We start from the raw sequence: 57,110 nt of genomic DNA on the forward strand, positions 1-57,110 counted from the left end.
AGCGATGCGCGACCCGAACCCGCAGGTCGCCGGGCGTGGCTTGCAGCGTCTGGCTGATGCCGGGATCGCCACCGAAAGCGGCGTGCTCGAAGCCGAGGCGCGCCAGCTCAATCAAGGTTTCCTGAAACGCATGGAGCACGGCTTGCCGTTCGTGCGGGTCAAACTGGCCATGAGCCTGGACGGGCGCACGGCGATGGAAAGTGGCGAGAGCCAGTGGATCACCGGCCCCGCCGCGCGTTCCGCCGTGCAGCGTTTGCGCGCGCAGGCGGCCGTGGTGCTGACCGGCGCCGACACCGTACTGGCCGACGGTGCGCGCCTGACCGTGCGCGCCGACGAACTGAGTCTGGATGCTGAACAAACCGCACGGGTGATGAGCCGTCCGCCGCTGCGGGTGCTGATCGACGGGCGCTTGCGAGTGCCGCTGGATGCGCCGTTCTTCAAGGCCGGCCCGGCGCTGGTCGCCACCTGCATGGCGGTCGAAGAGCAATACGCCAATGGCCCGGAGTGTCTGATCGTGCCGGGCGATGACGGTCAGGTCGATCTGCATCAACTCCTGATCGAACTGGCCAACCGTGGCGTCAACGAAGTGCTGGTCGAGGCCGGCCCGCGTCTGGCGGGCGCGTTCGCTCAGCTCGGTCTGGTCGACGAGTTCGTGATCTTCATTGCCGGCAAGTTCCTCGGCTCCACGGCGCGGCCGCTGCTGGACTGGCCGCTGGCCTATATGAAGGACGCTCCCGAGCTGAAAATCACTGAAATCCGCGCGGTTGGCGATGACTGGCGAGTCACTGCGACGCCAGTCGTATCGGCGAGCGTATAATTCCCGGCCATCGCCTTAGCGCTGGCTTCGTTCTCAAGGAGAACCCCATGTTTACCGGCATCATCGAATCCATCGGCAGTATCCGCGCACTGACCCCCAAGGGCGGTGATGTGCGGGTGCATGTCGAAACCGGCAAGCTCGACCTGAGCGACGTCAAACTCGGCGACAGCATCGCCGTCAACGGCGTGTGCCTGACGGCGGTTGAGCTGCCGGGCGACGGCTTTGCTGCCGACGTCAGCCGCGAAACCCTCGACTGCACCGCCATGAATGACCTGAAAAGCGGCAGCCCGGTCAATCTGGAAAAAGCCCTGACCCCGACCACCCGTCTCGGTGGGCATCTGGTCAGTGGTCACGTCGACGGTGTCGGCGAAATCGTCTCGCGCAGCGACAATGCCCGCGCCGTCGAATTTCGCATCCGCGCGCCGAAAGAGCTGGCCAAGTACATCGCCCACAAAGGCTCGATCACTGTCGACGGCACCAGCCTGACCGTGAACGCGGTGGATGGCGCCGAATTCATGCTTACGATCATTCCGCACACCTTGAGCGAAACCATCATGGCTTCCTACAAGCCGGGCCGCCGGGTGAACCTGGAAGTCGATTTGCTGGCGCGTTATCTGGAGCGTCTGCTCCTCGGCGACAAGGCCGCAGAGCCGAGCGCTGGCGGCACGATCACTGAAAGCTTTCTGGCCGCCAACGGCTACCTCAAATCCTGACTGAAGGGGGTGCCTTGTGGCGCTCAATAGCATCGAAGAACTGGTTGAAGACATACGCCAAGGCAAGATGGTCATCCTCATGGATGACGAAGACCGCGAGAACGAAGGCGACCTGATCATGGCCGCCGAATGCTGCAAGGCCGAGCACATCAACTTCATGGCCAAGCACGCCCGTGGCCTGATCTGCATGCCGATGAGCCGCGAGCGTTGCGAGCTGTTGAAACTGCCACTGATGGCGCCACGCAACGGTTCCGGTTTCGGCACCAAGTTCACCGTATCGATCGAAGCCGCCGAAGGCGTCACCACCGGTATCTCCGCCGCCGACCGTGCGCGCACCGTGCAAGCGGCTGCGGCAAAAGACGCCAAGGCTGAAGACATTGTCAGCCCGGGCCACATCTTCCCGCTGATGGCCCAGGCCGGCGGCACCCTGGCGCGCGCTGGTCATACTGAAGCGGCCTGCGACTTGGCGCGTATGGCCGGTTTCGAACCAAGCGGCGTGATCTGCGAAGTGATGAACGACGACGGCACCATGTCCCGTCGCGCCGAGCTGGAAGCGTTCGCCGCCGAACACAACATCAAGATCGGCACCATCGCCGACCTGATTCACTACCGGATGATCCACGAACGTACCGTTCAGCGGATTGCCGAACAGCCGCTGGACAGCGAACTGGGCCAATTCAACCTGGTGACCTATCGTGATTCGGTGGAAGGCGACGTGCACATGGCCCTGACGCTGGGCACCGTTTGCGCCGAAGAGCCGACCCTGGTTCGCGTGCACAACATGGACCCGCTGCGCGACCTGCTGATGGTCAAGCAACCGGGCCGCTGGAGCCTGCGCGCCGCGATGGCCGCGGTGGCCGAGGCCGGCAGCGGTGTGGTGCTGTTGCTCGGTCACCCGCTCGATGGCGACGTGTTGCTGGCGCACATCCGCGAAACCGCTGATCAGGCGGCGGTGAAAAAACCGACCACCTACAGCATCGTCGGTGCCGGTTCGCAGATCCTGCGTGACCTCGGCGTGCGCAAAATGCGCCTGATGTCTGCGCCAATGAAATTTAATGCGATATCCGGTTTCGATCTGGAAGTTGTAGAATACGTGCCCTCCGAATAAGACGCCGGGTTTTGGCCTCGTTGTTCGCTCAAGGCATATTTGATTTATTGTGGCGAGGGAGCTTGCTCCCGCTGGGCTGCGCAACGGCCCCTCTTGTGGGCGCTGCGCACCCAAGCGGGAGCAAGCTCCCTCGCCACAAAGATGTGCAAGTGAACACCGAGTGCGATTTCCGACGCTGTATTCGCGGTTCAAATATCACTGAGGGATGCGTACGAAACGCGTCCCGGCTCTTTAAGAGATCTGACGAATGACCCTGAAGACCATCGAAGGTACCTTCATCGCCCCTAAAGGCCGCTACGCTCTGGTAGTGGGCCGTTTCAACAGCTTCGTGGTTGAAAGCCTGGTCAGCGGTGCAGTTGATGCCCTGGTTCGCCACGGCGTGAGCGAAAGCGACATCACCATCATCCGCGCGCCTGGCGCCTTCGAAATCCCGCTGGTTGCGCAGAAAGTCGCCCAGAAAGGCGAGTTCGCAGCCATCATCGCCCTCGGCGCGGTCATTCGTGGCGGCACCCCGCACTTCGAATACGTGGCAGGCGAGTGCACCAAGGGCCTGGCCCAGGTCTCCATGGAATTCGGCGTACCGGTCGCGTTCGGCGTCCTGACCGTTGACTCCATCGAGCAAGCCATCGAACGTTCCGGTACCAAGGCCGGCAACAAAGGTGCTGAAGCTGCCCTGTCCGCTCTGGAAATGGTCAGCCTGCTGGCGCAGTTGGAGGCCAAGTGATTAGCGACGATAGCGATCGTTTCAACCCGCGCGATCCGAAACCTGCGGATGCCGGCAAGCCATCGAAAAGCGTCAAGCGCCGCGAAGCCCGTCAGCTCGCGACTCAGGCCCTGTATCAATGGCACATGGCCAAGGCGTCGCTGAACGAGATCGAAGCGCAGTTTCGCGTTGATAACGATTTCACCGATGTCGACGGTGCTTACTTCCGCGAGATCCTGCACGGGGTTCCGCAGTTCAAGACTGAAATCGACACCGCGCTCAAGCCTTGCCTGGACATCGAAATCGAAGAGCTGGACCCGGTTGAACTGGCGGTTCTGCGCCTGTCCACCTGGGAACTGCTCAAGCGTGTCGACGTGCCGTACCGCGTGGTGATCAACGAAGGTATCGAGCTGGCGAAAGTCTTCGGTTCGACCGACGGCCACAAGTTCGTCAACGGCGTACTCGACAAGCTGGCTCCGCGCCTGCGTGAAGCTGAAGTCAAGGCGTTCAAGCGCTGATCAGCGCTTGATATCGCAATGGGCGAGTTTGAGCTGATCCGCAATTTCTTCGCCGCCGCGCCTTGTGCGCAGGGCGGCGAGGGCGTTGCCCTGGGGATCGGCGATGACTGCGCCTTGCTGGCGGTTCCTCCCGGGGAACAGCTGGCGATTTCCACCGATACGCTGGTGGCCGGCGTGCATTTCGCCGATCCCTGCGATCCGTTTCTGCTCGGTCAGCGCTCGCTGGCCGTCGCGGTCAGCGACCTGGCCGCCATGGGCGCCACGCCCGTTGCCTTTACCCTTGCCCTGACTGTGCCGACGGTGACCGCCGATTGGCTGCAAGCCTATGCCCACGGTTTGAACCGCATGGCGCAGCGCTGCGGCGTCGCGCTGGTCGGCGGCGACACCACGCGCGGGCCTTTGAGCCTGACGGTCACGGTGTTCGGTCGAGTGCCGACCGGTCAGGCTCTGACCCGCAGTGGCGCGCAACCGGGCGATCTGCTCTGTGTCGGCGGCGAGCTGGGCAATGCCGCCGGTGCCTTGCCGCTGGTGCTTGGTCAGCGCGAGGCCGCGGCGGATATCGCTCAGCCGTTGCTCGATCATTACTGGTCGCCCCAGCCGCAACTGGCCCTCGGTCAGGCACTGCGTGGCAAGGCCACTGCGGCTCTCGACATCTCCGACGGCCTGCTCGCCGATTGCGGGCATATCGCCCTGGCCTCGCAGGTTCGCCTCGAAGTTGAACGTGAGCGTGTACCGTTGTCCGATGCTTTAGTGGCGTTTCTCGGCCAGCGCGGTGCCGAGCGGGCGGCGTTGAGCGGCGGCGATGACTATGTGCTGGCGTTCACGCTACCGTCCGTCGAGTTGCCGGCGCTGCTGGCCGATGGTTGGCCGATCCATGTGATCGGGCGTGTGGAGCAGGGCCAGGGTGTGGTGCTGCTGGATCGCGAAGGACACGACATCACCCCGCAAATCCGGGGTTATCAACATTTTCAGGAGACACCGTGACAGATCACCCGAAACAGGTTCCGGCCGAATTCGTTCCGCCGTCGGTCTGGCGCAATCCCTGGCATTTCCTCGCGTTCGGCTTCGGTTCCGGCACCTTGCCGAAAGCGCCGGGCACCTGGGGTTCGTTAGTTGCGCTACCCTTTATCCCGTTGTGGCAGATGTTGCCCGACTGGGGTTACTGGCTGATGCTCGGAATCACCATGCTGTTCGGCTTCTGGCTATGCGGCAAGGTCGCCGACGATCTGCGGGTGCACGACCACGAAGGCATCGTCTGGGACGAAATGGTCGGGATGTGGATCACCCTGTGGTTGGTGCCGGAAGGCTGGTACTGGTTGCTCGCGGGGTTTTTGGTGTTCCGCTTCTTCGACATTCTCAAGCCGTGGCCGATCCGCTGGATTGACCGGCATGTCCACGGTGGCGTCGGCATCATGCTCGACGATGTGCTGGCCGGTGTGTTTGCCTGGCTGGCGATGCAGGGGCTGGTGTGGATTTTCGCCTGACCCGGATCGTCAGGGTTAAGTGAGGAGACTAAGGATGGCTCGACGCTGGCTGGCGCTGGTGTTTCTGACCCTGCTGGGCACTGTCGCCAGTGCGCAGGAAGTTGCGTCGACGCCCGCGGTCATCCATCTGGCCAGCGAAGACTGGGAAGACTACACCGCCGCCGACGGCCATGGCCTGGGCTGGGACGTGCTGCGCAAGGTGTTCGAGCCGGCCGGGGTGAAACTCGACATCCGCACCGAGCCTTACACGCGCTCCGTGGGCCTGGCCGAGCGCGGCGAAGTCGATGCCTGCGTCGGTTCGTACAAAAACGAGGCCAGCGACCTGCTATACCCGCGCTGGAACTTCGACACCGACCACATCTATGCCCTGGGCCTGGCGAGCAACCCGTCACCGACCCCGGAAACCCTCGGCAGCTATCGTCTGGCCTGGGTGCGCGGTTACGACTATCAGGATTATTTGCCCAATGTGCGCAACTACAATGAGGTCGTGCGGCGTACCGGGATCCTGTCGATGCTCACTCATAACCGCGCCGACTATTACATCGATGCGCAAACCGAAATCGATTACGTGGTCGGCCGGGCCAAGGATCCGACACAGTTTCGCAAGACCCACATCGCCGAATTGCCGCTGTACCTGTGCTTCGCCAACACGCCGCAAGCGCGCACGCTGATGGCGCTGTTCGACCGGCGCATGGAGCAGTTGGTGAAGAGCGGCGAGCTGAAGCCGATTTTCGAGCAGTGGCAGCAACCGTATCCATTCGAGCCGAACTGACGCGCCCCCTGTAGGAGCTGCGGCACGCTGCGATCTTTTGATCTTGATCTTGAAAAAACGGATCAACAGATCGCAGCCTCGTTTCACTCGACAGCTCCTACAGGGGCCGCTGTTCTCCGAGGAGTCATCAAACTTTTTGATCGTTATGCCCGACAATTCAGCCTAAGCGTCTGCAGGAACCTGCTGTTACAATGCCGGCCTGCGAATCTTCAGACTTTTTAGATCAGGAGCACACCGGTGCCTGTCGTTTTTGTCGCCGCTTCCAAGCTGCCAACGCCTTTTGCGCAATTCACCATGCACGGTTTTCTCGATGAAGCCACCGGCCGCGAGCACGTTGTGCTGAGCCTCGGTGAAATTGACGACGGTGCGCCGGTCCTCGGCCGGTTGCACTCCGAGTGCCTGACCGGTGACGCCCTGTTCAGTCAGCGCTGCGACTGCGGCTCGCAACTGGAAGCGGCGCTCAAGGCCATCGCCCGTGAAGGCCGTGGCGTGCTGCTGTACCTGCGCCAGGAAGGTCGCGGCATCGGTCTGCTGAACAAGATCCGTGCCTACGAGTTGCAGGACGGCGGCGCCGACACCGTTGAAGCCAACGAACGTCTGGGCTTTGCCGCCGATCAGCGTGACTACGCCATGTGCCTGCCGATGCTCGAGCATCTGGGCGTGAAGTCGCTGCGTCTGATGACCAACAACCCGCGCAAGGTCAAAGCCCTGACCGACATGAACATCGTCGTCGCCGAGCGCGTGCCGCTGCACACCGGCCACAACCCGCACAACAAACTGTACCTGGCGACCAAGGCCAGCAAGCTCGACCACATGATGGGTAACGAGCATCAGGGCGAGGTCGACCGCGCGTGACCCGCGGTCAGGTGCGTCGCCGTCTGGCGGTCGACTGGTGGAAGTATCTGGCGTTGGCGCTGCTGCCGCTGTTCGTGCTCAACGCACTGTTCGGCCAATATGAAGCGTTTCTGCCGGTACTGACCATGCCGATGTTCATTGCCGGCGTGGCCTCGATGTTTGTCAGCCTGAAGTTTTTCGGTGGCTACAAACACGCCCTGATCGCCACCCAGAAAGCCCTCGATACGCCTGCCGAACCGGCGGCGTGGATCGCGCTGGCGGCCCGTCGTCGTGTCGCGTTCCTCGCAGCATCGCTTCCGGCGTGGATCGGTGCGCTGGCGGTGTTTGTCGGCCTCGAAGCCGTACCGCTGATGTTGCTGGCGCTGTCCACGGCCGTGCTGTTCTACCTCTACCGTATCCCGCGTCAACTCGGCTGATGCGCCGTCTGTGGCTGGCGGTTCTGCTGCTGGCCTGCGCCAGCCCGGTGCTGGCGAGTCTGCGAGTGGTCAGTCTCGCGCCTTCTCTGTCTGAAATCGTTGTTGAGCTTGATTCGGCCGATCTGCTGGTCGGTGTTCTCGATGCCGGCGAGCGCCCGGCGGCGCTCAAGGATGTCCCGTCAGTGGGCCGCTATGGTCAGTTGGACATGGAACGCCTGCTCAGCCTGAAGCCCGATTTGTTGCTGCTGTGGCCCGGCAGCGTCGGCCCGGCGCAACGCGATCAACTCAAACGCCTGAACATCCCGACATTCGTTGCTGAACCGCGCAGTCTCGAACAACTCTCTGCACAGATCGAAGCCATCGCCGCACGACTCGATCGGCCTGAGCGCGGGGTGAAACTGGCGGCGGATTTGCGCAAAAAACTCGATGACCTGCGCCAGCGCTATCGCCGGGATACGCCGCTGACAGTGTTCTATCAGGTCTGGGACAAGCCGTTGTACACCGTCGGTGGCGGGCAGATCATCAGCGATGCGCTCGAAGTCTGTGGCGCGCGCAATGTGTTTGCCGACCTGAGGTTGCCGGCGCCACAGGTGAGTATCGAGGCTGTGTTGCAGCGTGATCCGCAGGTGATTCTGGCCGGTGATCAGGCCCAGCTGGATGCGTGGAAAGCCTGGCCGCAGGTTGATGCGGTGAGGACAGGGCAGTTGCTGTTGGTCACGGATAAAGGCCTTGAGCGCCCGAGCGGCCAGATGATCGATGCCACCACCAAACTCTGCCAACTCATTCAGCCACACCGCTGACCCCTGTAGGAGCTGCCGAAGGCTGCGATCTTTTGATCTTGCTTTCGGCTGGCTTGGAGTCGCTGAGGATCAAGATCAAAAGATCGCAGCCTTCGGCAGCTCCTACAGTTGAAATCAGTGGATATCCGGGGTCCAGGTGACGCCAAACACCCACGCACGACCTTCCTCGCGATAGCCATACTGGCTGCCGTCATAGCTGTACAACGCACGGCTGTAACCCTTGTCCAGCAGGTTATCGACCTTCATATCCAGTTTGATCTCGCGGTTCAGCGCCCAGCTGCTGCGCAGTCCAAACGTGCCGTAGCCACCCAGCGGCTGGGTATTGTTCAGGTCGTCGTAACTGCTGCTGACCAACTGCCAGCTCGCGCCGACGCCCAGTCGATCAAACTGTCGATCCAGATCCCAACTGACTGTACGCCGCGCACGTCGGGCCAGGGTGTGCCCGGTCTCGCGATCACGCGGGTCGATAATTGCCACGCCAAGGTTGCTCTGCCAGCCGAACAGGTCCTGCTTCAGCGCCGCTTCAAAACCATTGATCCGTGCCGAAGCCACGTTCTCCGGGCGTGAGTTGCTGCCGAAGATGATCGCGTCTTGCAGATCAGTGCGGTAAATCGACGCTTCCAGGCGGCTGCTATCGCTCAACTGACTGCGCCATTGCAGCTCATAGCTTTTCGAGGTTTCCGGCTTCAGATCCGGGTTGCTGAAATCCGGGTAGTACAGGTCGTTGAAGGTTGGCGCGCGAAAGCCTTCGCTGTAGCTCAGCAGCAGGTCGTTGTCCGGGTTCAGCGGCAGAGTAAAGGTGCCGCTCCAGGTGCTCTGGCTGCCGAACTGCTGGTTGTCGTCATGACGCAGACCCAGTTCCGTGGAGAAACTGTCGGCCTGATAACGATGCTGGATGAACGCGGCGCGGTTCCAGCGGCTGTCCTCGTTGAACGCGGTGCTGCTGTTGACCCGGTCTTCGTACCAGTCGCCGCCGAGGATCAGGCTGTTGCGCGCATCCAGAGTCAGGTCGTTCTGCCAGTTCACCGAGTCGCGATAAGTGTTGAACACCGTGCGTTCGTCGCTGAGCTTGTCGAAGGTTTTTTCGCGGTTCTCGGTATGACCGAGTTCGACGCGGGTTTTCCAGGTTTCGTTGACCCGCGCATCCATGTAGCTGCTGATACTGCTGACGTTGAAGTCGCTGTAAGGCTGTTGCTGCACCGAATCGAAAGTGGTCGGGTCGAAACGGCCGAACGGGTTGTCGAACTCGCTTTTGCCGCGGTTATCCAGCAGGTTGGCGCCGACTTCGATGTCATCGGTCAGCGCATGGCTGAGGCTCAGACTGACGGATTTATTGCGATAGGCATCGTGATCGCTGTCGCTCGGGTACGACTCGTGGGTACGGTCGATACCGGCGGTGTCATCGAGGCTGGCGCCGAGGTTGAAGCGGGTTTTGTCATCGCCGCCGGAAAGGCCGAAGCTGCGTTCCCAGGTCTGGTTGCTGCCGAAACCGACATGCAGGCGTGGTTGCAGGCCTTGTTCGTTACCGCGCCGGGTGAAGATCTGAATCACCCCGCCAATCGCGTCGCTGCCGTAAATCACCGAGCGCGAACCGCGCAGCACTTCGACGCGTTCAATCTGGTCGATGTTCAGGTGCTGCAGGTTGCTGTCGCCGGAGGTCGAACTGCCGATGCGCTGGCCATCGACCAGCACCAGACTCTGCGCCGACTGCGTGCCGCGAATGTAGATCCCCGGCAGACTGCCGCGCCCGCCGGTCTGCGCCACCTGCACACCCGGCACCCTTTGCAGCAGATCGGTAACGCTGCCCGGTTGCAGGCGGTCGATGTCTTCGCGGGTGAATACAGTGTTGGCGGCGCTGCTGTCGTTGCGCGCTTCGACCTGACGGTTGGCGCTGATCAGCGTGTCGGGCAGTTTCAGGGCTTCGTCGCGTTCGAAGGTGTCGGCGAGGGCATTGGTGGCTGGCAGCAGGAGGAGGGGCAGGGCGAGGCGCGAGAGGTTCATGGCAATCCATGGTTTATGCAAAACCTTGTAGGAGCTGCCGAAGGCTGCGATCTTTTGATTTTGCTTTGAAAGGTTTTGAAGCCACCGAAGATCAGGATCAAAAGATCGCAGCCTTCGGCAGCTCCTACACGGGGCCGTGTTAGCGGTTAAGCAGTTCCAGACGCTCGCGAATCGAGGCTTCGATTCCCGCTTCATCCAGCCCGCACTCGGCCAGCATCTGCGCCGGTTTGGCGTGCTCGACGTAAATGTCCGGCAAGCCCAGGTGCAGCATCGACTTGAGGATATTCTCGCGCGCCAGGAATTCGCTGACCGCGCCGCCGGCGCCGCCCATGATCGCGTTCTCTTCGATGGTCACCAGCAACTCGTGGCTACCGGCGATCTCGCGTACCAGCGCTTCATCCAGCGGCTTGACGAAACGCATGTCGACCACGGTCGCATCCAGCTTCTCGGCGACTTTCAGCGCTTCGGTCAGTTGCACGCCGAACACCAGCAGGGCGACTTTGATGCCCTGACGACGGACGATGCCCTTGCCGATTTCGATCGGCTCGAGATCCTTGTCGATGGTCGCGTTCGGGCCGGTGCCGCGCGGGTAACGCACCGCCGCCGGGCCGTTGTACAGGTGGCCGGTGGTGAGCATCTTGCGCAGTTCGTTTTCATCGCTCGGGGTCATGATGACCATGCCCGGGATGCAGCGCAGGTACGACAGGTCGAAGCTGCCGGCGTGGGTCGGGCCGTCTTCGCCCACCAGACCGGCGCGGTCGATGGCAAACAGCACGTCGAGGTTCTGCACCGCGACGTCATGCACCAACTGGTCGTAGCCGCGTTGCAGGAACGTCGAGTAGATCGCCACCACCGGTTTGGCGCCTTCGCAGGCCATGCCGGCGGCGAACGTCACGGCGTGCTGTTCGGCAATCGCCACGTCAAAGTAGCGCAGCGGGAAGCGTTCGCTGAACGCCACCAGGTCCGAGCCTTCCTTCATCGCCGGGGTGATGCCCACCAAGCGCGGGTCAGCTGCCGCCATGTCGCACAACCATTCGCCGAACACCGCCGAGTATTTCGGCCCGCTGGCCTTTTTCGGCGCGGCGGCCGGGGCATCGACCGGTTCGAGTTTGGTGATGGCGTGGTAACCGATCGGGTCGACTTCCGCCGGGGCGAAGCCTTTGCCTTTCTTGGTGACGATGTGCAGGAACTGCGGGCCTTTCAGATCGCGCATGTTGCGCAGGGTGGCGATCAGGGTCGGCAGGTCGTGGCCGTCGATCGGACCGATGTAGTTCCAGCCCAGTTCTTCGAACAGGGTGCCGGGCACCAGCATGCCTTTGGCATATTCTTCGGTGCGACGGGCGATTTCCCAGGCGCCGGGCAGGCGCGACAGGACTTTCTTGCTGCCCTCACGCATGCTCGCGTAAGTGCGGCTGGAAAGAATCTTCGCCAGATAATTGGACAGGCCGCCGACGTTGCGCGAGATCGACATGTCGTTGTCGTTGAGGATCACCAGCATGTTGGCGTTGACTTCCGGCGCGTGGTTCAGCGCCTCGAAGGCCATGCCGGCGGTCAGCGCGCCATCACCGATCACCGCAATCGCCTTGCGATCGCTGTCTTGCAGGCGGGCGGCAATTGCCATGCCCAGCGCGGCGCTGATCGAGGTGCTGGAGTGGCCGACGCCAAAGGTGTCGTACTCGCTCTCGGCGCGACGCGGGAAGGCAGCGATTCCGTCCTTCTGGCGCAGGGTTTCCATGCGCTGGCGACGACCGGTGAGGATCTTGTGCGGATACGCCTGATGACCGACGTCCCACACCAGCCGGTCATCCGGGGTGTCGAAGACGTAATGCAACGCGATGGTCAGCTCGATGACGCCCAGGCCGGCACCGAAATGCCCACCGGTCTGACCGACCGTGTAGAGCAATTCCAGGCGCAACTCATCGGCCAGGGTTTCCAGCTCGGCTTCGCCTAACCGGCGCAGGCCGTCCGGCGTGTTCGCGCGGTCGAGCAGGGGCGTGGTCGGGCGCTTGCGGGGAATCTCATGAAACGTCGTGGGCATCAGGCGAATCGTTATAGGTATAAAAGATGCGGCAGTTTACCTGATGCATCGCCCCCTGCCCACGCGTTGGTCTTTTTTGGCAGGTTGGCGTTCAGTTGCGCCGCTCGACGATATACCGGGCCAGATCGCGCAAAGGCTCGGCTGCCGCGTCAAACGGTCGCAGCGCGTGCAGCGCCTGATCGCGCAGTTCCAGAGCGTAGACCTTGGCCGCGTCCAGTCCCAGCAGGGCCGGGTAGGTCGGTTTGTCGCGAGCGATGTCGGCGCCCTGGCGTTTACCGAGGGTTTCGGTATCGCTTTCGACGTCGAGAATGTCGTCCTGCACCTGGAAGGCCAGACCGATGGCCTGTGCATAAGTCTGCAGGGCCTTGAGCTCATCCTGCTCGGCACGGCCGCTGGCCAGAGCGCCAAGCTTGACGCTGACTTCGATCAGCGCGCCGGTCTTGTGTCGGTGCATCTGCTCCAGTGCTTGCTGATCCAGCTTCAGGCCGACCGAGCCGAGGTCGATGGCCTGACCGCCGACCATGCCCGCCGGGCCTGCTGCGTGCGCCAGCGCCGTGACCTGTTGCAGACGGATGTCAGCGTCGAGGTTGCTCAGGCGCGGGTCGAGCAGGGCGCTGAACGCCAGGCTCTGCAAGCCGTCACCGGCGAGAATCGCGCAGGCTTCGTCGAATTTCTTGTGGGTGGTGGGCTGGCCGCGACGCAGATCGTCGTCGTCCATCGCCGGCAAATCGTCGTGCACCAGCGAATAAGCGTGGATCAGCTCCACCGCGCAGGCCGCGCCGTTGGCTTGCTCAGCCTTGCCGCCCAGCGCTTCGCACGCGGCATAAGCCAGCAGCGGACGCACGCGTTTGCCGCCGATCATCACGCTGTAGTGCATTGCCTCATACAGGCGCGACAGCTCCGGCAGCGGTGCCTTGAAGAGGATTTCCAGTGCCGCATTGACCCGCGCCTGGCTGGTCGCCGAATACGCTGCAATCATTCTGGCTGTTCCGCGTCGAAGGGTTCCTCGGCGAGTTCGCCATCGCGCTCCAGCAGCACTTGCACCTTCTGCTCGGCCTGGGCCAGCGCTGCCTGGCAGTCACGGGTCAGACCGATGCCCTGCTCGAAAGCGGTCAGCGAGTCTTCCAGCGACAATTCACCGTTCTCCAGACGCTCGACCAGTGTTTGCAGGTCGGCGAGGGACTGTTCGAAATCCAGTGCAGCTTTTTTGCGGGCCATGGCGGCGATTTCCGGTTGACGTTAAACCGGCGCGACACTAGCAGATAGGGGGTTTATGGGCAAATGAGCCTCCCCGGACGACCTCATTTTACTGTGGCGAGGGAGCTTGCTCCCGCTGGGTTGCGCAGCGACCCCAGAACCCGCCACCGCAGTTATTCAGGCAAATTGCATGGACCGGTTTGGGCCTGCTGCGCAGTCCAGCGGGAGCAAGCTCCCTCGCCACAGGATTTGTGGTGATTCATACAGGTTGGAGCTTATTCGGCTCATTTTGTGAGCCGAATAACGCTTCTATTCGGCTCACGCCCAACACCCCTGCGTGATTCTCGCCGCAAATCCAGATGTATCCGATTGTTAAAAAACTGCCGAATCGCTAATCTTCGCGCCTTCTACGACCCCATAGTCACGGGGCTTTCAGACGAAACGCAGTTTCCACCGCTGTGAAGTACCGAGGATCGGGTGCAAGGTTTCGTTCAGGCATGGCAGGAGGCATTACATGCGTTCATTTCTTTGGCTGCTGATCGGCTTGGCCTGCGCGCCTGCGCTGTGGGCGGCCCCGACTGCCGAGCTGTCGGAACCGTCCGGCGGCTGGCGCTATAACGGTCTGCTTGATCGCAGTGAAAACCCGCAAGTTGCTTATCCGACGCCGCCGATCGACCGCGGCATCCAGCGCAATCGCACGATGATCCAGGGCCAGCTCAAGGCCATCGGCAATCAGCGCGGGCCGCATACGCTGGCGGTCAACGGCAATCCATTGAATCTGTACACCGACGATGACGGGCGGTTCGCCCGGCCCTATGCGTTCGGCGCCGGCTCCAACAGTGTCGAAGTGCGCAGCGCCGAGGGCCAGTCGCTCAAGCGTGTGCAGTTCTATGAAGCGAATAACCTGCGCACCCCGGCGAAGATCCGCGTGGTGCTCGGCTGGGACGATCCCAAAGCCGAACTCGATCTGCACATCATTACGCCCGACGGCCAGCATGCGTTCTTCGCCCACACGGCGTTGACCAACGGCGGCGGTCTGGACCCGGACGGTGTCGACGGCCCCGGCCCGGAAATGTTCACCATGACCGCGCCGCTGCATGGCACTTATCTGGTTTACGTCAACTATTGGGGCAACTTCGGCGACGGCGGCTATAACTTCGAGGAGGCCAGCAATCAGAACGAGGTCATCACCTCGCAAATCACGCTGGTGCTCAACGAAAACACGATCGACGAAAAACGCGAAACATTCATCGTGCCCCTGCGGGCGATCGGTGATCTGCTGCTGGTCAAGACTTTCAACTATTAAGCATCCCGCTCCACGGATGAACTTCGGGTTTTGTGAACATGAGTGATAACGCTGCTTCTCCGGCCGTCCCGACACCTGCCGGCCAACCTTCCCGGCGCTGGCCAGCGCTGCTGATCGGCCTGGTCCTGGTGGCCGGGGTGGCCGGTGGTCTCGGCTGGCTGCTGCACAAGCCCAAGGTGCCGGCGGCGGCACTGGCCAGCGACAAGCTCGGCCTGAGCAGGCCGGACGCGCTGCTGGAAACCCGCTCCCTGAGCCAGTTGCCCAAGGACCTGCTGACGGTGCCGTTTCTCAAGGCCACGCTCACCGAAGATTTCGTCTTCTATTACGAAACCCACGCCGACCGCCTGGGGCTGATCGGCAGCCTGCGGCGGATCATCTATGAACACGACCTGAAGCTGCAGGACAGCCTGATCGAACAGCTTTTCGATCAACCGGCCGACGTCGCGCTGTGGCGTGGCGCCGATGGCCGGCTCAAGGATTTCCTGCTGGTGATGGATCGCGGCGGGCTGGCGAAGCTGCTCGAACCGCTGGCGAAAGTGGCGCTGGACGATTCGCAGCTCAGCGTGTTCGGCAGCCTCAAGGTCGGCGGTGACGAAGTGCCGCTGTACCAGCTCAGCTACAACGCCAGCAAATCGCTGCTGTTCGCGTCGCGCGGCGACAAGCTGGTGGTGCTGTCCAACCCGAACAAGTATTACGACCCGGCCAACGGTGAATCGGAAGAGTCCGGACACGTCTCGCCGCAGGCGCTGGCCGCGCTGCTCAACGGCGACAAACTGTTCCCCGAGGCTTTCGGTCTGCCCGCGAAGGCGCCGGAAATCAAACAGCGTCTGTCGGTCAATTCCAGCGTCCTTGCGATGGGCTATCAGCGCTTCATCCCGAACTTCGCCGGGCTGCGTTTCGACATGGACGACAAGGGCTGGCACAGCTACCTCGCCATGGACGAACTGGATAACCAGCCGGACTTCGATTTCAAACCGGTGTGGCAAGCCATGCCGCTGGGCGCCAGTGCCTGCGTGACCTTGCCAGTGGCGGCCGAACCGCAAAAGCCATTGTTGGTGAAACTTGGCGCGGATGAGGCGGTGGCGCAGAAACTCACCGAGCACGTGGCCGGTGCGGCAGGCCTGTGCTGGTACGCCGATTCGCGGCTGTACACGCCATTGCTGGTCGCCAGCCTGAAGGACGAGGACAGCAGCAAGCTCGACGGCGATTTGGGCACCTTGTTCGGGTCGATGGTTGGCGCTTACGAGTCGAATGTCGACGAACATGCGTTCCCAGTGGTCGAGAAACAGGAAGGCCAGAGCCATGTCTGGCAGCGTCAGGTCAGCTCCAATTTCGGCCCGTACGCCGCCAAGACTGCCGAGAACCCGGACGCTATCAGCGGTAAGGCGTTCATGAAAGTCAGCCTCGCCCGCCACGGTTCGACGCTGCTGTTTTCCCTCGACGACAAACTGGTCGACAAGGCCCTCGGTACTCTCGACAAACGCTTCCCGCCGATGGCCGACGTGCTGCCCAAAGACGTGTTGATGCCGATCTACTTCGGCCCGGATTCGATGGCGCAGCTGATGCAGCAGGAAACCCTCGACAGCCTGCCGCAGGACATGGAGCCGGTGTTCTACAACGCCGCGCAAACCTACCTGATCCCGAAACTGCGCACCCTCGGCGGCTACGGCAAATACGCGCTGACCCTGCCGGAAGGCAGCGAGCCTGACGGCCACTGGCAATGGCTGCCGCTGGAATGGAAAGCGCTGTGACGGCATTGATCCGCAGCCTCGGCCTGCTCGCGCTGCTGCTCAGCGCTGGTGCCCGAGCGGTTGAAGCACCGGCGCTGGATCCGGCGCAGTCCCAGGTGTTCCGCGCCTGGTTCGTGCGCATCGCTCAGGAGCAACTGAGCCAGGGCCCGAGCCCGCGCTGGTATCAGCAGGACTGCGCAGGCCTTGTGCGTTTTGCCGCCAACGAAGCGCTGAAAGTCCACGACGACAAATGGCTGCGCAGCAATGGCCTGTCCAATCGCTACCTGCCGCCGGAGCTGACGCTCAGCGATGAGCAGCGCAAGCTCGCCCGGCAATGGCAGCAGGGCGGCGGCAAGGTCGGGCCGTACGTCAACGCGATCAAACTGATTCAGTTCAACAGCCATCTGGTCAGCCGCGACGTGTCCCAGGCACGCCCCGGCGACCTGATGTTTTTCGATCAGGGCGACGACCAGCACCTGATGATCTGGATGGGCCGCTACATCGCCTATCACACCGGCACGACCACCCCCACTGACAACGGCATGCGTTCGGCAAGCCTGCAGCAACTCATGACATGGAAGGACACCCGATGGATACCCGACGCAGCCAACCCCAACTTCATCGGCGTCTATCGACTGAACTTTCTCTCCCAATGACCGGTGCCCGCATGCTGCGACTCTGCGCTCGAATTCCTCTGCTGCTGGCGCTGTTGCTGCCACTGGCGACCGTCAACGCTGAAGATTCGGTGGAGCCGAGCGGCTACACGCCGGTCGCCGGTGAAAGCTTTTTTCTGCTGGCCGACAGCAGTTTCGCCGCCGACGAGCAGGCGATGGTCCGTCTCGAAGCGCCGGGCCGCGACTACCGCCGTTTCCGCATGGAGCCGTACGGCGGCGCCGACATCCGCGTGTACCGCATCGACAAACCGCTGGATTTCCTCAAGCGTCAGAAGAACCTGCACCGCGTGGTCAGCGACGGTCAGTTCAAGGGCGAAGGCCTGTCCAACACCCTCGCGTACCTGTGGGACAACTGGTACCGCAAATCGCGGCGGGTGATGCAGCGCGCGTTCTCCTACGAGTCGCGCAAGCAGGTCACCGAGGAAGTGCCGGAACTGAAGATGGGCAACGCCATCGCCGCGCCGACGCCGTACGACGCGCAGCCGCAATTCGCGCTGATTCCGGGCCTGCCGGTGGTCAGCCAGTTCCGTTATCCGCTGTGGCAGGCCAAACCGATTCAGCCACCGGCCGGGGTCAATCTGGCCGGGTCTTCCAGCGAGTTCGTCAGTGTCGCACCGGGTAACGTGTACATCCCCTTGGGCAACCTGAAACCGGGCCTGTACCTGGTCGAAGCGCTGATCGGCAAGTACCGCGCGACCACCATGGTCTTCGTCTCCAACACCGTGGCGGTGAGCAAGATTGCCGGCGATGAACTGCTGGTCTGGGCCGCGCGCAAACACGAAGGCAGTTCGGTGCCGAAGGTCAACGTGTTGTGGACTGACGGCCTCGGCGTAATGAGCAGCGGTGCCACCGATGCCGATGGTTTGCTGCGTCTGAAACACGTCAGCCCCGAGCGCTCGTTCGTGATCGGCGAGGACGAAGAGGGCGGGGTGTTCGTCTCGGAAAACTTCTATTACGACAGCGAAATCTACGACACCAAACTCTACGCATTCACCGACCGGCCGCTGTATCGCCCGGGGGATTGGGTGTCGCTGAAAATCGTCGGTCGCGAGTTCAAGAATGCGCGGGATTCGGTATTGCCGGGCGCTGCTGACGTCAACGTCAGCGTGCTTGATGCCACCGGCACCGAGTTGCAACGCCTCGACCTGAAACTCGATTCCAAGGCTGGCACTCAGGGCCGTTTCCAGTTGCCGGACAACGCCGTGGCCGGTGGTTACGAGATCCGTTTCAACTACAAGGATCAGGCCTACAGCAGCGCCTTCCGCGTCGCTGAGTACATCAAGCCGCACTTCGAGATTTCGCTGAACCTCGCCAAGCAGGATTACCGCACCGGTGAGCCGGTGAAGGGCAGTCTGGTGCTGCTGTACCCGGACGGCAAACCGGTGGCCAACGCCAAACTGAGCCTGAGCCTGCGCGCCCAGCAACTGTCGATGGTCGACAACGAGCTGCAATACCTCGGGCAATTCCCGGTGGAGTTGACCAGCACCGAACTGACCACCGACAGCAAGGGCAACGCGACCCTCGACCTGCCGGCCGCCGACAAACCGAGCCGCTACATGCTCACCGTGTTTGCCAGCGACGGCGCGGCGTATCGGGTCAAGACCACCAAGGAAATCCTCATCGACCGTGGCGCCGCGAGCTTCCGCCTGAGCGCGCCGCAACGTTTCAGCGCGGTCAACGATAAGGTCGCGTTCAGCTACGCCAACGAGGGCGGCAGCGAGCAGAGCAAAGCCGTGACCCCGAGCAGCTACGGCTGGGTGCGGCTGGAGGACCAGAGCACCGGTGAAGGCAAACTTGCTGCGACGGACAAGGGCTTCAGTATCGCCTTCGAACGTCCGGGTACTTACAACCTGACGCTGAAAGATCAGCACGGTCGCGTCCTCGGCGCCACCGGCCATTCGGTCACCGGCGACGGCGTCAAAGCGGTGCCGGGCACCGTGGAAATTGTCCTAGACAAGCCTGAGTACAAGGCTGGCGATGAAGCACTGGCGCTGATCACCTTCCCGGAGCCGGTCAGCGATGCCCTGCTGTCGCTGGAGCGTGACAAGGTCGAAGCCACCGCGCTGCTGGCCAAGGGCGGCGACTGGCTGAAACTGGAAAAACTCAGCGACACCCAATACCGTGCGCGCATCCCGGTGAAGGACAACTTCGCGCCGAACTTGACCTTCTCGGTGCTGTACACCAAGGGCGGGCAGTACAGCTTCCAGAACGCCGGGATCAAAGTGATCGCGCCGCAAATCGACGTGGCGATCAGCACCGACAAAGCGCTGTATCAGCCAGGCGAAACGGTCACCGTTGACCTGACCACGCAGTTCGCCGGCAAAGCGGTACCGGCGCACCTGACCGTCAGCGTCGTCGATGAAATGGTCTACGCGTTGCAACCGGAAGTCGCGCCGAGCATCGACCAGTTCTTCTACCATCCACGGCGCAATAACGTGCGCACCAGCGCCAGCCTGTCATTCATCAGTTATGACGTGGCGTTGCCGGGCAGCCCCGGCGCGCCGGGCAAGGCCAACCGCAGTGAACGCGGGGTAAAAGTGCTGGAGCGCCCACGTCGTGAAGACGTCGACACCGCCGCGTGGCAGCCAGAGTTGTTGACCGGTGCTGACGGCAAAACCCGCTTCACCTTCAAAATGCCGGACTCGCTGACCCGCTGGCGCATCACTGCGCGGGCGATTGCCGACGACGGTCAGGTCGGGCAGAAGAAACAGTTCGTCCGTTCGGAAAAACCGCTGTATCTGAAGTGGAGCGGGCCGAGCAAATTCCGCAAGGACGATCAGCCGCAACTCGGTGTATTCGCTTTCAGTCAGGCTGAAAAACCGGTCAAGGCTGAACTCGTCACCCATTACGCGGGCGCCGAACAACGCCTGCCGGTAACCCTGAACAACGGCATCAACTACGTGCCGCTGCCAGCGTTCGCCCTGGCCTCGGGTGAGTGGACTGCCGAGCTGGTGCAGGACGGCAAAACCGCTGATGCCCTTGCCGTGCGTCTGAGCGCCACCGGTGAAGGTTGGCAAGTGACGCAAACCCAGAGCCTCGACGTGGCCAGCGGCGACACACCGTTGAGTTTGCCGGCAGATGCCACCGACATTCGTCTGCGTCTGGATGACAGTCCGCAAGCGCTGTTCCGTTCCGCGCTCGATGATCTGCTGAGCTACCCGTACGGCGGCGTCGAGCAGACTGCCAGCCGTTTGCTGCCGCTGAGCATTGCTTATCCGTCGCTGGCGTCGAACCCGCAGATCCGCGATCGCCTGCGTCTGATCATGCAGAACAGCCGCCTGCGTCTGGTGCAGATGGCCGGGCCGTCGGCGAGCTTCACCTGGTGGGGCTTCGACGGCGAGCCGGATGCATTCCTGACTGCTTACGCCTACTACGCCGACTGGAACGCCAGTCAGGTGCTGGAGCTGACCTTGCCGCCGGAGCATTGGCAGCGAGTGCTGGAGGTCTACGCCAAGCAAGCGCCGAACACGCCGCTGCTGCAGCGGGCGCTGATCCTGTCGTTCGCCAAGCAGATGCATCTGCCGGTGAACACCTTGCTCAGCGGTTTGATGGACGATCTGGCCAAGGCGGGTGAGGGCAATGCCGAAACCCTGATGGACGACGGCGAAGACAGTCTGGTGATGAGCGATCCGGATTCGGCGCTCGGTTTGGCGGCGGCGCGGGTGTTGACCGCGGCGCTGGCCATGCAGTCGAAAGTCGCGTTGCCGGACGCATTCAATCGTCAGGTTGGCGCCGCGCAACAGCGTCTGGCCGTCAGCTCGCAGCCGTTCGCCGAAGCGCTGAACCTTTCGCTGCAAGCGTTCGATCAGACCCGCGCGACGGCGTTGCTGCAACGTCTGTTGCCGCAGCAATCGACTCTCGAACGTGCGCTGGCGCTGAGCTGGTTGCAACGCAGCATCGCTCAGGCCTCGCCGACCATCGCGCTGATGCCGGGTGAAGGCTGGAAGAAAAACTACGGCGCGACCGGTGAAATGTTCTGGACCTGGCAGGGTGCGACACCGGTGCCGAGCGTGTTGTCGGTGTCCGGCATTCAGGAGCGTCCGCTGCGGGCGGCGTTGAGCTTCCAGACCCAGCAACCAGCGGTCGATCCAATGGCCGTGACCATCACCCGGCGCCTGTCGCGACTGGTGCCGGGCGACGAAGCGTTCACTTTCAAACTGGAGCCGGTCGGCAGCAAACCGCTGTCCAGCGACAGCCTGTACCTGGACGAAGTGATTCTCACCAGCAAGGCACCGAAACCGCTGCGCTACGGCATGCTCGAAGTGCCGTTGCCACCGGGCGCCGATGTCGAGCGCACCACTTGGGGCATCAAGTTGCAGGGCAAGGATGGCACCGAACCGACCGTGCTGGAGAAAGCACGCTTCGAGCCGGGGCAACTGGCTTACGCGGTGCCGGTGGATACGCTGAGCGGCGAATTGCGTCTGCGCCATCTGGTGCGCTTCTCGCAGAAGGGCCAGTTCAACCTGCCGCCGGTGCGTTTCACTCAGGTCTATGCACCGCAGCATCAGGCCCAGGAAGCGAAAGCCGCCCTCGGTCAGGTCACGGTCAACTGACATGAACCGGCCGCTGCTGTGGCTGCTGATGTGTGTGATGCCTGCGCTGGCGACGGCGCAGGATGAGCCGCTGCGGCTGGCGTACAAGGGCGAGTTGCTGTCGTTGAATCACACGCAACTGATCGCCCGCGAGCCCTTGCCGTCGACGCTGGATACGCCGCTGGGCAGTCTGTGGAAATTGTTCGTCTACGCGTGGCTGGTGGATACCGGCGCGCGCGAGCCGGCGTACGAATGTCGCGGGCAGTCGAAGGAGGAGGTTTATTGCTGCTCGGCGGGCGGAAAGATCGAGCGTGATCAGGCGTTGGTGAAGTCCTGCGGCTTGTACTTCGAGCCGGCGCGGTTGGGCATTGCTGCTGCCGATTGGCGCACGTATTGGCAGGCGCGGCAGGCGCCGTCGTGGTTGCTGGATTTGCCATCCGTGCAACCGGCCACGCGGGTTTCCGTGGCTGACTTGCTGAGGGTGTTGTCGTTGCTGCCGGCGCAGGAGCAGATGCGCCGCGTGTTGCTCGACGTCGTGCTGAATGCGGCGGACGGTAATGTCGTCGGTGAACTCGGTGGGCGTTTGCGGGTGAAAACCTGGAGCTGGCTCGGTGATCAGGATCCGCAGTCGCGGCAGGGCGGGTTTGCCGGATGGACGGCGGACGGCTCGCCGATCTGGGCCGGTGGGCGCGGCACCAGTCAGATGGTCTTGCGCCATTACGGACAGGCACTGGCGACGGTGTTGCCAGCGACGTGGCCGGCGGAGGCGGGGCGTTGTGTCGAAGTCGGACTGTTCTCGCGCTATCCGCTGATGCGGGTTCTGGCTGGCGAGCGGGTGGTGACTTCTGGCCCATTGCAAGGCGACTACCGCGTCGAATTTGCCAACGGTAACGCGCTGGATATCCACAGCGCCGGCGAATTGTTTCTGCTCAACGATAAACTGGTTGCACGGCTCGATCGCGAAGAATACGTCGCCCGTGTGCTTGAGCGCGAAGCCAAATCCGAACCTGCCGAAGCTGCCAAGGCACTGGCCGTGGCGATCCGCACCTATCTGCTGCAAAACGCCACGCGCAACGGCGATTGCCTGAGCATCGACGACAGCAGCAACCGTCAGCGCGTCGCCCCGCGCCCGGCCTCCGCCGAGTCGCGCAACATCGCGGCGTGGACCGCGGATCTGGTGCTGGCCGGCAGCACCGTCACCTATCACTCCGACCAACCCGGCCCGGACAAACTCGCCTGGCAACAAGCCGTCGAGCAGGCCAACGCCGGCCAGCGCTATGACGCGATTCTGCTGCACGCCTATCCGCGCGCGAGCCTCAGCCGTTGGGACAACCCGGTGGCCTCCTGCGAAGCACTGCCCGCCGCACAAGAATGGCTGCAAAAGCAGCGACGCGGCTGGCGTCCGACGCTGGAAAGCGAAACCGGCTACAACGAAGTCAGCACCTTCGCCGTGTGCAAACTGGCGTTCGGCCGCCCGTTCGTTGATCGCGAACGTCAGCGCATCTACGTGCGCGGCGTGCTCACGCTGCAGGATCGTCTCGACCTGACTCACGAATATCTGCACCTGGCTTTTGAAGCACATCCCAATGGCCAGGATGAAACCTACATCGAAGGGCTCGCCCGTCACCTCTTGCTGGAATAGACCATGACACTCCGCTATCCACAGGTCTTGCTGTTGCTCTGCGCGTTCCATGCGTTGCCGATGGCAATGGCCGCCGACAGCGTCAAACTCGACACCCCGGTCGGCGGCTGGCGCACCGGCGCGCCCGAAGGCGAAGGCGAAAACTTCCGCCAGACCGTCAACTACCCGGCCTCCTCGGTCAACACCCCGGTCGGCCAGGCCAACACCGCGCGCATCAGTGGCGAAATCAAAGCCACACCAAAAAGCAAAGAGCCCGGCCGACTGATCGTCAACGGCGTCAGCATGCCGCTGAAAATCGACGACAGCGGCCGCTTCGACCGCCCGTTCTCCTTCCCCAACGGCAGCAACAGCGTCGAAGTGCGCAGCCCCGACGGCCAGCAACGCCACCGCACCCAGTTCCTCAACGCCAGCGGCGGCGCCACCCCGGCCAAACTGCGCGTGCTGCTATCCTGGGACAGCGACGGCACCGACCTCGACCTGCACCTGATCACCCCCGACGGCGCACACATCTGGTACGGCGACCGCGTCGCACCCAACGGCGCCGCCCTCGACGTCGACGTCACCACCGGCTACGGTCCGGAAATCTTCGCCATGCCGGCACCGATCAAGGGCCAGTATCTGGTGTACGTGAATTATTTTGGTGGCGGGTATCGCGGGGATGACGAGGGCGGGGAAGAGGCGGTGCAGCCGCTGACCACGGCGCAGGTGACGGTGATTACCGAGGAAGGCACGCCGAGCGAGAAGATGGAGACGTTTGTGGTGCCGATGCGAGCGGTGGGTGAACTGACGCTTGTGAAGTCGTTCAGCTATCCCTGAGCAGCAGCCTGCTCAGGGTTGCACTAGAAACCGGGCGGAATGTAACCAGGCACGAACGGCACGTTGATGCACTTGCCGTGAATGATCTTTCCGTCCTCGATCCTGAACAGCACGATCTTTTTCGCCTTGTTGACGGTAGCTTCAAGTTTGCAATCGGAACTGTGACCGACCGTCTCGTAGTACTCGGTGTAAACCATGCCGTTGCCGGTGTGATTCATTGAGGTACCGGCGGCTTCCGTGGTGGTCCAGCTGGACGATTTGTACCAGGTGAGCACAGCCAGATTCTCGCCGTTGGCCCCGGTCTGTTTTTTCATCGAGTCGGGTTTGCCAAACAGATCGAGCGCTTCCTGAACATCGCGTCCTTCCCAGCGCGACTGCGCAATCAAGTGGCAACCATTGATCAGCAAAACAGCGGGCGTTATCAGCAGCGCCAATAACGTTTTAGTCCATGGGTTCATCGTGATGCCCGCCGCTTACTTGTTGCCCAGGATCGAGTCGAGGTTATCCATCATCTGGCCTTTCTCCTGAATCGGCGCCAGTTTGAAAAACATCTGCTGCATACCCTGAATCATCTGCAGGTACTCCATCTTGCCCAGCGCGATCATGTCCTTTTTGGCAGGTGAGCAAACGAACTCGCTGGTGCGCTGCACCCAGAACTCTTTCGGCTGCTGCCATTGGTCGTTAACTTTGAGGTTGCGCATCATGTAAGCGATGCGATCAACCGACTGGCCATTGAGCATTCGGACCTTGTTCGTCGAACACTGAACTTCGAGGTTGTAGGCATCGATCATCGGTTTGCCGGGTTCTTCATACACCAGCGTCACGGCGACCAACTTGGCCCCCTTGGTCTGCTTCGACGGCACGACTGAAGTGCTGTCGGCCACATACATGATGTTCTTGTGGGGAACGCCGTTGCCGTAAATGATCCACCAGTCACCGACGAGCTTCTGCTCCTCTGCCAGGGCTGAAGTGGCAGCGGTCAGGAGTGCGGTCAGCAGAACAGCGGATTGAGTGAGTTTGAAAAACGACGACATGGTGTTGCTCCATTCCTTGGCGCTTTTGTAATGCACAAAAACAGAATGGAAATTTAGTGGTGAGGTTGGGCGCGGGGCAATTAGGGCGGATGTGCTAATGGCTTATTGCGATGCCTGAGTGGCGGGCGCTGCCCGGTTAATCTGTCGAACTCGTCAAGATAACGTTGCTTTCAGGCAGGCATTAAAAAGCCGGCTTGTGGCCGGCTTCTCGGGGACTGGCTTGGTTTATTTTTGGTAAACCGCGTCAGCCTTCAAAATGTACACCCGGATCTGCGTCCGGCTGTGGGACTTGGTCAGACGTTGGTCTGCCGCGTCAGACGTCATCTGAGCCGCGGGAGCGGGGCGATGCGCAAATGTGGGGCGCAGGATACTGAGTTTTGTTGGGGATTCCCAGTCTCAAGTGCGCAATAGAGCGGCGGCGGCGGTAGAAATTCGGGTTTTGTACTGACTTTCAGGGCCTCTTCGCGGGCAAGCCCGCTCCCACAGGGTTCTGTGTTGGGCCGGGGAGTGGCGCAGGATCAGAGAAAAGGCACCACCGGCCGGCGTTTGCCCAGGGTCGACCACCAGAATACCCAGCCCAGAATGTGTATCCGCTGCTCATCGATCTGCGCTGCGCGGAAGATTTCGTCCGGGTACTCGGCGCTGTTGTGGCTGCGCAGGCGCAGGGCGTTGCCGGGCATGCGGTGCAGGTATTTGATGCGCAGCATGCCGTCGTGTTCGATGGCGTAGATTTCGCCGTCGACCACCTGGGTCAGGCCGCGGTCGATGCCGATGATCGAGCCGTCTTCGATGCGCTCGGCCATGCTGTTGCCGATCATGTGCGCACAGATGGCGTCGCCGGGACGGATTTCCAGTTGCGCGAGATGGGCGCGCGGCAGGCGGACGGTCTGCTCGGGGTCGAGGATGACGTGGGTTTTGTCGGCGCCGGCGCTGAGCGGTGTTTCCTTGAAAAACGGCAGTTCGATGTCGTTGGGGTTGATGATGGAATAGACGCCGTTGACGGACTGCGCGTCGAAGGTGTCGCCGTTGCTGGCAGGCGTTTGCAGACGGGGTAATTCTTTGCTGCCTTCACCGGTTTTCAGCCAGTCGCTGTTGACCGAGAGCAGGCGTGAGACTTCCTCCATGCGATACGCCGGGACGCCCCGGGTGTACCAGTTATGAATGTTTTGGGCTTCCGTGCCCCAGAACTTTGCGAATCCCGTGGTGGTGATGTTCGCTGCTTCCAGGAGTGCCTTGAATCTTGGACCGCTAGTGTTCTTTCTCATAAACACGGAGTCTACGGCCGTGCCAGAGCGCTTTGAATAAACCGGGCGTTCAAAAAAAGGCTGTATTTTGCGACTGGATGTAAGACGTGCTTGTGGGAAATCACTCGCTTCGAAACTTTTCTGTAGTCCGCGATAAACACACTGTTTAAGACGGCTTTTTGCAGACATAAAAAACCCCGGATCAACCGGGGTTTTCTTCAAGCGTCATGCAGCAAACAGGTGCTTAGCCCTTGTAGGCGGCAACCGACTTGGTGATCGCTTCGCGAGCGGCGTCAGCGCCAGCCCAGCCTTCGATCTTGACCCACTTGCCTTTTTCGAGATCCTTGTAGTTCGCGAAGAAGTGCTCGATCTGCTGGATCAGCAGCGGTGGCAGGTCGGTGTATTCCTTCACATCGACGTACAGCTGGGACAGCTTGTCGTGCGGGACTGCGATGACTTTGGCATCGCCGCCGCCGTCGTCGGTCATGTTCAGGATGCCGACTGGACGCGCGCGGATCACCGAGCCTGGAGCAACCGGGTAAGGGGTCACAACCAGCACGTCGAGGGGATCACCGTCGTCAGCAAGGGTGTTCGGGATGTAACCGTAGTTGGCCGGGTAGAACATTGGGGTGGCCATGAAACGGTCAACGAACAGGCAATCGCTGTCTTTGTCGATTTCGTATTTGATCGGCGCGTGGTTGGCCGGGATCTCGATCGCGACGTAGATGTCGTTCGGCAGGTCTTTGCCAGCCGGAATCTTGCTGTAGCTCATTGGGCGTTGCCCCCGTAGTTGACCAAAAACACTTGGCCGGATTGACCAAAAAGTGGCGGCGATTATAGGCATATTCCTACGCCGACGCCACGTACCAGAAGTCCTGCAGCGCTTACTTGTGCGCCTGATAGACCGGGTCTGTGGCCTGAAGTTGCCGCAGCCTGCCCAACGGATCCTGCCGGTAGAAAAGCTGCAGTTGCAAGTAGACCTGTGGATAAGCCGCGTGCAGCAGATCCGGGGCGCTGAAGAAGTATTCGCTGGTGACCGCGAAGAACTCCGCCGGGTTTTCGGCGGCGTACGGGTCGATGGCGGTTTCGGCATCGGGGTTGCGGTCGAGCTGGCGGTTGAGGTCATCGTAGGCGTGTTGCATGACCTCGGCCCAGTCGCTGACGCGCATGTCGGCGTGCAGCGGCGGCAGGCCGTTGGCGTCGCCGTTGAGCATGTCGAGTTTGTGCGCCAGTTCGTGGATCACCAGGTTGTAGCCCTCCCAGCCACCACTGGCCATCACCCCCGGCCAGGCGAGGATGATCGGCCCCTGTTGCCAGGCTTCGCCGCTGTGCTCGCCGTCCCACTCGTGCTCGACGCCGCTGGCATCGCGATGCCGTTGCGGGCTGAGGAAGTCGTCAGGGTAGAGGACGATTTCGTGGAAGCCCTGATACCAGTTCAAATCGCCCAGATTGAGCAGCGGTAACTGGGCCTGCGCGGCAAGCAGCAGACGTTGTTCCTGATGCAATTCGACGTCGGGCAGGGCGGTCAGGTGTTTTTCTTCGAGAAACAGGACGCTGGCTTCACGCAACCATTGGTCTTCGGCGGCGCTGATGCCGTCGAGGAAGCTGAGGTGATGGCGCACCCGTTGCCACAGGTCGTCGGCAATCGGGTGCCTGGCCAGAATGCGCCGGCGACGCCAGGCGCTCAGTGACCACATCGGATCAGTGGGTTTCGGCTTTGGAGCTGGAGCCGCCGAAACGGCTGCGCACCACGCCGATGATCATCGGAATCAGCGACAGCAGGATGATGCCGACCACCAGCAGCGACAGGTTCTTCTTGATGAACGGTACGTTGCCGAAGAAGTAACCCAGAGTCACCAGACCACCGACCCAGAGGATGGTGCCGAATACGCTGAAAGCGAAGAATCGCGGGTAGGGCATTTTGCCGACGCCGGCGACGAACGGTGCAAACGTGCGGATGATTGGCAGGAAACGCGCCAGGGTCACGGTTTTGCCGCCGTGCTTGTCGTAGAAATCGTGGGTTTTTTGCAGGTAGTCGCGACGGAAGATTTTCGAATTCGGGTTGCTGAAGAGTTTTTCGCCCGCCGTTCGTCCGATCACATAGTTGGTACTGTCGCCGAGGATCGCCGCGAGCATCAACAGACCACCCAACAGCACCGGATCCATGCCACCGCCCGCCGCCACGGCACCGGCGATGAACAACAGCGAATCACCCGGCAGGAACGGCATCACCACCAGACCGGTTTCACAGAAGATGACAGCGAACAGAATCGCGTAGATCCACGGCCCGTAGTTGGTCACCAGCAAATCGAGGTACACATCGAGATGCAGGATAAGGTCGAGCGGGTTGAAATCCATGGGGGCACCTGTGGTGACGGCCCGACTCGGCAGGCCTGTGCGGATGATTCGGGTGTAAGCCTACAGCGGGGTGTAGTTTTTCTTACAAGCCGGAAAGCTCGGGATTATACGGTCTGAGAGGTGAAAAGCGCGTTGGTTTTGTAGCGAGGGATGTCGGGGTGTGAATAAATGTCAGGCAGGTATTGATGGTGGCGGCAAGTTTGGTGTGGCGAGGGAGCTTGCTCCCGCTGGAGGGCGGAGCACTCCCAAGCCTTGGATTTGCCTGACCTGTTGCGATGACTGAGGTGGGGCCGCTTCGCAGCCCGGCGGGAGCAAGCTCCCTCGCCACAACAGGCCCTTGATGAGCGCTAGAGCTCGTCGCTGATCGGCAGCACGTAGTTCTTGAACTCAGTGTCTTCCTTGAACCCGATGGATTCGTAGGTTTTCTGCGCCACTTCGTTGTCGGCACTGGTGGACACGCGCATGCGCACGGCCTGGGTTTCCTTGGCCATTCTCTTCGCGGTGCGGATCAGGTTGTCGGCCACCAGCTGGCGGCGGGCGTCTTCGGCGACATAGATGTCGTTGAGGATCCACACGCGCTTGAGCGACAGCGAGGAAAAACTTGGATACAGCTGGCAGAAACCCATCAGTTTCTTGTCGTCATCATCGGCCAGGGCCAGATAAATCACCGATTCCTTGCGGCGCAGGCGTTTTTCGAGAAACGCGCGGGAGGAATCCGGGTAAGGCAGGGAACCGTAGAACTCGCGATATTTGACGAACAACGGGGTCAGCAAATCCAGGTGTTCGAGGGTCGCTTGAATAATCCGCATGATAGGTCTCGTCTTCAAGTGGCTGTCTTCAACTGCTCTGACGGCGATGGGAAACCCTGCGGCCGTGCGTCGATCCTGCCTGAAAGCAGCGCAGAAACGCAATGCGGAAACGGTTCAGGTTGTGGGCGGATCGAGCAGGAAGTTTCCCTTCATGTCCGCACCGGCGTCCGACTCCAGCGTCTGCACCTGTGCTTCGTCCTTCAGATTGACCCCCGACAGCTGCCGCCGGCAGGCTTCGCGCATCAGATACAGCAAACGATGCGCCGCCATGCCGTAACTCAAGCCTTCAAGCCGCACATTGGAGATGCAATTGCGGTAGGCATCAGTCAGCCCGACTTTTGGATTGTAGGTGAAATATAAACCGAGGCTGTCGGGCGAGCTGAGGCCCGGACGCTCTCCGATCAGCATCACGAGCATTTTTGCGCCCAGCAACTGACCGATCTCGTCACCAATGGCAACTCGACCCTGTTCCACTAGCACCACGGGGGCAACTGACCAACCGTCGGCGCTCATCTGCTCCTCCAGGCGGGTCAGAAACGGCAGGGTATGCCGATGCACCGCCAATGCCGACAAACCGTCCGCCACCACAATCGCCAGATCGACCCCGCCGGAGCGCGCCGCAGCGTAATCCCGCAGGGTCTGCGCCGAGGCGTCGCTGAGCTTGCGTCCCAGATCCGGGCGTTGCAGGTAGCTGTTGCGATCGGTCGCCGCGCTGTGCAGCAACAAGGTCTCGCGCCCGCGTTCGTTCAATTGTGCGCTGAGCCCGGCGTGGTCGAACGGCAGATGCACCGCATCCCGCGCCTGGGCGTGGGCGAACTGGAAATCCAGTTGTGCGCGGGTTGGCAGGCTGGTGCCGGTGCGGCCCAGAGCGATGCGCGCCGGGGTCAGGCGGCGCAGCTCCAGCCAAGGGTTTTGCGGGTCGACAGGCGGTTTGTCCATCACACTCATCCCAGTTGCGCCAGCGCCTGGCGAAAGGCCGGCGGCAGGTTGTTGCCAAAGCGAACCTTGCCGTCCGCCTGGGTGAAAATGCCCATGTTCGCCAGCCATTGCTCGAACTCCGGCGCCGGTTTCAGGCCCAGGGTCTGGCGGGCGTAGAGCGCGTCGTGAAACGAGGTGGTCTGGTAGTTAAGCATGATGTCGTCGGAGCCGGGGATGCCCATGATGAAGTTGATCCCGGCCACACCGAGCAGGGTCAGCAGGGTGTCCATGTCGTCCTGATCGGCTTCGGCGTGGTTGGTGTAGCAGATATCACAGCCCATCGGCACGCCGAGCAACTTGCCGCAGAAATGATCTTCGAGGCCAGCGCGGATGATCTGCTTGCCGTTATAGAGGTATTCCGGGCCGATGAAGCCGACCACGGTGTTCACCAAAAATGGCTTGAAATGCCGCGCCACGGCGTAGGCCCGGGTTTCGCAGGTCTGCTGATCGACGCCACGGTGGGCGTTGGCCGACAGCGCGCTGCCCTGACCGGTCTCGAAATACATCAGGTTCTGCCCGAGAGTGCCGCGCTTCAGGCTCAGCCCGGCGTCATAGCCTTCCTGCAATACGTTGAGGTTGATGCCGAAACTGGCGTTGGCCGCTTCGGTGCCGGCAATCGACTGGAACACCAGGTCCAGCGGCACGCCACGGTTGATCGCCTCGATCGAGGTGGTGACGTGGGTCAGCACGCAGGCCTGGGTCGGGATGTCATAGCGCTGGATGATCGCGTCGAGCATCTCCAGCATCGCGCAGATCGAGGCGATGCTGTCGGTGGCCGGGTTGATTCCGATCATTGCGTCGCCATTGCCGTACAGCAGACCGTCGAGAATGCTCGCGGCGATGCCGGATGGCTCATCGGTCGGATGATTGGGTTGCAGGCGGGTCGACAGGCGTCCGCGCAGGCCGAGGGTGCCGCGAAATTTTGTGACCACGCGGATCTTCTGCGCCACCAGCACCAGATCCTGCACGCGCATGATTTTCGACACGGCGGCGACCATTTCCGGCGTCAGGCCGGGAGCGAGGGCGCGCAGGCTGGTTTCGTCAGCGGCGTCGCTGAGCAGCCAGTCGCGGAAGCCGCCGACGGTGAGGTGGCTGACCACGGCGAAGGCTTGTTTGTCGTGGGTGTCGATGATCAGTCGGGTGACTTCATCGGTCTCATAGGGAATCAGCGCTTCCTGCAGAAAATGCGTGAGCGGGATGTCGGCCAGCGCCATTTGTGCAGCCACGCGTTCGCCGTCATTGAGCGCGGCAACGCCGGCCAGAAAGTCACCGGAGCGCGCCGGGCTGGCCTTGGCCATGACGTCCTTGAGGCTGTCGAAGCGGTAGGTCTGGGCGCCGACGGAATGGGCAAATGCGACCATGCTGTCCTCCTGTAATTGATACACCCCTGTAGGAGCTGCCGAAGGCTGCGATCTTTTGACTTTGATTTTCTAAAAACAAGATCAAAAGATCGTCCGAACGCGGCCCGAGCCTTCGGCAGCTCCTACATGGGGCGCTACGCACTGTTATATGGCAACTAGATACTTTCGAGCATAGCGTCTGCCGGGGCGTCGGCGCGTTGTTTGGCGGTGAGCTGAAAGTACAGATAACCAGCGGCCATGAAGCCCAGGAACACACAACCGATAAGCGTGTTGAAACACGCCATCGCCACCAGGCACACCACCGCCAGAAACAGCGCAATCGCCGGCACCACCGGATAGCCCGGGGCGCGGAAGGTGCGTTCCAGGTTCGGTTCGGTTTTGCGCAGTTTGAACAGGCTGAGCATGCTGATGATGTACATCACGATCGCGCCGAACACCGACATGGTGATCATCGCGGCCGTCAGGGTCATGCCTTGCAGGTTGACCAGACCATCGCTGTAAATCGCCGCGATACCGATCACGCCACCGGCCAGAATCGCCCGGTGCGGGGTCTGGAAGCGCGACAGCTTGGCCAGGCTTTTCGGCAGGTAACCGGCGCGGGCGAGGGCGAAGAACTGCCGCGAGTAACCGAGGATGATCCCGTGGAAACTCGCTACCAGACCAAACAGACCGATCCACACCAGCATGTGCATCCACGATGAGTTGTTGCCGACCACCGCTTTCATTGCCTGTGGCAGCGGGTCGTTGATGTTCGACAGTTGGCGCCAGTCGCCGACGCCGCCGGCCATCACCATTACGCCGATGGCGAGGAATACCAGGGTCAGGATGCCGCTGACGTAGGCCTTGGGAATCGTGCGTTTCGGGTCCTTGGCTTCTTCGGCCGCCATGGCCGCGCCTTCGATGGCAAGGAAAAACCAGATCGCGAACGGGATCGCCGCAAAGATTCCGGGGATCGAGCCCAGGGTGAACTCGTTGGCGCCCGACCAGCCGTTGAGCACGAAATTGCTGAAGCTGAAGCCCGGCGCGACCACACCCATGAACACCAGCAGTTCGGCGACCGCCAGCACGGTGACCACCAGCTCAAAAGTCGCGGCAATGCTGACGCCGAGGATGTTCAGGGTCATGAACACGAAGTACGCGCCGACCGCCGCGACCTTCGGATCAAGCTCCGGGTACTGCACGTTGAGGTAGGCGCCGATGGCCATGGCAATCGCCGGAGGGGCGAAAACAAATTCGATCAGCGTGGCGATGCCGGCGATCAATCCGCCTTTCTCGCCGAACGCCCGGCGGCTGTAGGCAAACGGCCCGCCCGCGTGGGGAATCGCGGTGGTCAGTTCGGTGAAACTGAAGATGAAGCAGGTGTACATGGTCGCGACCATCAGCGCCGTGACCAGAAATCCGAGGGTGCCCGCGGTGCCCCAGCCGTAACTCCAGCCGAAATATTCGCCGGAAATCACCAGGCCGACGGCAATGCCCCAGAGGTGCAGGGTGCCGAGTGTGGGTTTGAGCTGTGTGGTGGAAGTCATAAGTCCTCTCTGTTTTTTATTGTTCGATCTGTTGGACTTTCGGGTGCAGCGGTTAAGGTGGATGGATGCTGTTCACGCAGCGGCAGTTTCTGTGCAAAACCTGAATGACGGGTACGCAAGGGCCGTGCCAGAGCGGCCAGGCCTTGGGGTTGTGTCATTGAGGACGCCATCGCTGGCAAGCCAGCTCCCACAGGTATCTGTGGTGTTCCCGTTATCGAGATCTGCAAAGATCCCTGTGGGAGCTGGCTTGCCAGCGATAGCTATTTGGAGGGCAACACAGAAATACCTGCGTCGCCCCGGGTTTTAGAAGAAGCCCAACGGATTGATGTCGTAGCTCACCAGCAGGTTTTTCGTCTGCTGATAGTGATCGAGCATCATCTTGTGGGTTTCACGGCCGACGCCAGACTTCTTGTACCCGCCGAACGCGGCGTGCGCCGGGTACAGGTGGTAGCAGTTGGTCCACACGCGACCGGCCTTGATCGCGCGGCCCATGCGGTAGGCGCGGTTGATGTCGCGGGTCCACAGGCCGGCGCCGAGGCCGAACTCGGTGTCGTTGGCGATGGCGAGGGCTTCGGCTTCGTCCTTGAAGGTGGTGATGCTTACCACCGGGCCGAAGATTTCTTCCTGGAACACGCGCATTTTGTTGGTGCCCTTGAGCAGGGTCGGCTGGATGTAATAGCCGGTCGCTAGGTTGCCTTCGAGTTTTTCCACCTTGCCGCCGGTCAGCAGCTCGGCGCCTTCGCCCTTGGCGATTTCCAGGTAAGAAAGAATCTTGTCGAATTGCTGCTCGGACGCCTGCGCACCGACCATGGTGTCGGTGTCCAGCGGGTCGCCGCGTTTGATCTGCAGGACTTTCTTCATCACCACTTGCATGAATTCGTCGTAGATCGATTCCTGCACCAGCGCGCGGGACGGGCAGGTGCAGACTTCGCCCTGGTTGAAGAACGCCAGTACCAGACCTTCGGCAGCCTTCTCGATGAAGGTCGGCTCGGCCTGCATGATGTCTTCGAAGAAGATGTTCGGCGACTTGCCGCCCAGTTCCACGGTGGACGGAATGATGTTCTCGGCGGCGCATTTCATGATGTGCGAGCCGACCGGGGTCGAGCCGGTGAAGGCGATCTTGGCGATGCGTTTGCTGGTGGCCAACGCTTCGCCGGCTTCTTTGCCGAAACCTTGCACCACGTTGAGCACGCCCGGTGGCAGCAGATCACCGATCAGCTCCATCAGCACGCAGATGCCCAGCGGGGTCTGCTCGGCAGGCTTGAGCACCACGCAGTTGCCGGCGGCCAGCGCCGGGGCGAGTTTCCACGCGGCCATCAGCAGCGGGAAGTTCCACGGGATGATCTGGCCGACCACGCCCAGCGGTTCATGGATGTGATAGGCCACGGTGTTGCCGTCGATTTCGGCCGCGCTGCCTTCCTGGGCGCGCAGGCAACCGGCGAAGTAGCGGAAATGGTCGGCGGCCAGCGGGATGTCGGCGTTGAGGGTTTCGCGGATGGCTTTGCCGTTGTCCCAGGTTTCGGTGATCGCCAGCAGTTCGAGGTTCTGTTCGATGCGGTCGGCGATTTTCAGCAGGATCAGCGAGCGCGCCTGCACCGAGGTCGCGCCCCACGCATCGGCAGCGGCGTGGGCGGCGTCCAGTGCCTTGTCGATGTCTTCGGCAGTGGAGCGGGGGAATTCGGCAATCGGTTGGCCATTCACTGGCGAGGTATTGGTGAAGTACTGACCTTTGACAGGCGCGACGAACTCGCCGCCGATGTAGTTACCGTACTTGCTCTTGAACGAGACTTTGGCGCCTTCAGTACCGGGGTGAGCGTAACGCATGATGTTGTTCTCCTTGGCTTTGTACTTATTAGAGAAACGCGCAAGTGCGCTTGCTATAAGCGTAGAGCAAAGGTCGGGCCACTGCCGTACAGGGCAGGCAAATCAAGGCCTAGCGAATTTCTTGTCGGACGGGCGGGCGAAGGCTGTGATGGTTTCGGTACAGGGCGGGTGACAGTTTGTACCGCATTTGGCACAGCCTGTGACCGGGTGGTCTTGCCAGCATTGCAATGCGTCGATGGCTGGAGGATGCTGACTGCCAATCGCCCAGTGGTTGATTATTGTGGCGAGGGAGCTTGCTCCCGCTGGGCTGCGCAGCAGCCCTGAAATGTTTACCGCTCATATACTTTGGCGAGCGCTTCGCACTCGAGCGGGAGCAAGCTCCCTCGCCACAGGTCAGTGTTGGTAGTCTGGAAGGGGCGACCTTTCGGGGAGAACAATAAGAAATGCACGACAACCATTTGAGTCGCCATGCCCAGCAGGTGCTCACCGTCAGTCAGGGCAAGCCGCACCTGCACGGGCCCGGGGCCGATCCGTCGATTGCCCGCTCGTGGCTGCGCTGTCTCGAGGACTATCACCTCGATCCGGCCCTGACCATGGCGCCGACTGTGCTTGAACACGGGCGCGTGCTCGAAAGCCGCGAACGTCTGCAACAGGTGTTACAGATCGCCGGCAATGAAATGAGCAGCCTGCATCAGCAACTGTCCGGCGCCGGTCATGCGGTGCTGCTGACCGATGCGCGCGGGGTGATCCTCAACTGCGTCACCGCACCTGCCGAGCGCAAGATATTCGAACATGCCGGCCTCTGGCTCGGCGCCGACTGGAGCGAAGCCTGCGAAGGCACCAACGGCATCGGCACCTGTCTGGTCGAGCGCCAGGCGCTGACCATCCATCAGGACGAACACTTTCGCGGCCGCCACACCGGCCTGACCTGCTCGGCGAGCCCGGTGTTCGACCCGCACGGCGAACTGCTCGCGGTACTCGATGTATCCTCGGCGCGCCACGATGTCTCGCGCCAGAGCCAGTTCCACACCATGGCGCTGGTCAATCTGTCGGCGAAGATGATCGAGAGCTGCTATTTCCTGCGTTGCTTTGATAACCAGTGGCTGCTGCGTTTTCACTTGCAGGCCGAGTCCGTCGGCTTGTTCAGCGAAGGGCTGCTGGCGTTTGACGGCGAAGGGCGGATCAGCGCGGTCAACCAGAGTGCGCTGAACCTGCTCGGGCATATTCGCGGTGGTTTGCTCGGCAAACCGGTCGAGGCGTTTTTCGATTGCTCGCTGGACGAGTTGCTCGGTCGTGCCAGCGCCAATGCCAGCGCCAGTTGGCCGCTGCGCACCCGTGACGGCCGGCATCTGTTTGCCTTGCTGCGCGGCGAATCGCGCAAACCGGCACCGATCATGCCGGCCCCGGTGGTGGCCAAGCCGCAACCGCTGGCGGGCATCTGCCTCGGTGACGCGGCGCTGCAAGCGGATTTCCGCAAGGCGCTGCGGGTGTTTGAGCGCGACGTGCCGCTGCTGATCAATGGCGAAACCGGCTCCGGCAAGGAAGCCTTCGCCAAGGCTGTGCATCACGCCAGCCAGCGTGCCAGCAAAGCCTTTGTCGCGCTCAATTGCGCGGCGATTCCCGAGAGCCTGATCGAGAGCGAACTGTTCGGTTATCGCGGCGGCAGTTTCACCGGCGCACGCAAGGACGGCATGCGCGGCAAGCTGCAGCAGGCCGATGGCGGCACGCTGTTTCTTGATGAAATCGGCGACATGCCGCTGGCGTTGCAAACTCGCTTGTTGCGAGTGCTGGAAGACCGGCAGGTGGTGCCGATTGGCGGCGAACCGGAGGCGGTCAACGTGCGGATCATCAGCGCCACGCACCGCAATCTGCTGGAACGGGTCGAAGACGGCAGCTTCCGCGAAGATCTGTATTACCGGCTCAATGGCCTCGAAGTCGCGTTGCCGGCGCTGCGCGAACGCAGTGATAAATCGCAGTTGCTGGATTTTCTGCTGGCCGAGGAGGCGGGCGGCGAAGTGATTGTGATCGACGAACCGGCGCGGCGAGCGTTGCTGGCCTTTAACTGGCCGGGCAACGTGCGGCAGTTGCGCAATGTCCTGCGCACGCTGGCGGCGTTGTGTGATGACGGGCGAATCGGCCTTGAGGATTTGCCGGCGATGATTCGGCAGGGGCGTCCGACGCTGGAGCTGAAGTCGGTTGAGTCCGAGCATCCGCTGGAAGACGCCGAGCGACTGGCGTTGCTCAATGCGCTGGAGCAAACGCGCTGGCACATGACCCACACCGCCGAGCAACTCGGCGTGAGTCGCAACACCCTCTACAGAAAGCTGCGCAAACACGGCATCGCCCGAACCGCATAAATCCCCCTGTAGGAGCTGCCGAAGGCGGCGATCTTTTGATCTTGTTCTTTACAGGATCAAAAGATCGCAGCCTCGTTGCACTCGTCAGCTCCTACAGGCGGGGTGGTGATCGTGGGGTGATGGTGATCAGCTAAAGAGTGCGATTTCCCCCTCCCTGCGCTAACCTGCGGCCATGTTTTACGAGGTCGACTATGCACATTCATATTCTGGGTATCTGCGGGACTTTCATGGGCTCGATGGCGGTTCTGGCCAAAGAGCTGGGCCATCACGTGACCGGCTCCGACGCCAACGTCTATCCGCCGATGAGCACGCAGCTGGAGGCCCAGGGCATTCAACTGACCCAGGGTTATGACCCGGCCCAGCTCGATCCGGCACCGGATCTGGTGGTGATCGGCAACGCCATGTCCCGCGGCAACCCGGCGGTGGAGTATGTGCTGAACAAAGGCCTGCCGTACGTTTCCGGCCCGCAATGGCTGGCCGATCACGTGTTGCAAGGGCGCTGGGTGCTGGCGGTTGCCGGTACGCACGGCAAGACCACCACCAGCAGCATGCTCGCCTGGGTCCTGGAACACGCCGGCATGAGCCCGGGGTTCCTGATCGGCGGCGTGCCGCAGAACTTCTCGGTGTCGGCACGTCTGGGCGGTACGCCGTTTTTCGTGATCGAGGCTGACGAGTACGACAGCGCGTTCTTCGACAAGCGTTCGAAGTTTGTCCACTACCGTCCACGCACCGCGATCCTCAACAACCTTGAGTTCGATCACGCCGACATCTTCCCCGATCTACTGGCCATCGAGCGGCAGTTCCACCATTTGGTGCGGACCATTCCGAGTGAAGGTCTGGTGATTCACCCGACCACCGAGCCTGCCTTGCAGCGCGTGATCGAAAGGGGCTGCTGGACCCCGGTGCAAACCACCGGTATCGGCGGTCAGTGGCAGGTCAAGCTGCTCAAGGATGATGGCTCGGCGTTCGAAGTGATGTTCGAAGGCGTGTCCCAGGGCACCGTGGAATGGGAGTTGACCGGTCAGCACAACGTCGCCAACGCCCTGGCTGCGCTGGCAGCGGCGCGGCATGTCGGTGTGGTGCCATCGATGGGCATCGCCGGGTTGAGCGCGTTCAAGAACGTCAAACGCCGCATGGAGAAAGTCGCCGAAGTGCGCGGCATCACTATTTACGACGACTTCGCCCACCACCCGACCGCCATCGCCACCACCCTCGACGGTCTGCGCAAGCGCATCGGCGACGCACCGCTGATCGCGATCATCGAACCACGCTCCAACTCGATGAAGCTCGGCGCGCACCGCGATGGCCTGCCCGACAGCGTGGTCGATGCCGATCAGGTGATCTGGTACGCCCCGGCCAACCTCGGTTGGGATCTGGGCGCCACCGCCGCACTGTGCAGCGTGCCATCGATCGTCAGCGATTCGCTCGAAGGCATCATCGAACGCGTGAAAAGTCAGGCCCAGCCCGGTACCCACGTGGTGATCATGAGCAACGGCGGCTTCGGCGGCCTGCACGGCAAACTCGCCGAGGCGCTGCAATGAACACTTTTGCCCAGAACGGCGGCCCGGAACGCATCACGCTGGCGATGACCGGCGCGTCCGGCGCGCAGTATGGATTGCGCCTGCTCGACTGCCTGGTACGGGAAGATCGCGAAGTACACTTCCTGATCTCCAAGGCCGCGCAACTGGTGATGGCCACCGAAACCGATGTCACGCTGCCGCCCAAGCCGCAGATGATGCAGGCGTTCCTCACCGAGTACACCGGGGCGGCCGCCGGGCAGATCCGCGTGTACGGCAAGGAAGACTGGATGTCGCCGGTGGCCTCGGGCTCCGGCGCGCCAGCGGCGATGGTGGTGGTGCCGTGTTCCACCGGCACCTTGTCGGCGATTGCCACCGGTGCCTGCAACAATCTGATCGAGCGCGCGGCGGACGTCACCTTGAAGGAGCGCCGCCAGTTGATCCTGGTACCGCGCGAAGCACCGTATTCGAGCATTCATCTGGAGCACATGCTCAAGCTGTCGAACATGGGCGTGACCATCCTGCCGGCCTCGCCGGGTTTCTATCACCAGCCGCAGACCATCGATGACCTGATCGATTTCGTCGTCGCGCGGATCCTCAATCTGCTGGGCATTCCGCAGGACATGCTGCCGCGTTGGGGCGAGCATCATCTGAGCAGCGATGAATAAGCTGTTGGTGATTGCGCTGGCGCTGCAACTGGCCGGCTGCGCCACCGCGCGCACGCTGGATGCGGCCAAGCCGGGCGCGCCGGTGGTGTATTCCGGGACGCGCCTGGATTTGTACGCGATGAATGGCGGGTGCTGTGCGATGGATCGCTTCGGGGCTGAGGCGCCGAGTTATCCGGGGGTGGATCTGCCGGCGAGTGCGTTGCTCGATACGCTGTTGTTGCCGTTGTCGTTACTTACGGTGATTGGCGTGGGGTTTCAGGCGACGGGTGGATTGTAAGGGAGTGCTGCGCACTCCTGTGGCGAGGGAGCTTGCTCCCGCTGGGCTGCGAAGCGGCCCCAAACCCCGCGACTAAATCCTTCAGATACACCGCATAATTCAGGGCTGGCGACTGCTGCGCAGTCGAGCGGGAGCAAGCTCCCTCGCCACAAAGTCCCGCTGTTACTTGCCGAGCTTGCGCAACTCATCCGACTCGACCACCCGCACCCCGTCCTGTTCTTCCAGCGCCAGGCGCCACATCGCCCGGGCCAGTTGGCAGGCTTCGATGCCGCGGTATTTGCCGGGAATCAGTTTGGAAAACGGCGCGGCCAGCTGTTCGCCCAGACGCGGTTCGGTACGATCGCCCAGCAGCAGCGATGGCCGACAGATGGTCAGTTGCGGCCAGTCCTGCGCACGCAATGCCTGCTCCATCTCACCTTTGACCCGGTTGTAGAAAATCGACGATTTCGGATCGGCGCCCAGCGCGCTGATCACGATCAGGTGCCGCGCGCCCATCTCCCGCGCACGTTTGGCGAAGGCCACGACCATGTCCAGATCCACCGCGCGGAACGCCGCTTCCGAGCCTGCCTGTTTGATGGTGGTGCCGAGGCAGCAGTAGGCGATATCGACGCGACCACTGAGTTGCGGCAGAAACGCCTGTGGGTCGCCCACCGGGTTTTCCAGGTGCGGATGCTCCGCCAATGGACGACGGGACGGGGCGAGCACGCGGGTGATCGTTGGCTCGTTGAGCAAACGGTCGAGCAGATGTTCACCGGTCAGTCCGGTGGCTCCGGCTAGCAATACGTGCTGAGGCGTCAAGTACATAGTGTTTCTCCCTTGATACTGTTCAGCTTAGTTGCTGTTTGTTGCGCCGTCGTTCAATGCAGCACTCTGCAACGCTTTTCTTGCCTGCTGTTTGCGCAGCAGTTGCCAGTGCGCCAGCACGGTTTTCGGTGCCCAGATCTGTGGCTCCGAAGCTTCGAAGTTGTCCGCCAGTTCGCGCTCGGCGACGGTGGCCTTGGCCAGTTTGAAGGCCTGCTCCAGATCGTCGGTCTGGTTCAGTGCCTGAGCGAACAAGGCGTCGCCGAAGTAGGTGAAGTTGGCTTCTTCCGAGCAACCGAACGACACTCGATCGGCACGCGAGGCGGTCATGATCAGGGTGCGCTCATCTTTCAGCGCGGGGATGAAACCACCGGAATAGCACGATGAAATCACGATCACCTTGTCGCGGTTTTTCAGCGGCGCCAGCACCGTGGCGATCTCGTCGGCGGGCAGGTCGGCCAGCTCCATGCGCGGCTGGTCGAGCACCAGTTCGTGTTCGGCGGTGCCGTGGCTGGTCAGGTAGATGAAGATCATGTCTTCCGGGCCACTGCGTTCGGCCAGGGTCTGCGCGGCGCGGCGCAGGTTTTCGCGGGTGGCCATCGGCCGGTCGACGAGGTGGTCGCGGTGGTTGACCAGACGAATCTGGCCGAAGGCACCGAAGCGTGTGGTGAGCATGTTGGCGACGTAGTCGGACTCGCGCAGGAACACGCTTTGTTTGCCGTCGCCACCGAGGGTCAGGGTGTACAGCTCGACTGCTGGCGTCGAGGCGGGCACGGCGGCCAGTGCGTCATCGAGCAGACGCCCTTGGGCCAGCAAGCCGAGTTCGAGGGTGTCGGGCAACAGCTTGCCGTCGGCGTCACGTACGCGCTGGCCATTGATCCAAGTGCCGCTGAGCACGGTGCCGTCGGTCAGCACCAGGGTGCCGCGCCCGGCGTAACTGTCGCTGTCGAACCCGCCGATGTAGAAGCTGCCGTCAGACAGGTTCAAGCGGCCCTGACCACTGAAGCGCCAGTCGTTGAAGAAGCCGATGTAGTGGCTGCCGTCGGCACCGATCAATTCGCCCTTGCCGGTCAGCGCGCCTTCCTTGAACTGGCCGAGCCACACGTCGCCGTCGGCGTTCTCGTAGCGGCCCTTGCCGTGCAGCTGGCTGTTCTTGAAGCCGCCGACATAGATGTCGCCATCGGCACTGTTGAAGGTGCCATTGCCTTCGAGCTGGCCGTTGACGAAATGGCCGCTGAAGGTGTTGCCGCTGGCATCGCCGCGCTGGCCTTCGCCGTTGGGTTTGCCGTGGGCGAACTGGCCTTGATAGGAGCTGCCGTCGTCCATTTCCAGGCGGCCCAGCCCGGAATACTGGTCAGCCTTGAACTCGCCACGGTAGGTCATGCCGTTTTCTTTCAGCGTACCTTCACCGTCGCGCCGGCCCTGCTTGAAGCCGCCGGTGTAACTGCTGGCGTTGGTGGTCAGGCTGCCCTGGCCATCGAACAGGCCTTGCTGGAACTGGCCGCGATAGACCTCGCCGTTGCTGCCGTGCCACTCGCCCTGGCCATGCCATTGGCCCTTGTCGAACTGCCCGGCGTACCAGCTGCCATTGGGGTAGTCGACCCGGCCCTGGCCTTGCAGCAAGCCGTTGACCAGTTCGCCGCGATAGCGTCCGCCGTCCGGCAGGCGCGCATCCGGGGGCAACAGCGATTCGCCGTCGCCGCACGCGGTGAGCATCAGGGTCAGGGCAAGGGGTGCAAGGGAAGCGAGTGGGCGCATAGCGGGATCCGGGCAATTAGGCGACCGAGTATGCCGCAGCTATGTGTCGCATATATAGAGAGGGAATGCGAAACAGCGTGAGCCGCTTCGCATCCGGGGCACTTAAACGAAGCAGAGCGACAACGGTTCGGCGATATAGGCCGGTTTGTCCGAGCCTTCTATCTCAAGCGTCGCGGTGGCCTTGAGCAGCCATTGACCGGGTTTTTTCTCGGTCACTTCGGCCAGATCGACTTTCAGGCGCACTTTTGAATTGACCTTCACCGGCTGGATGAAACGCACGCTGTCCAGACCGTAATTGACCACCATCTTCAGGCCTTGCGGCAGCACGAGGATGTCTTCCATCAGTTTCGGGATCAACGACAGCGACAGGAAACCGTGAGCAATGGTGCTGCCAAAAGGCGTTTGCGCGGCTTTGACCGGGTCGACATGGATGAACTGATAATCCCCGGTGGCTTCGGCGAACAGGTTGATGCGCTCCTGATCGATGGTGAGCCATTCGGAACGTCCGAGTTCCTTGCCGACATAATCTTTGAGCTCTGCAACGGGAACATAGGGCATTGAGACTCTCCTTGGGTTCATCGGTTTTATAGTTTTTCAGGTGGGGGATTTGACCGCCCTGCGAACCACTGTAGATCAACATGGCGATTTGCTCCGGTCAACCTGCCATGCTTTTGGCGAATGCCGATCCATAGCGCTGCCGTGCTTATAATGCCGAGGACTTGCGGGGGGAGATGTCTGATGTTGTTACGTGGCCTGACCATGCTGGTGCTGTTCCAATTGCTCGGCACGGCGCTCAACCATTTGCTGTTGCCGGTGCTGCCGGGGCCGATCATCGGTCTGCTGCTGTTGCTGGTGTTCCTGATCATTCGCGGTGAAGTCGGCGAGCCGCTGAACCTCGCGGCGGGCAGCCTGCTGCGTTATCTGCCGTTGCTGCTTGTGCCGCCGGCCGTGGGCGTGATGGTGTATGCGAGCGACATTGCCGCCGATTTCTGGGCGATTGTCGGTGCGCTGGTGCTGTCGTTGATTCTGTCGATGGCCTTCGCCGGCGTGTTGATGCAACGGCTGGTCAAGCGTCACGCACCGAAATCGGAGGACGCTTGATGCTCTTCGATTGGCAAGGCGCCTGGGCTTCGGTCATTCATCATCCGCTGTTCGGCATCGGCATCACCCTTGGCGCCTATCAACTGGTGCTGGCGGCGTTCGAGAAAACCCGCTGGATCTTTCTGCAACCGGTGCTGGTCTCCATGCTGTTGGTGATCGGCGTGCTGGTCGGCTGCGGCCTGACTTACGCCGAGTACCGCAAGAGCACCGAGATCCTCAGCATTTTGCTGGGGCCGGCGACGGTGGCGCTGGCGGTGCCGCTGTATCTCAACCTCAAGCGCATCCGCCAATTGTTCTGGCCGATTTTTACTACGCTGGTGATTGGTGGGGTGGTCGCCACGGGCATGGGTGTTTTGCTGGGCTGGTGGTTCGGTGCCGAACACATGATCCTGATGACCATGGCCCCCAAGTCGGTGACCTCGCCGATTGCCATGCTGGTGGCCGAGCAGATCGGTGGCGTGGCGGCGCTGGCGGCGGTGTTCGTGCTGATCACCGGGGTGATCGGCGCGATCTTCGGTCCGGCGCTGCTGACCCGTCTCGGCGTGCACAGCCCCGAGGCGCGCGGCATGGCGCTGGGCATGACCGCACACGCGGTCGGCACCTCGGTGGCGTTGCAGGAGAGCGATGAGTGCGGTGCCTTCGCGGCGCTGGCGATGAGTCTGATGGGCGTGGCCACGGCAGTGTTCCTGCCGTTGGCGGTGTCGATGGTGGTCTAAGGAAATGTCTATGAGTCTGCCGCTTTTTCCGCTCAACACAGTGCTGTTCCCCGGCTGCAACCTCGACTTGCAGATCTTCGAGGCGCGCTACCTGGACATGATCGGCCGCTGCATGAAACAGGGCGGCGGTTTCGGCGTGGTGTGCATCCTCGACGGCCATGAAGTCGGCGTCGCCCCAGAAGGCTTTGCCTTGGTCGGTTGCGAGGCGCGGATCACCGATTTCCAGCAGCAGGACAACGGTCTGTTGGGGATCCGGGTGCAGGGCGGGCGGCGCTTTCAGGTGCTGCGCACTGAGGTGCAGCGCGATCAGTTGATCCTCGCTGACGTCGAGTGGCTGGACGATGAGCCCGAGCAACCGTTGCAGGACGAAGACGCCGATCTGGTGGCGCTGCTCAAGGCCTTGGCCGAGCACCCGATGGTCGAGGCGCTGAACATGGGCACCGAAGCGCTGGGGCAGCAGTCGCTGGCCAATCAACTGGCCTATCTGCTGCCGTTCGCCGAAGAAGACAAGATCGACCTGCTGCAACTCGACGATCCGCAGCAGCGGCTGGATGCAATCCAGGCGCTGCTCGATGAGCTTCAGGGCGAATTGTTCGCTTGAGCCAACGAAAAAGATCGCAGCCTGCGGCAGCTCCTACACGGGATTTCGTTTACACCTGCGCCATCGTGCGCAGGTGAACAAAACCCTTGTAGGAGCTGCCGCAGGCTGCGATCTTTGGATTCTCAATAAGCGTAACGCAACATCGTGTCCGGCAAATGCCGCAGAACGAACAGGCTGAACAGCGCCAGCAGCGCCGGCAGGATCAGCCACCAGACCTTGAACGGCATGGCGTTGAGCGGCGCCTTGCGCTGGCTCAGCCACAACCCCGCCGCACACACGCACGCTGCGAGCATTGCGCCGGCCAGAATATCCGTCGGCCAGTGCGCGCCCAGATACACCCGCGACAAGGCAATCGACAGCGCCGGAATACAGCCGAGCAACAGCCAGGTCAGACGCATGCGCGGCGGTTGGCCGCGACCGGCGAGAACCGCCAGCACCAGAAACAAGGCGAACGAACCCGAGGCATGGCCGCTGGGCATGCTGTAGCTGGTCAGCGGATCGGTCAGCACGTCCGGGCGAACCCGGGCGAAAAACTGTTTGGTGACGGTGTTCAGCAGCGCGGTGCACAGCAGCGTACCGCCGGCAAAAATCGCCTGACGCCATTGCCGGCACAGCAGCAACAGACCGGTGAGCAGGGCGCTGAACAGCAGCATGTTGCGGAATTCACCGATCAGGGTGAACGTCACGGCGATTTCATCGAGCATCGGCTGACGATGTTCCTGCACCAAAGTCATCACGCCCTGGTCGAGGGCGTGCAGGTACGGATAGCCAATAAACAGGCCGATCAGAATCAACAGGCTCATGCTGCTGATCCAGATCGTCGCCCGGCGATGCTGGCGCAAGCTGCTGTTGACGCTCAGGCCGACCATCACTGCAATGCTGGCGGCGACGATGCCGGCTTGCAGCCAGAAACCTTCCGGCAGCGGCAGACGGATCGCCGCGCCGGTGGCCCAACCCGGCAGCAGGTAGGCGATGCTCCAGCCGGCAGCGGCCAGCAGGCTGACTGCGGCGAAGCGCGGGAAGGGCATGTCGCACATTCCGGCAACCATCGGCAGCATCGGCCGCAGCGGGCCAATGAAGCGCCCGACCAGCAGACTGGCGATGCCGTAACGCTGGAAGTAGGTTTCGGCCCCGGCCATCCATTCCGGGTGATGGCGCAGGCCGGGCAAGCGTCGGATGTTCTGGTGGAAGTGGCGGCCGAGGAAATACGAAATCACATCGCCGAGAATACCGCCGAGAAAGCCCAGCAGCAGGGTCTCGCTAAGCGACAACGCGCCGCTGCCGGCCAGTACCGCGACGGCAAACAGCAACACCGTGCCGGGCACGATCAGCCCGGCAATCGCCAGACACTCCACGAAGGCGACAATCAATACGGCGGCGGCCAGCCACTGTGGATTGGCCGCCAGCCAACCGGTCACGCTATCGAGCCATGGGCCCATACAAATAACTCCATTTTATTGATCACCTCATGTAGGAGCTGCCGAAGGCTGCGATCTTTTGATCTTGATGCTTTAAAACAAAATCAAAAGATCGCAGCCTGCGGCAGCTCCTGCACAGGCTTGTATTTACAGCAGGAAATAATCGCGACCTTCGACCTGGCCCCGGCGTAGCGGGTTGCGCGTGCACCACTGGGCATACGTGGCGTCGACGAAGCGGTACATCAGGTGTTCGTCGCGGCCCTGGGGGATACCCAGGCGGGTGGTCTGGATAATCTGGGTCGGCGCCGGCCCGGTGTCTTCCACCAGCATCAGATCGTGATCGAAACGCTTGGCGTCCCACATCGGCACCTTCAACCCCAGCGCCTTGCACAGCAGCGTCTGCCCGGCGCAGAGCTTTTGCGAAGGGCGCGGTCGGCCCTGAGTATCGGGGTTGTTCAGCAGCATCTGCGCCAGACTGGCCGGTCCGCTGATTTCATCGACCCACGGGTAGGCGGATTTGATCAACACGGCGTTGCCCGGCCCCTGGGCGCTGAAGTTCAGCGAATCGCCGCCACGGGCGTAATACATATAGATGTGTCCGCCATCCAGAAACAAAGCCTTACGTTTTTCCGTGTAGCCGAGGGAGGCATGACTGCCTTTTTCCGCGCAGTAATACGCTTCGGTTTCGATGATCCGGGCGCTGAGCCACAGATCGCCGACCCGGTGGCGGATGACTTTGCCGAGCAGATCGCGGGCCAGCATTTGCGCGTCACGGTCAAAGAAAGCGTCCGGAAGGCCCAGTGGCAGGCGCCCGGCGGTGGCGCGAACGGTCAGGTTGGACATGGCAAACGGTGTTTATCCAGGCGAAGGAGGTCGTGATGATAACAATCCGCGGCTTAATTACGGCTGAACGTCGGCAAATTGCAGTCCATTTCGACCATCCGCCTGTCACCGCTGTTAGTCCCGGGACGCGACAGCTATAATCTGCCGCTTTCCTCTTTGCCAAGACCCCAGCAGACCATGACTGAGTCCGTTCTTGCCTACATGACCCGATTGGGTCGCGCCGCCCGCGAAGCCTCCCGGGTCATCGGCCGTGCCAGCACCGCGCAGAAGAACCGCGCCCTGCAGGCTGCTGCCAATGCGCTGGACGCTGCGCGCGCCGAGCTGGCCGCAGCCAATGAACAGGATCTGGCCGCCGGTCGCGCCAACGGTCTGGAACCGGCACTGCTGGAGCGTCTGGAACTGACCCCGGCACGCATCGACGGCATGATCGTCGGCCTGCGTCAGGTGGCGGCACTGCCGGACCCGGTCGGTGCGATCCGCGACATGAGCTTTCGCCCGTCCGGCATTCAGGTCGGCAAGATGCGCGTACCGCTGGGCGTGATCGGGATCATCTACGAATCCCGGCCCAACGTGACCATCGATGCCGCCAGCCTGTGCCTGAAGTCCGGCAACGCGACCATCCTGCGCGGTGGCTCCGAGGCGATTCACTCCAACCGGGCGATTGCCGCGTGCATTCAGCGCGGTCTGGCCGAGGCCGAGTTGCCGGCAGCGGTGGTGCAAGTGGTCGAAACCACCGACCGTGCCGCCGTCGGCGCGATGATCAGCATGCCCGAGTACGTCGACGTGATCGTGCCACGCGGTGGCCGTGGCCTGATCGAGCGCATCAGCCGCGATGCCCGCGTGCCGGTGATCAAACACCTGGACGGCATCTGCCACGTGTATGTCAGTGCCCATGCCGATCTGGCGAAAGCCCAGCGCATCGCCTTCAATGCCAAGACTTACCGTTATGGCATCTGCGGCGCGATGGAGACCTTGCTCGTCGATCAAAGTGTTGCCAAGGATTTCCTGCCGTCGATGGCTGCCCAGTTCCGCGAAATAGGCGTCGAGCTGCGTGGCTGCGAACGCACCCGGGCGATCATCGACGCGGTGGCGGCCAGCGAAGACGACTGGAGCACCGAGTATCTGGCGCCGATCCTGTCGATCCGTGTGGTCGACGGACTGGACCAGGCCATCGAACACATCAACCATTACGGCTCGCACCACACCGACTCGATCGTCAGCGAAAACCTCGCCGACACCCGGCGTTTCGTCGCGGAAGTCGACTCGGCATCGGTGATGATCAACACCCCGACGTGCTTTGCCGATGGATTCGAATACGGATTGGGTGCCGAGATCGGCATTTCTACTGATAAGCTGCACGCCCGCGGTCCGGTGGGCCTCGAAGGACTGACCTGCGAGAAGTACATCGTGGTCGGTGATGGCCAGTTGCGCGGCCAGGCGACGGTCTGACTTGACCGACCTCGACCTGACAGCGCCGCAAACCGGCAGCGAGTCTCGCCCGCAACGCATCGGCGTGCTGGGCGGCACGTTCGACCCGGTGCACATCGGCCATTTGCGCGGTGCGCTGGAAGTCGCCGAAGCGCTGGCGCTCGACGAGTTGCGCATGATGCCCAGCGCCCGGCCGCCGCACCGCGATACGCCGCAGGTGTCGGCGCAGGATCGGCTGGCAATGGTTGAGTGCGCGGTGGCCGGAGTGCCGCCGCTGGTGGTGGACGCCCGCGAATTGCAGCGGGACAAGCCGTCCTGGACCATCGATACCCTGGAGTTGATGCGTGCTGAAATGGCCGCCGAGACCCAGGTTTTTCTGCTTTTGGGCTGGGACGCATTTTGCGGCCTGCCCACTTGGCACCGCTGGGAAGAGTTGCTCCAGCATTGCCACATCCTGGTGCTACAGCGCCCGGACGCCGACAGCGAACCGCCGGATGCCTTGCGCAACCTGCTGGCAGCGCGTTCGGTGAGCGACCCGCTGGCCCTGAAAGGGCCGAGCGGACAGATTGCATTCGTCTGGCAGACACCGCTCGCGGTTTCCGCCACCCAGATCCGTCAACTGCTGGCCAGCGGTAAGTCGGTACGTTTCCTGGTGCCCGACGCGGTCCTGGCCTACATCGATGCGCACGGTCTGTACCGTGCGTCGAACTGAACAAGGCGTGCTTCACTGATACGAATCCACGTATCGCCAAGCCGCCGAATACATGAGCAAAACGAGTTTTATATGACCGACAAAGATGTAAGCAAAGTCAAGCGCAAAGGCACGTTCAAGAGCGCGCCGCTGCCGGAAGTCGCCAACACCAACGAGCCGCTGAAGGGCGACGAGCTGGTCAAGGTTGCCGTGGCAGCCCTGGAAGACGTCAAGGCACAAGACATCCAGATCATCGATGTTCGCGACAAGCAGAGCATCACCGACTACATGATCATCGCCACCGGTACGTCCAATCGTCAGATCAACGCGATGCTGGACAAGGTCCGTGAAGAAGTCAAAAAGCAGGGCGCCAAGCCGCTGGGCGAAGAAGGCAAGGGCGACAGCGACTGGGTGCTGCTCGACCTCGACCTGGTGATCGTGCACATGATGACTGCCTCGGCACGTCAGTTCTACGACCTGGAGCGCCTGTGGGCCGGTGCCGAGCAAAGCCGTGCGGCGGACGCCAAGCACCACAGCCCGGAAAACACCCACGAGCATTTCACCAAGCTCAACAAAGACCAGCTGTAAGGGATTGCTGTGCGACTGCGACTGATCGCCGTCGGTTCACGCATGCCCAAGTGGGTGGAAGAAGGCTGGCATGAATATGCCAAGCGTCTTCCGTCCGAGCTGGCGCTGGAACTGGTGGAAATTCCGCTCAATACCCGTGGCAAGAACGCCGACGTGGCCCGTTTCATCCGCCAGGAAGGCGAAGCCATGCTGGCCAAGGTCGGGCCGAACGAGCGGATCGTCACGCTGGAAGTCCACGGCAAGCCCTGGAGCACCGAGCAACTGGCGGTCGAACTCGACCGTTGGCGGCTGGATTCGCGCACGGTCAATTTCATGGTCGGCGGCCCCGAAGGGCTGGCGCCGGAAGTCTGCGCCCGCGCCGATCAACGCTGGTCGTTGTCGCCGCTGACCTTGCCGCACCCGCTGGTGCGGATCCTGATCGGCGAACAGCTGTACCGTGCCTGGACCGTGCTGTCCGGCCACCCTTACCACAAGTAGTCCTGCCCTCATGTCTCAGCCGATCCGCATCAAGGACCACGAAAAGGACGCCCGCCTGGTGCGCAGCCGCGTCGTGTTCGGGGCCATTGCGGTCATGCTGTTGATCTGCGTGTTGATTGCGCGGCTGTACTATTTGCAGGTGATCCAGTACGAGTACCACTCGACGCTCTCGGAAAACAACCGCGTCCACGTGCAGCCGATTCCGCCGACCCGCGGGCTGATCTTCGACCGCAACGGCGTGGTGGTGGCGGACAACCGTCCGAGCTTCAGCCTGAGCATGACCCGCGAGCGTTCCGGCGACTGGCAGCAAGTGCTCGACGTGATCGTCGAAGTGCTGCAACTGACGCCCGAGGACCGGGTGATCTTCGAGAAACGCATGCGTCAGGGGCGTCGGCCATTCGAGCCGGTGCCGATCCTGTTCGAGTTGACCGAAGAGCAAATCGCCCGGATCGCGGTGAACCAGTTCCGCCTGCCTGGGGTGGAAGTGGTTGCGCAACTGGTGCGCCATTACCCGCAGGGCGCGCATTTTGCGCACTCGGTGGGTTACATGGGGCGCATCAACGAGAAAGAGCTGAAGAGCCTCGACCCGGTCAACTACAGCGGCACCCACCACATCGGCAAGACCGGCATCGAGCGTTTCTACGAGCCGGAACTGCACGGCCAGGTGGGTTACGAGGAAGTCGAGACCAACGCCCGCGGCCGCGTACTGCGCGTGCTCAAACGGACCGATCCGATTCCCGGCAAGGACATCGTCCTGAGCCTGGACATCAAACTGCAGGAAGCGGCCGAAGCTGCGCTGGGCGGGCGTCGCGGCGCGGTGGTGGCGCTCGATCCGAAGACTGGCGAAGTGCTGGCGATGGTCAGCCAGCCGAGCTTCGACCCGAACCTGTTCGTCACCGGCATCAGCTTCAAGGCCTATGCCGAGCTGCGCGATTCCATCGACCGTCCGCTGTTCAACCGGGTGCTGCGCGGTCTGTACCCGCCGGGTTCGACGATCAAGCCGGCAGTGGCGATTGCCGGTCTCGATTCTGGCGTAGTGACGGCGTCGAGCCGGGTGTTCGACCCCGGTTACTACATGCTGCCCAACTACGATCACAAATACCGCAACTGGAACCGCACCGGTGACGGCTTCGTCGATCTCGACACGGCGATCATGCGTTCCAACGACACTTACTTCTATGACCTGGCGCACAAGCTGGGCATCGATCGGTTGTCGGCCTACATGAACAAGTTCGGCATCGGCCAGAAGGTCTCGCTGGACATGTTCGAAGAATCCCCCGGCCTGATGCCATCCCGCGAGTGGAAGCGTGCGACGCGCAAACAGGCCTGGTTCCCGGGCGAAACCCTGATTCTGGGGATTGGCCAGGGCTACATGCAGTCCACGCCGTTGCAACTGGCGCAGGCCACGGCGCTGGTCGCCAACAAAGGCATCTGGAACCGGCCGCACCTGGCCAAGACTATTGAAGGCGCCAAGCCGGTAGACGAGAACCCGATGCCGGACATTGTCCTGCGCGATCCGTCGGACTGGACCAAGGTCAACCACGGCATGCAGCAGGTGATGCACGGCGCCCGGGGTACTGCGCGCAAGGCGGCAATCGGTGCGCAATACCGCATCGCCGGCAAGTCCGGTACGGCACAAGTCGTCGCGATCAAGCAAGGTGAAAAATACGACCGTTCCAAGGTTCAGGAACGCCACCGCGACCACGCCTTGTTCGTTGGTTTCGCCCCGGCCGACAACCCGAAAATCGTCGTCTCGGTGATGGTCGAGAACGGTGAGTCCGGTTCCGGGGTCGCCGCGCCAGTGGTGCGTCAGGTCATGGACGCCTGGCTTCTGGATCAGGAGGGTCGATTGAAGGCCGAATACGCCGGTCCTATCAGTGCGGAGGCTACGGCCCGTGATGAATAATTTTGATCGCATGCTCTCCAGCGAGGATGTGATGCGTCGCCGGGCGACGCTGCTGCAACGTCTGCATATCGATGGCCCGCTGTTGATCCTGCTGCTGATCCTCGCGGCGGGCAGTCTGTTCGTGCTGTATTCGGCCAGTGGCAAGAGCTGGGATCTGCTGGGCAAACAAGCCACTTCGTTCGGCATCGGTCTGGTGTCGATGATCGTCATCGCCCAGTTCGAACCGCGGTTCATGGCGCGTTGGGTGCCGCTCGGTTACGTGGTCGGCGTGGTGCTGCTGATGGTGGTGGACATCATGGGCCACAACGCCATGGGCGCGACGCGCTGGATCAACATCCCCGGGGTGATCCGCTTCCAGCCTTCGGAGTTCATGAAGATCCTGATGCCGGCGACGATTGCCTGGTATCTGTCCAAGCGCACGCTGCCGCCACAGCTCAAGCACGTTGGCATCAGCCTGATGCTGATCGGTGTGCCGTTCATTCTGATCGTGCGCCAGCCTGACCTCGGCACGTCGCTGCTGATTCTGGCCGGCGGCGCGTTCGTGCTGTTTATGGGCGGGCTGCGCTGGCGCTGGATCCTCAGCGTGCTGGCCGCCGCCGTACCGGTGGCGATCGCCATGTGGTTCTTCATCATGCACGACTATCAGAAGCAGCGGATCCTCACGTTCCTCGACCCGGAAAGCGATCCGCTCGGCACCGGCTGGAACATCATCCAGTCGAAAGCCGCGATCGGTTCCGGCGGTGTGTTCGGCAAGGGCTGGCTGCTGGGCACCCAGTCGCACCTGGACTTTTTGCCGGAAAGCCACACCGACTTCATCATCGCCGTACTCGGCGAGGAGTTCGGTCTGGTGGGCATCTGCGCGCTGCTGCTGATCTATCTGTTGCTGATCGGTCGCGGCCTGGTGATTACCGCCCAGGCGCAGACGCTGTTCGGCAAACTGCTCGCCGGCGCGCTGACCATGACGTTTTTTGTTTATGTTTTCGTCAACATCGGTATGGTCAGTGGCCTGTTGCCGGTGGTGGGGGTGCCGTTGCCCTTCATTAGCTACGGAGGAACTTCGCTGGTGACACTGCTGTCAGCGTTTGGGGTTTTGATGTCGATTCATACGCATCGCAAGTGGATCGCACAGGTTTGAATAAGGTGAAGAGTTCAATGCAAGTCATGCGCAGCTGGGCGACTCGTTACGCGCCGTGGGTCGGCCTGGTCGGCATCCTTGGCAGCGCGCAGGAAACGCTGGCCGGCGATTACGAAGGTTCACCGCAGGTGGCCGAATTCGTCGGTGAAATGACCCGCGACTACGGTTTTGCCGGCGAGCAACTGATGGCGGTGTTCCGCGAAGCGCAGCGCAAGCAGGCGATTCTCGACGCCATCTCCAAACCCGCCGAGCGGGTCAAGCAGTGGAAAGAATATCGCCCGATGTTCATCACCGACGCGCGCATCGCCCGTGGTGTGGACTTCTGGCGCCAGCACGAGGCCGTGCTGGCCCGTGCCGAGCAGGAATACGGCGTACCGGCACAAGTCATCGTGTCGATCATCGGCGTCGAGACCTTTTTCGGACGTAATACCGGCAATTACCGGGTGATTGATGCGCTGTCCACGCTTGGTTTCGACTATCCTCCCCGTGCCGAATTTTTCCGCAAGGAATTGCGTGAGTTCCTGCTGCTGGCCCGTGAAGAACAAGTCGATCCATTGACCCTCAAAGGCTCGTACGCTGGGGCGATGGGCTTGCCGCAGTTCATGCCGAGCAGCTTTCGCGCCTATGCGGTGGATTTCGACGGTGACGGCCACATCAATATCTGGACCAATCCGGACGATGCGATCGGCAGCGTGGCCAGCTACTTCAAGCGCCACGGCTGGGTCGCCGGGGAACCGGTGGTCAGTCGCGCCGATGTGCGCGGCGAGCAGGTCGATGAAGGCCTGACCACCGGCATCGAACCGACGAAAACGGTTGGAGAGTTGCGGGCGCTGGGCTGGTCAAGTCATGATGCGCTGCGCGATGATATGCCGGTTACTGCATTTCGCCTCGAAGGCGACAACGGCCCTGAATACTGGATGGGCCTGAAGAATTTCTACGCGATCACGCGTTATAACCGCAGCGTGATGTACGCCATGGCCGTACATCAACTGTCTGAAGAGCTGGTAAAAGCACGGGGCGTCAAGTAATGCGGGCATTGCCTATCAATAAACCCCTGAAGCTGGTGGCATTCGCCGCGTTGGCGGTGCTGGTCGCCAGCTGTTCGACCAGCCGCGCGCCAACCCAGAAGACCTCGTCCACCGCCGTACGTGCGCAGCCGGGGCTGGACATCAACCGCGCACACAAAGACGGCGCGCCGTGGTGGGACGTGGATGTTTCGCGCATCCCCGACGCCACGCCGACCCTGCACACCGGCCCGTACAAGGCCAACCCGTACACGGTGCTGGGCAAGACCTATTTCCCGTTGCAGGAATCCAAGACCTACGTTGCCTCGGGCACGGCGTCCTGGTACGGCACCAAGTTCCACGGGCAAAACACCGCCAACGGCGAAGTGTATGACCTGTACGGCATGAGTGCCGCTCACAAGACTCTGCCACTGCCAAGTTACGTTCGGGTGACCAACCTGGACAACAACAAGAGCGTGATCCTGCGGGTCAACGATCGCGGGCCGTTCTATTCGGACCGGATCATCGACCTGTCCTACGCGGCCGCGAAGAAGCTCGGTTATGCCGAAATCGGCACTGCACGGGTCAAGGTCGAGGGCATCGATCCGCAGCAATGGTGGGCCGCGAAAGGCCGTCCGGCGCCGCTGATGCTCAACGAGCCGCAAGTCGCGCAGAATAGCGCCCCGGTGATCACGGCGTCGGCCGGTACCATCGAGCAGTGGACGCCGCCGCCGCAGCAACATGCCTCTGACACTGTCCCTGTACAGATCAGCGCAAAAAAAAACGCTTCTGCACCAGCGTCTGGCCAGTATCTGCAGGTGGGCGCGTTCGCCAACCCGGACGCTGCAGAACTCCTGAGGTCGAAGCTCAGCGGGATGGTGAGCGCTCCGGTGTTCATCAGCTCGATCGTGCGCAATCAGCAGACCCTGCACCGGGTACGCCTGGGGCCGATCGGTTCGCCGGGTGAAATCGCCCAGGTGCAGAACAGCGTGCGCCTGGCCAATCTCGGTTCGCCGAGCGTGGTCACCGAGTAATATACGTAGCACTTGATTGACGGTTCACTTGCGGTTTTGGGGGGTGAACCAGGTTGTTGGCTCGTCGAAGAACAAAAGCCCGGCAAGGGTGACTGGAGTGAGCAACTGAACACGCGATGGCCCGTTAGAAGGCTGTCTGAATAGTTTTGCCCTCGGGCAAGTTTCCATTAGCGATTTCGAGAGACGGATGAACATCACCACCTTTGCCAAACGCCTGTGTCTGCTAGTCCCGCTGCTCCTCTCGCCAGCCGCCTTCGCGGCCGAGATGATGCCGTCGCCACCTCAACTGGCTGCAAAAGCCTACGTGCTCATGGACGCCAGCAGCGGCAACGTGCTGGTGGAGAACAACGGTGACCAGCGTCTGCCGCCAGCCAGCCTGACCAAACTGATGACCGCGTACATCGCTACGCTGGAAATCCGTCGTGGCCAGATCGGTGAAAACGACCCGGTGACCGTCAGCGAAAACGCCTGGCGTACCGGCGGTTCGCGGATGTTCATCAAGGTCGGCTCGCAAGTGACCGTCAGCGACCTGCTGCACGGCATCATCATCCAGTCCGGCAACGACGCCAGTGTGGCGCTGTCCGAGCACATCGCCGGCAGCGAAGACGCGTTCGCCGACCTGATGAACAAGACGGTCGCCGATCTGGGCATGACCAACTCGCACTTCATGAACCCGACCGGTCTGCCGAACCCTGAGCACTACTCGTCGGCTCACGACATGGCGATCCTGGCCCGTGCGATCATCCACGAAGACCCGGCTCACTACGCGATCTACTCGCAGAAAGAGTTCTTCTGGAACGGCATCAAGCAGCCTAACCGCAACCTGCTGCTGTGGCGCGACAAGACCGTTGACGGTCTGAAAACCGGTCACACCGACGAAGCCGGCTACTGCATGGTGTCCTCGGCGGTACGTGATGGCCAGCGTCTGATCGCCGTGGTGTTCGGCACCAACAGCGAAGTGGCTCGCGCCGCTGAAACCCAGAAGCTGCTGACCTACGGTTTCCGTTTCTTCGAAACCCAGACCTTCTATCAGAAGGGCACCGAACTGGCTCAGGCCCCGGTGTGGAAAGGCACCACCAGTCAAGTCAAGGCCGGCCTGGCTGAAGACCTGACCATGACCCTGCCAAAAGGCCAGCTGAAAAAGCTCGCTGCCAGCATGACCATGAACCCGCAACTGACCGCGCCAATCGCCAAGGGCGACGTGATCGGTAAAGTCGAAGTGAAACTGGACGACAAGGTGGTGCACAGCGCTGACCTGATCGCCCTGGACGCTGTCGAGGAGGGTGGTATCTTCCGCCGCATGTGGGATAGCATCCGTCTATTCTTCTACGGCTTGTTCAACTGATTTGTGTTGACCTGCATGGCCCCGCCCCGATCCGGTGCGGGGCCATGTGCGTTACCACGGCTTGCGCTCTAGAGGCCGTTACGCCATGACCGATACCGAAGTAAAGGCGCCAAAGATCGAATTTCCGCAGACTGATTATCCGATTAAGGTGATCAGCGATACGGGCGTCGGCAACAAAGACAAGATCAT

The 57,110-nt window shown here is 61.9% G+C and carries 54 protein-coding genes (2 of these 54 running past the window's edge); 34 read left to right on the forward strand and 20 right to left on the reverse strand.

The features are described 5' to 3' along the window. The 11 genes from ribD to ACU680_RS20810 all read left to right on the forward strand — a co-directional run. Positions 1–817, forward strand: partial view of a bifunctional diaminohydroxyphosphoribosylaminopyrimidine deaminase/5-amino-6-(5-phosphoribosylamino)uracil reductase RibD gene (gene ribD, locus ACU680_RS20760; RefSeq protein WP_448180395.1) — the 3' portion only. Its footprint begins 317 nt before the window's first position; only the last 817 of its 1,134 coding nucleotides appear in the window; its start codon lies beyond the left edge, outside the window; it ends in the stop codon at positions 815–817. Positions 818–864: 47 nt separating this feature from the next. Further along, positions 865–1,530, forward strand: a complete 666-nt coding sequence (locus ACU680_RS20765; protein WP_007966105.1) for a riboflavin synthase — start codon at positions 865–867, stop codon at positions 1,528–1,530. Between the two features lie 16 nt (positions 1,531–1,546). Beyond that, positions 1,547–2,638, forward strand: coding sequence for a bifunctional 3,4-dihydroxy-2-butanone-4-phosphate synthase/GTP cyclohydrolase II (ribBA, locus tag ACU680_RS20770; RefSeq protein WP_007966103.1), 1,092 nt, complete (start codon positions 1,547–1,549; stop codon positions 2,636–2,638). A gap of 247 nt (positions 2,639–2,885) precedes the next feature. After that, on the forward strand, positions 2,886–3,362 hold the full coding sequence (ribH, locus tag ACU680_RS20775) for a 6,7-dimethyl-8-ribityllumazine synthase (RefSeq protein WP_003228649.1): 477 nt from the start codon (positions 2,886–2,888) through the stop codon (positions 3,360–3,362). Continuing rightward, positions 3,359–3,859, forward strand: coding sequence for a transcription antitermination factor NusB (gene nusB / locus ACU680_RS20780; protein ID WP_123588845.1), 501 nt, complete (start codon positions 3,359–3,361; stop codon positions 3,857–3,859). The genes ribH and nusB overlap by 4 nt, the downstream gene beginning before the upstream one ends. 18 nt (positions 3,860–3,877) lie before the next feature. Continuing rightward, a complete protein-coding gene (gene thiL, locus ACU680_RS20785) occupies positions 3,878–4,843 on the forward strand; it encodes a thiamine-phosphate kinase (RefSeq protein ID WP_448180396.1) in 966 nt (321 codons plus the stop codon). Continuing rightward, the gene (locus ACU680_RS20790) at positions 4,840–5,343 is read left to right on the forward strand and encodes a phosphatidylglycerophosphatase A family protein (RefSeq protein WP_007910933.1); all 504 of its coding nucleotides are present in this window, start codon (positions 4,840–4,842) and stop codon (positions 5,341–5,343) included. Before thiL ends, ACU680_RS20790 begins: the two co-directional genes overlap by 4 nt. A gap of 34 nt (positions 5,344–5,377) precedes the next feature. Next, positions 5,378–6,115 (forward strand): substrate-binding periplasmic protein, encoded by a 738-nt coding sequence (locus tag ACU680_RS20795; protein WP_448180397.1) that lies wholly within the window; start codon positions 5,378–5,380, stop codon positions 6,113–6,115. Positions 6,116–6,352: 237 nt separating this feature from the next. Further along, positions 6,353–6,970 (forward strand): GTP cyclohydrolase II, encoded by a 618-nt coding sequence (gene ribA, locus ACU680_RS20800; RefSeq protein ID WP_007968177.1) that lies wholly within the window; start codon positions 6,353–6,355, stop codon positions 6,968–6,970. Next, complete coding sequence (locus tag ACU680_RS20805; protein WP_007968175.1) at positions 6,967–7,386, forward strand: hypothetical protein; 420 nt, start codon at positions 6,967–6,969, stop codon at positions 7,384–7,386. Before ribA ends, ACU680_RS20805 begins: the two co-directional genes overlap by 4 nt. Continuing rightward, positions 7,386–8,186: a cobalamin-binding protein gene (locus ACU680_RS20810; protein WP_448180398.1), complete on the forward strand. Its 801-nt coding sequence runs from the start codon at positions 7,386–7,388 to the stop codon at positions 8,184–8,186. Before ACU680_RS20805 ends, ACU680_RS20810 begins: the two co-directional genes overlap by 1 nt. 114 nt (positions 8,187–8,300) lie before the next feature. On the opposite strand, the gene ACU680_RS20815 is transcribed toward ACU680_RS20810, so the two are convergent. The 4 genes from ACU680_RS20815 to ACU680_RS20830 all read right to left on the reverse strand — a co-directional run bounded on the left by ACU680_RS20815 (position 8,301) and on the right by ACU680_RS20830 (position 13,443). Next, positions 8,301–10,187, reverse strand: coding sequence for a TonB-dependent receptor domain-containing protein (locus ACU680_RS20815; protein ID WP_448180399.1), 1,887 nt, complete (start codon positions 10,185–10,187; stop codon positions 8,301–8,303). Positions 10,188–10,326: 139 nt separating this feature from the next. Then, the gene (dxs, locus tag ACU680_RS20820; RefSeq protein WP_448180400.1) at positions 10,327–12,225 is read right to left on the reverse strand and encodes a 1-deoxy-D-xylulose-5-phosphate synthase; all 1,899 of its coding nucleotides are present in this window, start codon (positions 12,223–12,225) and stop codon (positions 10,327–10,329) included. A gap of 91 nt (positions 12,226–12,316) precedes the next feature. Next, on the reverse strand, positions 12,317–13,204 hold the full coding sequence (gene ispA / locus ACU680_RS20825; protein ID WP_007968168.1) for a (2E,6E)-farnesyl diphosphate synthase: 888 nt from the start codon (positions 13,202–13,204) through the stop codon (positions 12,317–12,319). After that, positions 13,201–13,443 (reverse strand): exodeoxyribonuclease VII small subunit, encoded by a 243-nt coding sequence (locus tag ACU680_RS20830; RefSeq protein WP_003228627.1) that lies wholly within the window; start codon positions 13,441–13,443, stop codon positions 13,201–13,203. Before ACU680_RS20830 ends, ispA begins: the two co-directional genes overlap by 4 nt. 493 nt (positions 13,444–13,936) lie before the next feature. Between ACU680_RS20830 and ACU680_RS20835 the strand changes: the two genes are divergently transcribed. Genes ACU680_RS20835 through ACU680_RS20860 form a run of 6 tightly spaced genes read left to right on the forward strand, consistent with a single transcriptional unit; the run spans position 13,937 to position 24,122 of the window. Continuing rightward, the gene (locus ACU680_RS20835) at positions 13,937–14,728 is read left to right on the forward strand and encodes a YfaP family protein (RefSeq protein ID WP_448180401.1); all 792 of its coding nucleotides are present in this window, start codon (positions 13,937–13,939) and stop codon (positions 14,726–14,728) included. A gap of 38 nt (positions 14,729–14,766) precedes the next feature. Next, entirely contained in the window at positions 14,767–16,479 is a 1,713-nt protein-coding gene (locus tag ACU680_RS20840; RefSeq protein ID WP_448180402.1) for a DUF2138 domain-containing protein, read from the forward strand. Beyond that, positions 16,464–17,114, forward strand: coding sequence for a DUF1175 domain-containing protein (locus tag ACU680_RS20845; protein WP_448180507.1), 651 nt, complete (start codon positions 16,464–16,466; stop codon positions 17,112–17,114). Before ACU680_RS20840 ends, ACU680_RS20845 begins: the two co-directional genes overlap by 16 nt. Beyond that, positions 17,111–21,685 (forward strand): alpha-2-macroglobulin family protein, encoded by a 4,575-nt coding sequence (locus ACU680_RS20850; RefSeq protein WP_448180403.1) that lies wholly within the window; start codon positions 17,111–17,113, stop codon positions 21,683–21,685. Before ACU680_RS20845 ends, ACU680_RS20850 begins: the two co-directional genes overlap by 4 nt. 1 nt (position 21,686) lies before the next feature. Further along, positions 21,687–23,306 (forward strand): DUF2300 domain-containing protein, encoded by a 1,620-nt coding sequence (locus tag ACU680_RS20855; protein ID WP_448180404.1) that lies wholly within the window; start codon positions 21,687–21,689, stop codon positions 23,304–23,306. A 3-nt stretch (positions 23,307–23,309) separates the two neighbouring features. Further along, positions 23,310–24,122: a YfaP family protein gene (locus tag ACU680_RS20860; RefSeq protein ID WP_367085869.1), complete on the forward strand. Its 813-nt coding sequence runs from the start codon at positions 23,310–23,312 to the stop codon at positions 24,120–24,122. A 23-nt stretch (positions 24,123–24,145) separates the two neighbouring features. Here the strand turns inward: ACU680_RS20860 and ACU680_RS20865 are convergent, their stop codons facing one another. From ACU680_RS20865 to exaC, 11 genes are all read right to left on the reverse strand, one after another. Continuing rightward, positions 24,146–24,580 (reverse strand): hypothetical protein, encoded by a 435-nt coding sequence (locus tag ACU680_RS20865; protein WP_027612917.1) that lies wholly within the window; start codon positions 24,578–24,580, stop codon positions 24,146–24,148. A gap of 15 nt (positions 24,581–24,595) precedes the next feature. Next, positions 24,596–25,156: a hypothetical protein gene (locus tag ACU680_RS20870; protein WP_448180405.1), complete on the reverse strand. Its 561-nt coding sequence runs from the start codon at positions 25,154–25,156 to the stop codon at positions 24,596–24,598. Between the two features lie 518 nt (positions 25,157–25,674). Further along, positions 25,675–26,421, reverse strand: coding sequence for a S24 family peptidase (locus ACU680_RS20875; protein ID WP_448180406.1), 747 nt, complete (start codon positions 26,419–26,421; stop codon positions 25,675–25,677). A gap of 223 nt (positions 26,422–26,644) precedes the next feature. After that, positions 26,645–27,172, reverse strand: a complete 528-nt coding sequence (gene ppa / locus ACU680_RS20880; protein ID WP_003205933.1) for an inorganic diphosphatase — start codon at positions 27,170–27,172, stop codon at positions 26,645–26,647. Positions 27,173–27,284: 112 nt separating this feature from the next. Then, the gene (locus tag ACU680_RS20885; RefSeq protein WP_367085859.1) at positions 27,285–28,097 is read right to left on the reverse strand and encodes a M90 family metallopeptidase; all 813 of its coding nucleotides are present in this window, start codon (positions 28,095–28,097) and stop codon (positions 27,285–27,287) included. Positions 28,098–28,101: 4 nt separating this feature from the next. Beyond that, positions 28,102–28,758: a DedA family protein gene (locus ACU680_RS20890; protein WP_247268903.1), complete on the reverse strand. Its 657-nt coding sequence runs from the start codon at positions 28,756–28,758 to the stop codon at positions 28,102–28,104. 347 nt (positions 28,759–29,105) lie between these two features. Next, positions 29,106–29,567, reverse strand: coding sequence for a GNAT family N-acetyltransferase (locus tag ACU680_RS20895; protein ID WP_007968150.1), 462 nt, complete (start codon positions 29,565–29,567; stop codon positions 29,106–29,108). A 114-nt stretch (positions 29,568–29,681) separates the two neighbouring features. Next, positions 29,682–30,506, reverse strand: coding sequence for an ethanolamine ammonia-lyase subunit EutC (gene eutC / locus ACU680_RS20900; protein WP_367085858.1), 825 nt, complete (start codon positions 30,504–30,506; stop codon positions 29,682–29,684). A gap of 5 nt (positions 30,507–30,511) precedes the next feature. Next, positions 30,512–31,906: an ethanolamine ammonia-lyase subunit EutB gene (locus ACU680_RS20905; protein ID WP_448180407.1), complete on the reverse strand. Its 1,395-nt coding sequence runs from the start codon at positions 31,904–31,906 to the stop codon at positions 30,512–30,514. Between the two features lie 155 nt (positions 31,907–32,061). Then, positions 32,062–33,432, reverse strand: a complete 1,371-nt coding sequence (eat, locus tag ACU680_RS20910; protein WP_448180408.1) for an ethanolamine permease — start codon at positions 33,430–33,432, stop codon at positions 32,062–32,064. A gap of 303 nt (positions 33,433–33,735) precedes the next feature. Beyond that, positions 33,736–35,256 carry an acetaldehyde dehydrogenase ExaC gene (gene exaC, locus ACU680_RS20915; RefSeq protein ID WP_025108675.1) on the reverse strand — a complete coding sequence of 507 codons (1,521 nt, stop codon included), beginning with the start codon at positions 35,254–35,256 and terminating at the stop codon, positions 33,736–33,738. Between the two features lie 443 nt (positions 35,257–35,699). On the opposite strand from exaC, the gene ACU680_RS20920 reads away from it, so the two are divergent. The 4 genes from ACU680_RS20920 to ACU680_RS20935 all read left to right on the forward strand — a co-directional run bounded on the left by ACU680_RS20920 (position 35,700) and on the right by ACU680_RS20935 (position 40,075). Continuing rightward, complete coding sequence (locus ACU680_RS20920; protein ID WP_448180409.1) at positions 35,700–37,613, forward strand: sigma-54-dependent Fis family transcriptional regulator; 1,914 nt, start codon at positions 35,700–35,702, stop codon at positions 37,611–37,613. A 191-nt stretch (positions 37,614–37,804) separates the two neighbouring features. After that, entirely contained in the window at positions 37,805–39,154 is a 1,350-nt protein-coding gene (gene mpl / locus ACU680_RS20925) for a UDP-N-acetylmuramate:L-alanyl-gamma-D-glutamyl-meso-diaminopimelate ligase (RefSeq protein ID WP_448180410.1), read from the forward strand. Further along, entirely contained in the window at positions 39,151–39,798 is a 648-nt protein-coding gene (ubiX, locus tag ACU680_RS20930) for a flavin prenyltransferase UbiX (protein ID WP_448180411.1), read from the forward strand. The genes mpl and ubiX overlap by 4 nt, the downstream gene beginning before the upstream one ends. Then, positions 39,791–40,075: a YceK/YidQ family lipoprotein gene (locus ACU680_RS20935; RefSeq protein WP_007968135.1), complete on the forward strand. Its 285-nt coding sequence runs from the start codon at positions 39,791–39,793 to the stop codon at positions 40,073–40,075. Before ubiX ends, ACU680_RS20935 begins: the two co-directional genes overlap by 8 nt. A gap of 162 nt (positions 40,076–40,237) precedes the next feature. On the opposite strand, the gene ACU680_RS20940 is transcribed toward ACU680_RS20935, so the two are convergent. The 3 genes from ACU680_RS20940 to ACU680_RS20950 all read right to left on the reverse strand — a co-directional run bounded on the left by ACU680_RS20940 (position 40,238) and on the right by ACU680_RS20950 (position 43,192). Beyond that, positions 40,238–40,879, reverse strand: a complete 642-nt coding sequence (locus ACU680_RS20940) for an oxidoreductase (RefSeq protein ID WP_095139170.1) — start codon at positions 40,877–40,879, stop codon at positions 40,238–40,240. A 27-nt stretch (positions 40,880–40,906) separates the two neighbouring features. Then, positions 40,907–42,634, reverse strand: a complete 1,728-nt coding sequence (locus ACU680_RS20945) for a C13 family peptidase (protein ID WP_448180412.1) — start codon at positions 42,632–42,634, stop codon at positions 40,907–40,909. A gap of 102 nt (positions 42,635–42,736) precedes the next feature. Then, entirely contained in the window at positions 42,737–43,192 is a 456-nt protein-coding gene (locus tag ACU680_RS20950; protein WP_003228575.1) for a MaoC family dehydratase, read from the reverse strand. A 180-nt stretch (positions 43,193–43,372) separates the two neighbouring features. On the opposite strand from ACU680_RS20950, the gene ACU680_RS20955 reads away from it, so the two are divergent. Genes ACU680_RS20955 through ACU680_RS20965 form a run of 3 tightly spaced genes read left to right on the forward strand, consistent with a single transcriptional unit; the run spans position 43,373 to position 45,052 of the window. Then, positions 43,373–43,735, forward strand: a complete 363-nt coding sequence (locus ACU680_RS20955) for a CidA/LrgA family protein (RefSeq protein ID WP_400762734.1) — start codon at positions 43,373–43,375, stop codon at positions 43,733–43,735. Beyond that, positions 43,735–44,451: an LrgB family protein gene (locus ACU680_RS20960; protein ID WP_007960614.1), complete on the forward strand. Its 717-nt coding sequence runs from the start codon at positions 43,735–43,737 to the stop codon at positions 44,449–44,451. The genes ACU680_RS20955 and ACU680_RS20960 overlap by 1 nt, the downstream gene beginning before the upstream one ends. Before the next feature lie 10 nt (positions 44,452–44,461). Beyond that, positions 44,462–45,052 (forward strand): LON peptidase substrate-binding domain-containing protein, encoded by a 591-nt coding sequence (locus ACU680_RS20965; protein WP_007960613.1) that lies wholly within the window; start codon positions 44,462–44,464, stop codon positions 45,050–45,052. A 122-nt stretch (positions 45,053–45,174) separates the two neighbouring features. Here ACU680_RS20965 and ACU680_RS20970 read toward each other — a convergent pair whose 3' ends face one another. After that, positions 45,175–46,491 carry a bifunctional DedA family/phosphatase PAP2 family protein gene (locus ACU680_RS20970; RefSeq protein ID WP_400762737.1) on the reverse strand — a complete coding sequence of 439 codons (1,317 nt, stop codon included), beginning with the start codon at positions 46,489–46,491 and terminating at the stop codon, positions 45,175–45,177. A 126-nt stretch (positions 46,492–46,617) separates the two neighbouring features. Then, positions 46,618–47,313 carry a DNA-3-methyladenine glycosylase gene (locus tag ACU680_RS20975; protein ID WP_448180413.1) on the reverse strand — a complete coding sequence of 232 codons (696 nt, stop codon included), beginning with the start codon at positions 47,311–47,313 and terminating at the stop codon, positions 46,618–46,620. A 177-nt stretch (positions 47,314–47,490) separates the two neighbouring features. On the opposite strand from ACU680_RS20975, the gene ACU680_RS20980 reads away from it, so the two are divergent. The 10 genes from ACU680_RS20980 to ACU680_RS21025 all read left to right on the forward strand — a co-directional run. Then, positions 47,491–48,762 carry a glutamate-5-semialdehyde dehydrogenase gene (locus tag ACU680_RS20980; RefSeq protein ID WP_448180414.1) on the forward strand — a complete coding sequence of 424 codons (1,272 nt, stop codon included), beginning with the start codon at positions 47,491–47,493 and terminating at the stop codon, positions 48,760–48,762. After that, the gene (gene nadD / locus ACU680_RS20985) at positions 48,731–49,453 is read left to right on the forward strand and encodes a nicotinate-nucleotide adenylyltransferase (RefSeq protein ID WP_041064989.1); all 723 of its coding nucleotides are present in this window, start codon (positions 48,731–48,733) and stop codon (positions 49,451–49,453) included. The genes ACU680_RS20980 and nadD overlap by 32 nt, the downstream gene beginning before the upstream one ends. 72 nt (positions 49,454–49,525) lie before the next feature. Next, positions 49,526–50,020: a ribosome silencing factor gene (gene rsfS, locus ACU680_RS20990; protein WP_007960601.1), complete on the forward strand. Its 495-nt coding sequence runs from the start codon at positions 49,526–49,528 to the stop codon at positions 50,018–50,020. 9 nt (positions 50,021–50,029) lie between these two features. Then, on the forward strand, positions 50,030–50,497 hold the full coding sequence (gene rlmH, locus ACU680_RS20995) for a 23S rRNA (pseudouridine(1915)-N(3))-methyltransferase RlmH (RefSeq protein WP_003185785.1): 468 nt from the start codon (positions 50,030–50,032) through the stop codon (positions 50,495–50,497). Positions 50,498–50,507: 10 nt separating this feature from the next. Next, positions 50,508–52,403: a penicillin-binding protein 2 gene (gene mrdA / locus ACU680_RS21000; protein ID WP_400762742.1), complete on the forward strand. Its 1,896-nt coding sequence runs from the start codon at positions 50,508–50,510 to the stop codon at positions 52,401–52,403. A 31-nt stretch (positions 52,404–52,434) separates the two neighbouring features. Continuing rightward, positions 52,435–53,538 (forward strand): rod shape-determining protein RodA, encoded by a 1,104-nt coding sequence (rodA, locus tag ACU680_RS21005; protein ID WP_047296919.1) that lies wholly within the window; start codon positions 52,435–52,437, stop codon positions 53,536–53,538. A 17-nt stretch (positions 53,539–53,555) separates the two neighbouring features. Beyond that, on the forward strand, positions 53,556–54,566 hold the full coding sequence (mltB, locus tag ACU680_RS21010; protein ID WP_400762744.1) for a lytic murein transglycosylase B: 1,011 nt from the start codon (positions 53,556–53,558) through the stop codon (positions 54,564–54,566). After that, positions 54,566–55,576, forward strand: a complete 1,011-nt coding sequence (locus ACU680_RS21015; protein WP_007960588.1) for a septal ring lytic transglycosylase RlpA family protein — start codon at positions 54,566–54,568, stop codon at positions 55,574–55,576. The genes mltB and ACU680_RS21015 overlap by 1 nt, the downstream gene beginning before the upstream one ends. 187 nt (positions 55,577–55,763) lie before the next feature. Further along, positions 55,764–56,921 (forward strand): D-alanyl-D-alanine carboxypeptidase family protein, encoded by a 1,158-nt coding sequence (locus ACU680_RS21020; protein WP_003228546.1) that lies wholly within the window; start codon positions 55,764–55,766, stop codon positions 56,919–56,921. A gap of 85 nt (positions 56,922–57,006) precedes the next feature. Then, on the forward strand, positions 57,007–57,110 hold the beginning of the coding sequence (locus tag ACU680_RS21025; protein ID WP_027612895.1) for a DUF493 domain-containing protein. Its footprint extends 172 nt past the window's final position; 104 of the gene's 276 nt are visible here — the first part of the coding sequence; its start codon is at positions 57,007–57,009; the stop codon falls past the right edge of the window.

Source organism: Pseudomonas sp. LF020, assembly GCF_053456425.1.

Coding starts and splice junctions, on each gene's coding strand:
- ACU680_RS20765 (WP_007966105.1), top strand. CDS start 865: ATGTTTACCGGCATCATCGAATCCATCGGCAGTATCCGCGCACTGACC.
- ribH (WP_003228649.1), top strand. CDS start 2,886: ATGACCCTGAAGACCATCGAAGGTACCTTCATCGCCCCTAAAGGCCGC.
- thiL (WP_448180396.1), top strand. CDS start 3,878: ATGGGCGAGTTTGAGCTGATCCGCAATTTCTTCGCCGCCGCGCCTTGT.
- ACU680_RS20795 (WP_448180397.1), top strand. CDS start 5,378: ATGGCTCGACGCTGGCTGGCGCTGGTGTTTCTGACCCTGCTGGGCACT.
- ACU680_RS20810 (WP_448180398.1), top strand. CDS start 7,386: ATGCGCCGTCTGTGGCTGGCGGTTCTGCTGCTGGCCTGCGCCAGCCCG.
- ACU680_RS20815 (WP_448180399.1), bottom strand. CDS start 10,187: ATGAACCTCTCGCGCCTCGCCCTGCCCCTCCTCCTGCTGCCAGCCACC.
- dxs (WP_448180400.1), bottom strand. CDS start 12,225: ATGCCCACGACGTTTCATGAGATTCCCCGCAAGCGCCCGACCACGCCC.
- ispA (WP_007968168.1), bottom strand. CDS start 13,204: ATGATTGCAGCGTATTCGGCGACCAGCCAGGCGCGGGTCAATGCGGCA.
- ACU680_RS20830 (WP_003228627.1), bottom strand. CDS start 13,443: ATGGCCCGCAAAAAAGCTGCACTGGATTTCGAACAGTCCCTCGCCGAC.
- ACU680_RS20835 (WP_448180401.1), top strand. CDS start 13,937: ATGCGTTCATTTCTTTGGCTGCTGATCGGCTTGGCCTGCGCGCCTGCG.
- ACU680_RS20840 (WP_448180402.1), top strand. CDS start 14,767: ATGAGTGATAACGCTGCTTCTCCGGCCGTCCCGACACCTGCCGGCCAA.
- ACU680_RS20845 (WP_448180507.1), top strand. CDS start 16,464: ATGGAAAGCGCTGTGACGGCATTGATCCGCAGCCTCGGCCTGCTCGCG.
- ACU680_RS20850 (WP_448180403.1), top strand. CDS start 17,111: ATGACCGGTGCCCGCATGCTGCGACTCTGCGCTCGAATTCCTCTGCTG.
- ACU680_RS20855 (WP_448180404.1), top strand. CDS start 21,687: ATGAACCGGCCGCTGCTGTGGCTGCTGATGTGTGTGATGCCTGCGCTG.
- ACU680_RS20860 (WP_367085869.1), top strand. CDS start 23,310: ATGACACTCCGCTATCCACAGGTCTTGCTGTTGCTCTGCGCGTTCCAT.
- ACU680_RS20865 (WP_027612917.1), bottom strand. CDS start 24,580: ATGAACCCATGGACTAAAACGTTATTGGCGCTGCTGATAACGCCCGCT.
- ACU680_RS20870 (WP_448180405.1), bottom strand. CDS start 25,156: ATGTCGTCGTTTTTCAAACTCACTCAATCCGCTGTTCTGCTGACCGCA.
- ACU680_RS20875 (WP_448180406.1), bottom strand. CDS start 26,421: ATGAGAAAGAACACTAGCGGTCCAAGATTCAAGGCACTCCTGGAAGCA.
- ppa (WP_003205933.1), bottom strand. CDS start 27,172: ATGAGCTACAGCAAGATTCCGGCTGGCAAAGACCTGCCGAACGACATC.
- ACU680_RS20885 (WP_367085859.1), bottom strand. CDS start 28,097: ATGTGGTCACTGAGCGCCTGGCGTCGCCGGCGCATTCTGGCCAGGCAC.
- ACU680_RS20890 (WP_247268903.1), bottom strand. CDS start 28,758: ATGGATTTCAACCCGCTCGACCTTATCCTGCATCTCGATGTGTACCTC.
- ACU680_RS20895 (WP_007968150.1), bottom strand. CDS start 29,567: ATGCGGATTATTCAAGCGACCCTCGAACACCTGGATTTGCTGACCCCG.
- eutC (WP_367085858.1), bottom strand. CDS start 30,506: ATGGACAAACCGCCTGTCGACCCGCAAAACCCTTGGCTGGAGCTGCGC.
- ACU680_RS20905 (WP_448180407.1), bottom strand. CDS start 31,906: ATGGTCGCATTTGCCCATTCCGTCGGCGCCCAGACCTACCGCTTCGAC.
- eat (WP_448180408.1), bottom strand. CDS start 33,432: ATGACTTCCACCACACAGCTCAAACCCACACTCGGCACCCTGCACCTC.
- exaC (WP_025108675.1), bottom strand. CDS start 35,256: ATGCGTTACGCTCACCCCGGTACTGAAGGCGCCAAAGTCTCGTTCAAG.
- ACU680_RS20920 (WP_448180409.1), top strand. CDS start 35,700: ATGCACGACAACCATTTGAGTCGCCATGCCCAGCAGGTGCTCACCGTC.
- mpl (WP_448180410.1), top strand. CDS start 37,805: ATGCACATTCATATTCTGGGTATCTGCGGGACTTTCATGGGCTCGATG.
- ubiX (WP_448180411.1), top strand. CDS start 39,151: ATGAACACTTTTGCCCAGAACGGCGGCCCGGAACGCATCACGCTGGCG.
- ACU680_RS20935 (WP_007968135.1), top strand. CDS start 39,791: ATGAATAAGCTGTTGGTGATTGCGCTGGCGCTGCAACTGGCCGGCTGC.
- ACU680_RS20940 (WP_095139170.1), bottom strand. CDS start 40,879: ATGTACTTGACGCCTCAGCACGTATTGCTAGCCGGAGCCACCGGACTG.
- ACU680_RS20945 (WP_448180412.1), bottom strand. CDS start 42,634: ATGCGCCCACTCGCTTCCCTTGCACCCCTTGCCCTGACCCTGATGCTC.
- ACU680_RS20950 (WP_003228575.1), bottom strand. CDS start 43,192: ATGCCCTATGTTCCCGTTGCAGAGCTCAAAGATTATGTCGGCAAGGAA.
- ACU680_RS20955 (WP_400762734.1), top strand. CDS start 43,373: ATGTTGTTACGTGGCCTGACCATGCTGGTGCTGTTCCAATTGCTCGGC.
- ACU680_RS20960 (WP_007960614.1), top strand. CDS start 43,735: ATGCTCTTCGATTGGCAAGGCGCCTGGGCTTCGGTCATTCATCATCCG.
- ACU680_RS20965 (WP_007960613.1), top strand. CDS start 44,462: ATGAGTCTGCCGCTTTTTCCGCTCAACACAGTGCTGTTCCCCGGCTGC.
- ACU680_RS20970 (WP_400762737.1), bottom strand. CDS start 46,491: ATGGGCCCATGGCTCGATAGCGTGACCGGTTGGCTGGCGGCCAATCCA.
- ACU680_RS20975 (WP_448180413.1), bottom strand. CDS start 47,313: ATGTCCAACCTGACCGTTCGCGCCACCGCCGGGCGCCTGCCACTGGGC.
- ACU680_RS20980 (WP_448180414.1), top strand. CDS start 47,491: ATGACTGAGTCCGTTCTTGCCTACATGACCCGATTGGGTCGCGCCGCC.
- nadD (WP_041064989.1), top strand. CDS start 48,731: ATGGCCAGTTGCGCGGCCAGGCGACGGTCTGACTTGACCGACCTCGAC.
- rsfS (WP_007960601.1), top strand. CDS start 49,526: ATGACCGACAAAGATGTAAGCAAAGTCAAGCGCAAAGGCACGTTCAAG.
- mrdA (WP_400762742.1), top strand. CDS start 50,508: ATGTCTCAGCCGATCCGCATCAAGGACCACGAAAAGGACGCCCGCCTG.
- rodA (WP_047296919.1), top strand. CDS start 52,435: ATGCGTCGCCGGGCGACGCTGCTGCAACGTCTGCATATCGATGGCCCG.
- mltB (WP_400762744.1), top strand. CDS start 53,556: ATGCAAGTCATGCGCAGCTGGGCGACTCGTTACGCGCCGTGGGTCGGC.
- ACU680_RS21015 (WP_007960588.1), top strand. CDS start 54,566: ATGCGGGCATTGCCTATCAATAAACCCCTGAAGCTGGTGGCATTCGCC.
- ACU680_RS21020 (WP_003228546.1), top strand. CDS start 55,764: ATGAACATCACCACCTTTGCCAAACGCCTGTGTCTGCTAGTCCCGCTG.